At 40.4% G+C, this 57,671-nt stretch carries 54 protein-coding genes and 2 pseudogenes (2 of these 56 cut by a window edge); 18 read left to right on the top strand and 38 right to left on the bottom strand.

Features of this window, described 5'->3' with window-relative positions; translation table 11 throughout:
- Positions 1-711, top strand: partial view of a catalase/peroxidase HPI gene (gene katG, locus HNR63_RS11505; RefSeq protein WP_425485175.1) — the 3' end only. It extends 1,476 nt beyond the left edge of the window; 711 of the gene's 2,187 nt are visible here — the last part of the coding sequence; its start codon lies off the left edge, out of view; the stop codon is at positions 709-711.
- 39 nt (positions 712-750) lie between these two features.
- On the opposite strand, the gene HNR63_RS11500 is transcribed toward katG, so the two are convergent.
- The 7 genes from HNR63_RS11500 to HNR63_RS11470 all read right to left on the bottom strand — a co-directional run bounded on the left by HNR63_RS11500 (position 751) and on the right by HNR63_RS11470 (position 7,841).
- Entirely contained in the window at positions 751-1,740 is a 990-nt protein-coding gene (locus HNR63_RS11500) for a PD-(D/E)XK nuclease family protein (RefSeq protein WP_181520786.1), read from the bottom strand.
- A gap of 38 nt (positions 1,741-1,778) precedes the next feature.
- Entirely contained in the window at positions 1,779-2,201 is a 423-nt protein-coding gene (locus tag HNR63_RS11495) for a nucleotidyltransferase substrate binding protein (RefSeq protein WP_181520785.1), read from the bottom strand.
- A 44-nt stretch (positions 2,202-2,245) separates the two neighbouring features.
- Positions 2,246-2,455: a hypothetical protein gene (locus tag HNR63_RS11490; protein ID WP_181520784.1), complete on the bottom strand. Its 210-nt coding sequence runs from the start codon at positions 2,453-2,455 to the stop codon at positions 2,246-2,248.
- 47 nt (positions 2,456-2,502) lie between these two features.
- A complete protein-coding gene (locus HNR63_RS11485; protein WP_246316789.1) occupies positions 2,503-3,144 on the bottom strand; it encodes a tetratricopeptide repeat protein in 642 nt (213 codons plus the stop codon).
- A gap of 177 nt (positions 3,145-3,321) precedes the next feature.
- Positions 3,322-4,770 (bottom strand): M20/M25/M40 family metallo-hydrolase, encoded by a 1,449-nt coding sequence (locus tag HNR63_RS11480; RefSeq protein ID WP_181520782.1) that lies wholly within the window; start codon positions 4,768-4,770, stop codon positions 3,322-3,324.
- Positions 4,771-4,836: 66 nt separating this feature from the next.
- Entirely contained in the window at positions 4,837-5,892 is a 1,056-nt protein-coding gene (locus HNR63_RS11475) for a tetratricopeptide repeat protein (protein WP_181520781.1), read from the bottom strand.
- Between the two features lie 26 nt (positions 5,893-5,918).
- Positions 5,919-7,841: a 3'-5' exonuclease gene (locus tag HNR63_RS11470; RefSeq protein WP_181520780.1), complete on the bottom strand. Its 1,923-nt coding sequence runs from the start codon at positions 7,839-7,841 to the stop codon at positions 5,919-5,921.
- A 180-nt stretch (positions 7,842-8,021) separates the two neighbouring features.
- Here HNR63_RS11470 and HNR63_RS11465 point away from each other — a divergent pair.
- From HNR63_RS11465 to HNR63_RS11450, 5 genes and pseudogenes are all read left to right on the top strand, one after another.
- Positions 8,022-9,706, top strand: a pseudogene (locus tag HNR63_RS11465) (DUF262 domain-containing protein).
- A gap of 653 nt (positions 9,707-10,359) precedes the next feature.
- Entirely contained in the window at positions 10,360-11,634 is a 1,275-nt protein-coding gene (locus HNR63_RS11460) for a phospholipase D family protein (protein WP_181520779.1), read from the top strand.
- 51 nt (positions 11,635-11,685) lie between these two features.
- Positions 11,686-12,309, top strand: a complete 624-nt coding sequence (istB, locus tag HNR63_RS11455; protein WP_246316788.1) for an IS21-like element helper ATPase IstB — start codon at positions 11,686-11,688, stop codon at positions 12,307-12,309.
- A gap of 151 nt (positions 12,310-12,460) precedes the next feature.
- Entirely contained in the window at positions 12,461-12,682 is a 222-nt protein-coding gene (locus HNR63_RS13975; protein ID WP_425485176.1) for an IS3 family transposase, read from the top strand.
- Positions 12,594-13,274 carry an IS3 family transposase gene (locus HNR63_RS11450; RefSeq protein WP_181520778.1) on the top strand — a complete coding sequence of 227 codons (681 nt, stop codon included), beginning with the start codon at positions 12,594-12,596 and terminating at the stop codon, positions 13,272-13,274. Before HNR63_RS13975 ends, HNR63_RS11450 begins: the two co-directional genes overlap by 89 nt.
- 228 nt (positions 13,275-13,502) lie before the next feature.
- Here HNR63_RS11450 and HNR63_RS11445 read toward each other — a convergent pair whose 3' ends face one another.
- The 8 genes from HNR63_RS11445 to HNR63_RS11410 form a co-directional block, all read right to left on the bottom strand.
- A complete protein-coding gene (locus tag HNR63_RS11445) occupies positions 13,503-17,240 on the bottom strand; it encodes a bifunctional RecB family nuclease/DEAD/DEAH box helicase (RefSeq protein ID WP_181520777.1) in 3,738 nt (1,245 codons plus the stop codon).
- A 185-nt stretch (positions 17,241-17,425) separates the two neighbouring features.
- Entirely contained in the window at positions 17,426-17,692 is a 267-nt protein-coding gene (locus tag HNR63_RS11440; protein ID WP_181520776.1) for a hypothetical protein, read from the bottom strand.
- A gap of 443 nt (positions 17,693-18,135) precedes the next feature.
- On the bottom strand, positions 18,136-20,574 hold the full coding sequence (locus tag HNR63_RS11435) for a DEAD/DEAH box helicase family protein (protein ID WP_181520800.1): 2,439 nt from the start codon (positions 20,572-20,574) through the stop codon (positions 18,136-18,138).
- Positions 20,567-20,893: a nucleoside triphosphate pyrophosphohydrolase gene (locus HNR63_RS11430; protein ID WP_181520775.1), complete on the bottom strand. Its 327-nt coding sequence runs from the start codon at positions 20,891-20,893 to the stop codon at positions 20,567-20,569. Before HNR63_RS11430 ends, HNR63_RS11435 begins: the two co-directional genes overlap by 8 nt.
- A gap of 142 nt (positions 20,894-21,035) precedes the next feature.
- Entirely contained in the window at positions 21,036-22,148 is a 1,113-nt protein-coding gene (locus tag HNR63_RS11425; protein WP_181520774.1) for a Ger(x)C family spore germination protein, read from the bottom strand.
- Entirely contained in the window at positions 22,145-23,581 is a 1,437-nt protein-coding gene (locus HNR63_RS11420; RefSeq protein ID WP_181520773.1) for a spore germination protein, read from the bottom strand. The genes HNR63_RS11425 and HNR63_RS11420 overlap by 4 nt, the downstream gene beginning before the upstream one ends.
- Positions 23,582-23,587: 6 nt before the next feature.
- Positions 23,588-24,793 carry a GerAB/ArcD/ProY family transporter gene (locus HNR63_RS11415; protein WP_181520772.1) on the bottom strand — a complete coding sequence of 402 codons (1,206 nt, stop codon included), beginning with the start codon at positions 24,791-24,793 and terminating at the stop codon, positions 23,588-23,590.
- A complete protein-coding gene (locus tag HNR63_RS11410; protein WP_181520799.1) occupies positions 24,790-25,863 on the bottom strand; it encodes a cation:proton antiporter domain-containing protein in 1,074 nt (357 codons plus the stop codon). Before HNR63_RS11410 ends, HNR63_RS11415 begins: the two co-directional genes overlap by 4 nt.
- A gap of 110 nt (positions 25,864-25,973) precedes the next feature.
- On the opposite strand from HNR63_RS11410, the gene speD reads away from it, so the two are divergent.
- Entirely contained in the window at positions 25,974-26,747 is a 774-nt protein-coding gene (speD, locus tag HNR63_RS11405) for an adenosylmethionine decarboxylase (RefSeq protein WP_042535462.1), read from the top strand.
- On the opposite strand, the gene bioC is transcribed toward speD, so the two are convergent.
- The 8 genes from bioC to HNR63_RS11365 form a co-directional block, all read right to left on the bottom strand.
- Positions 26,740-27,507, bottom strand: a complete 768-nt coding sequence (gene bioC, locus HNR63_RS11400; RefSeq protein ID WP_181520771.1) for a malonyl-ACP O-methyltransferase BioC — start codon at positions 27,505-27,507, stop codon at positions 26,740-26,742. The genes speD and bioC overlap by 8 nt on opposite strands.
- Positions 27,500-28,180 carry an alpha/beta fold hydrolase gene (locus tag HNR63_RS11395; RefSeq protein WP_181520770.1) on the bottom strand — a complete coding sequence of 227 codons (681 nt, stop codon included), beginning with the start codon at positions 28,178-28,180 and terminating at the stop codon, positions 27,500-27,502. Before HNR63_RS11395 ends, bioC begins: the two co-directional genes overlap by 8 nt.
- Positions 28,177-29,346, bottom strand: a complete 1,170-nt coding sequence (bioF, locus tag HNR63_RS11390) for an 8-amino-7-oxononanoate synthase (protein ID WP_181520769.1) — start codon at positions 29,344-29,346, stop codon at positions 28,177-28,179. Before bioF ends, HNR63_RS11395 begins: the two co-directional genes overlap by 4 nt.
- Positions 29,347-29,410: 64 nt before the next feature.
- Positions 29,411-30,418: an iron chelate uptake ABC transporter family permease subunit gene (locus HNR63_RS11385; RefSeq protein ID WP_181520768.1), complete on the bottom strand. Its 1,008-nt coding sequence runs from the start codon at positions 30,416-30,418 to the stop codon at positions 29,411-29,413.
- Positions 30,415-31,389 carry a FecCD family ABC transporter permease gene (locus tag HNR63_RS11380; protein ID WP_181520767.1) on the bottom strand — a complete coding sequence of 325 codons (975 nt, stop codon included), beginning with the start codon at positions 31,387-31,389 and terminating at the stop codon, positions 30,415-30,417. Before HNR63_RS11380 ends, HNR63_RS11385 begins: the two co-directional genes overlap by 4 nt.
- Positions 31,390-31,449: 60 nt before the next feature.
- The gene (locus HNR63_RS11375) at positions 31,450-32,382 is read right to left on the bottom strand and encodes an iron-hydroxamate ABC transporter substrate-binding protein (protein WP_425485174.1); all 933 of its coding nucleotides are present in this window, start codon (positions 32,380-32,382) and stop codon (positions 31,450-31,452) included.
- Entirely contained in the window at positions 32,318-33,178 is an 861-nt protein-coding gene (locus HNR63_RS11370) for an ABC transporter ATP-binding protein (RefSeq protein ID WP_181520766.1), read from the bottom strand. Before HNR63_RS11370 ends, HNR63_RS11375 begins: the two co-directional genes overlap by 65 nt.
- 121 nt (positions 33,179-33,299) lie before the next feature.
- Positions 33,300-35,597: an EAL domain-containing protein gene (locus HNR63_RS11365; protein ID WP_181520765.1), complete on the bottom strand. Its 2,298-nt coding sequence runs from the start codon at positions 35,595-35,597 to the stop codon at positions 33,300-33,302.
- Between the two features lie 205 nt (positions 35,598-35,802).
- Here HNR63_RS11365 and HNR63_RS11360 point away from each other — a divergent pair.
- A pseudogene (locus HNR63_RS11360) lies at positions 35,803-36,987 on the top strand (protoglobin domain-containing protein); the annotation flags it as partial.
- A gap of 213 nt (positions 36,988-37,200) precedes the next feature.
- Here HNR63_RS11360 and HNR63_RS11355 read toward each other — a convergent pair.
- Both HNR63_RS11355 and HNR63_RS11350 read right to left on the bottom strand, forming a co-directional pair.
- Positions 37,201-38,322 carry a glycerate kinase gene (locus tag HNR63_RS11355; RefSeq protein ID WP_181520764.1) on the bottom strand — a complete coding sequence of 374 codons (1,122 nt, stop codon included), beginning with the start codon at positions 38,320-38,322 and terminating at the stop codon, positions 37,201-37,203.
- The gene (locus tag HNR63_RS11350) at positions 38,322-38,750 is read right to left on the bottom strand and encodes a hypothetical protein (RefSeq protein ID WP_181520763.1); all 429 of its coding nucleotides are present in this window, start codon (positions 38,748-38,750) and stop codon (positions 38,322-38,324) included. The genes HNR63_RS11355 and HNR63_RS11350 overlap by 1 nt, the downstream gene beginning before the upstream one ends.
- Positions 38,751-38,867: 117 nt before the next feature.
- Between HNR63_RS11350 and HNR63_RS11345 the strand changes: the two genes are divergently transcribed.
- The 5 genes from HNR63_RS11345 to HNR63_RS11325 all read left to right on the top strand — a co-directional run bounded on the left by HNR63_RS11345 (position 38,868) and on the right by HNR63_RS11325 (position 43,034).
- A complete protein-coding gene (locus tag HNR63_RS11345; RefSeq protein ID WP_181520762.1) occupies positions 38,868-40,088 on the top strand; it encodes an aminopeptidase in 1,221 nt (406 codons plus the stop codon).
- A 71-nt stretch (positions 40,089-40,159) separates the two neighbouring features.
- Positions 40,160-41,251, top strand: coding sequence for a diguanylate cyclase (locus HNR63_RS11340; protein WP_181520761.1), 1,092 nt, complete (start codon positions 40,160-40,162; stop codon positions 41,249-41,251).
- A gap of 45 nt (positions 41,252-41,296) precedes the next feature.
- Positions 41,297-42,262 (top strand): hypothetical protein, encoded by a 966-nt coding sequence (locus HNR63_RS11335; protein ID WP_181520760.1) that lies wholly within the window; start codon positions 41,297-41,299, stop codon positions 42,260-42,262.
- A gap of 13 nt (positions 42,263-42,275) precedes the next feature.
- A complete protein-coding gene (locus tag HNR63_RS11330; protein ID WP_009373621.1) occupies positions 42,276-42,536 on the top strand; it encodes a hypothetical protein in 261 nt (86 codons plus the stop codon).
- Between the two features lie 72 nt (positions 42,537-42,608).
- Positions 42,609-43,034: an Hsp20/alpha crystallin family protein gene (locus tag HNR63_RS11325; protein ID WP_181520759.1), complete on the top strand. Its 426-nt coding sequence runs from the start codon at positions 42,609-42,611 to the stop codon at positions 43,032-43,034.
- A gap of 71 nt (positions 43,035-43,105) precedes the next feature.
- Here HNR63_RS11325 and HNR63_RS11320 read toward each other — a convergent pair whose 3' ends face one another.
- On the bottom strand, positions 43,106-44,758 hold the full coding sequence (locus HNR63_RS11320; RefSeq protein ID WP_181520797.1) for a glycerol-3-phosphate dehydrogenase/oxidase: 1,653 nt from the start codon (positions 44,756-44,758) through the stop codon (positions 43,106-43,108).
- 113 nt (positions 44,759-44,871) lie between these two features.
- The gene (locus HNR63_RS11315) at positions 44,872-45,024 is read right to left on the bottom strand and encodes a hypothetical protein (protein ID WP_160289329.1); all 153 of its coding nucleotides are present in this window, start codon (positions 45,022-45,024) and stop codon (positions 44,872-44,874) included.
- A gap of 124 nt (positions 45,025-45,148) precedes the next feature.
- On the opposite strand from HNR63_RS11315, the gene HNR63_RS11310 reads away from it, so the two are divergent.
- Positions 45,149-45,571 (top strand): Hsp20 family protein, encoded by a 423-nt coding sequence (locus tag HNR63_RS11310; protein WP_181520758.1) that lies wholly within the window; start codon positions 45,149-45,151, stop codon positions 45,569-45,571.
- Positions 45,572-45,672: 101 nt separating this feature from the next.
- On the opposite strand, the gene HNR63_RS11305 is transcribed toward HNR63_RS11310, so the two are convergent.
- Positions 45,673-45,993: a YppG family protein gene (locus HNR63_RS11305; RefSeq protein ID WP_181520757.1), complete on the bottom strand. Its 321-nt coding sequence runs from the start codon at positions 45,991-45,993 to the stop codon at positions 45,673-45,675.
- 152 nt (positions 45,994-46,145) lie between these two features.
- On the opposite strand from HNR63_RS11305, the gene HNR63_RS11300 reads away from it, so the two are divergent.
- Positions 46,146-46,358 (top strand): YppF family protein, encoded by a 213-nt coding sequence (locus HNR63_RS11300; RefSeq protein ID WP_181520756.1) that lies wholly within the window; start codon positions 46,146-46,148, stop codon positions 46,356-46,358.
- A gap of 60 nt (positions 46,359-46,418) precedes the next feature.
- Positions 46,419-46,586 (top strand): hypothetical protein, encoded by a 168-nt coding sequence (locus HNR63_RS11295; protein WP_181520755.1) that lies wholly within the window; start codon positions 46,419-46,421, stop codon positions 46,584-46,586.
- Positions 46,587-46,609: 23 nt separating this feature from the next.
- Here the strand turns inward: HNR63_RS11295 and HNR63_RS11290 are convergent, their stop codons facing one another.
- The 3 genes from HNR63_RS11290 to HNR63_RS11280 form a co-directional block, all read right to left on the bottom strand.
- Positions 46,610-46,813, bottom strand: coding sequence for a hypothetical protein (locus tag HNR63_RS11290; protein WP_035063231.1), 204 nt, complete (start codon positions 46,811-46,813; stop codon positions 46,610-46,612).
- Positions 46,814-47,109: 296 nt separating this feature from the next.
- Positions 47,110-47,454: an ArsR/SmtB family transcription factor gene (locus tag HNR63_RS11285; protein ID WP_009373631.1), complete on the bottom strand. Its 345-nt coding sequence runs from the start codon at positions 47,452-47,454 to the stop codon at positions 47,110-47,112.
- Entirely contained in the window at positions 47,429-49,159 is a 1,731-nt protein-coding gene (locus HNR63_RS11280; RefSeq protein ID WP_181520796.1) for a SulP family inorganic anion transporter, read from the bottom strand. The genes HNR63_RS11285 and HNR63_RS11280 overlap by 26 nt, the downstream gene beginning before the upstream one ends.
- Before the next feature lie 192 nt (positions 49,160-49,351).
- Here HNR63_RS11280 and recU point away from each other — a divergent pair, with 192 nt between their 5' ends.
- Together recU and HNR63_RS11270 are read left to right on the top strand one after the other, a co-directional pair.
- Entirely contained in the window at positions 49,352-49,951 is a 600-nt protein-coding gene (recU, locus tag HNR63_RS11275; RefSeq protein ID WP_181520754.1) for a Holliday junction resolvase RecU, read from the top strand.
- 15 nt (positions 49,952-49,966) lie between these two features.
- A complete protein-coding gene (locus tag HNR63_RS11270) occupies positions 49,967-52,573 on the top strand; it encodes a transglycosylase domain-containing protein (RefSeq protein ID WP_181520753.1) in 2,607 nt (868 codons plus the stop codon).
- An 8-nt stretch (positions 52,574-52,581) separates the two neighbouring features.
- Here HNR63_RS11270 and HNR63_RS11265 read toward each other — a convergent pair whose 3' ends face one another.
- From HNR63_RS11265 to HNR63_RS11235, 7 genes are all read right to left on the bottom strand, one after another.
- On the bottom strand, positions 52,582-53,073 hold the full coding sequence (locus tag HNR63_RS11265; protein WP_181520752.1) for a YpoC family protein: 492 nt from the start codon (positions 53,071-53,073) through the stop codon (positions 52,582-52,584).
- Positions 53,074-53,724, bottom strand: a complete 651-nt coding sequence (gene nth, locus HNR63_RS11260) for an endonuclease III (protein ID WP_181520751.1) — start codon at positions 53,722-53,724, stop codon at positions 53,074-53,076. It abuts the gene before it with no gap.
- 13 nt (positions 53,725-53,737) lie between these two features.
- Positions 53,738-54,409, bottom strand: coding sequence for a DnaD domain-containing protein (locus tag HNR63_RS11255; RefSeq protein ID WP_181520750.1), 672 nt, complete (start codon positions 54,407-54,409; stop codon positions 53,738-53,740).
- Positions 54,410-54,476: 67 nt separating this feature from the next.
- The gene (gene asnS / locus HNR63_RS11250) at positions 54,477-55,769 is read right to left on the bottom strand and encodes an asparagine--tRNA ligase (RefSeq protein ID WP_181520749.1); all 1,293 of its coding nucleotides are present in this window, start codon (positions 55,767-55,769) and stop codon (positions 54,477-54,479) included.
- Positions 55,770-55,880: 111 nt separating this feature from the next.
- On the bottom strand, positions 55,881-57,068 hold the full coding sequence (locus HNR63_RS11245) for a pyridoxal phosphate-dependent aminotransferase (RefSeq protein ID WP_181520748.1): 1,188 nt from the start codon (positions 57,066-57,068) through the stop codon (positions 55,881-55,883).
- Positions 57,065-57,553, bottom strand: a complete 489-nt coding sequence (locus HNR63_RS11240; protein ID WP_181520747.1) for a cell wall elongation regulator TseB-like domain-containing protein — start codon at positions 57,551-57,553, stop codon at positions 57,065-57,067. Before HNR63_RS11240 ends, HNR63_RS11245 begins: the two co-directional genes overlap by 4 nt.
- A gap of 6 nt (positions 57,554-57,559) precedes the next feature.
- A protein-coding gene (locus HNR63_RS11235) for a YpmA family protein (protein ID WP_006319505.1) crosses the window boundary here: on the bottom strand, positions 57,560-57,671 show its 3' portion. The gene runs 59 nt beyond the window's last position; 112 of the gene's 171 nt are visible here — the last part of the coding sequence; the start codon falls outside the window, past its right edge; the stop codon is at positions 57,560-57,562.

The raw sequence follows: 57,671 nt of genomic DNA, 5'->3' as shown, positions 1-57,671 counted from the left end.
GAAGTGAACGAACCAGAGCGACTTGCGAAAGTGCTTGCCGTTTATGAAGACATTCAACGCGCGCTCCCTAAAAAAGTAAGCATTGCTGATTTAATCGTACTTGGTGGCAGTGCAGCAGTCGAAAAAGCAGCCCGCGACGCTGGCTTTGACGTCCACGTACCGTTTATGCCTGGACGAGGCGATGCTACAAAAGAACAGACGGATGTGGAAAGCTTTGCAGTATTAGAACCGTTCGCGGACGGATTCCGCAATTATGAAAAGAAAAAATATCGCGTCGGCCCTGAGGAACTGCTTGTCGATAAAGCCCAATTGCTCGGCTTAACCGCTCCAGAGATGACGGTATTAGTCGGTGGCTTACGTGTGTTAGGAGCGACGTATCGCGATCTTCCTCACGGTGTATTTACAGATCGCATCGGTGTGCTCACAAACGATTTTTTTGTCAACCTCGTCGATATGAACTATGAATGGGTACCGAAAGAAGACGGCATTTACGACATTCGCGACCGGAAAACGAAGGCTGTTCGTTGGACCGCCACTCGTGTGGACTTAATTTTCGGCTCAAACTCGATCCTTCGCTCATACGCTGAATTTTACGCCCAAGACGACAACAAAGAAAAATTTGTCCGCGACTTTATTCAAGCTTGGGTGAAAGTGATGAACGCTGACCGTTTCGACCTTCGGAAAAAAACAAAAACATCGGTTACGATTTAAAGAAGAAAAAGCAGGTGGACGATCGTCTCCCCTGCTTTTTTATTGTGTAGTACGAACAACTGTTAATGCATCAAGCAATTTTTCAGCCCGTTTAAGAACATCGATCGTACTTGTCAAATCAAGTATCCCGTCTTTGTTTGTTACTATATAGTTTTCTAAAACAGCCACTGTCATATATCTTCCGTTTCCGAATCGGTTCGGCCGCTTCACATGTAGTCGAAAGTCACTTGATTTCTCGATCACTTTCTGGCACCAATTCGTGCGAAGATAGGATCTTTTCTCTTTGTCAGCTACTTCGACTTTAAAACATAACTTTTCTTGTTCTAACTGCAAATAGAGCTGACAATCGCCTCCATTTTTCCAACGCCACCAAAATCCATAAAAACCACCTTGTGGGTTAGAAACATAATCCCAATCCCCTAAAATACCCGCGTTTTGAAGTTCACTATAAAACCCTTGCCACCCAAGTCCTTTCCATTCATTTAAAGGGGCTGTTTTGTATTTGTTATAAGCTTCTTCAATCGATAACAGATGTTGATAATAGTCATTGAATATGGAATCTGTGATATTTCGTTTATATCCCTCTTGTAAAATCGCTAACATATCTTTCCGTAAAAACGGCTTGTACCCTGCGGCTTCCACTGTATCGTAATTGCTTTGATTTCCTATTTTGTAGTAGATAGGAAGTTGATAATGATACCCTCGCTTTTCTACCGCCGCACGATATCGCGCCAGTTGATCCGTATGATCGCGTGTATATGTTTTATCTTCTATGAGAATGGCATATTTATTATTTATAACAGCTAATATATCTAAACCATCGACCTGTCTAGTAATGGAAATGCGCTCGATGTTTGGACAAGGCTGTCCGTGCTTTTGAAATATCGCTTCAATAAAACTTTTTCCTATGTCATGCAATAGTGGATTTATCTCAGAAAATTCATGGTTTGCCCAATCGATTAACCAGCATAAAAAAGCATCTTGTGATAGCTCACTTGTGGCGTACGAAAATAAGTTAGGTTTATTCATCGTTTCTTTTCTCCTTTTGACATAACCGATATGTAAACTCATTTCTCATAAATAACGATCCCGTCACGCTCAATTTGCCGTGCGATTTCTTTATTCAATGAATCAAATTCATCAATTAGCGAACATTGACAGGCACTGTTCGCATGAGAACTTAACATATCGTTCCATATGTCAATATGTTCAATCCATCCTTCTTTAAAAGCTTGCCGATAGCACGCCCTCGGACTGTGTAATTCTAACCCAGACGCTTTAAAAATTTTCGACAACAACTTCCAAAGTTGGTCTTCGAGAATTTCATATTTCTTTACGATTGAATCTCTATATACTTCTTTCATTAACCCATCTTCCGCTGGAATTTGCTTAGAAGCAGCAATGACATTTTTCAAATGAAGCAATAAGCGAAACGCATATTGATATGACAGAACAATTGATTCTTTGTAGTTTTCCAATGAATGGCTCACATAAATACACTCCTTTCCACATGTTTTTATTACATTGTATTTTGCTATCTTTTCTGCTTTTTTCTTAGCTTCCGATCTTCCCACCACGTTTTCATGCCTATAAAAGCACCTGGAAAACCGAATACGACAAGAAACAAGCCGAGCACTCGGTCAAATGAGCCCGTCGGATCAGTTAGTCTAAAAATACCGCTAATCCCAAGCAGGAAAGATAAAAGACTAAACACAATTTGTGCAAATGCGTTGTTTATGTACATGTGTCTGTATCACACCCTTACTCTCTAATTTATATCGACTATGTTACTTAGAAAAACGTTCGGCGGTTTGGATGATTTTGTTGGTTTTCTAACGAACGAACAAGCACATACCGTTGAAGTCCACGCGAAGTAGAAATGGCTAGTTTTCCATATCGCTCAGCTTCTTTTTGATCGCCATTTCGAAACGCCCTTTCTGCTTCTAATACATAACAAAACGGGTGTTTTTTTACTTTCTGTTTCAAATTCTCGAACCGATCTTCCTGTCCGCGCAACAGGGCAATCAATGCTTGATTATAATAACGGGCTGTCTCGTTTTGAATGTCGCTCGCCACATGTTCTGCTTCCTCTAATTCTCCCTGCTCTATGTATATATGGACAAGGGCTAGCTTTTTGGCTTCTGCATAACCTTTCTTTAGTTGTTCGGCATATTGCTCAGCTTGTTCAAACTGCTTATGTACTAATGCTTTCGTTAATGCATAATATGGATGTTTGATTCTTTTTTTTACATAACCTTCAACTAAATTTACGTTTTTTGTCCAAAAAAGAATATACATGCGATAACAACCAATCCCTATAACAATCAGACTAATTATGCCAATTCCGATCGACTTAGGAAGTTGGACATTCAATACGTTTAGAAAAACTCCAGTACTTGCACCGACAAGCGCCCAAAAAAGTAAATTTTTCATCCTCATACACATCTTTCCCTTCTCATTGAAGCATACTTTCGCCTTTTGAATACTTTTTTCCATTTTACTATAAATTCTCATAGATCGGACATACAGTCACTAAATTTATTTGTCAAACTTTTTTACAAAACCAAAAAAGGACGCCTAGGCGACGTCCTTTTCGCAACGCAAAATCGATCATTCCATCTGCTTCGATTTCACTTTTGACACTCTCTCCACTTTGACAACTTTTCGATCAACACGACGTAAATCATTTCGACCAACATAACATAAATCGTTTCGATCAACACGACGCAAATCACGCAACATTCTTGAAAAGTCTCTCGATTGAGTAAGCACCGCTTGAATGAGTTGCACTGTTCCATAACAAGCATCCGTATCTAATCTTTCGTCGTCTGTATGTTCCCACTCGTATCCTGCAGATAAGTTTACGCTTTGAATGCCGTGTTCTGCCCAAATTCTCGTATCGCTACTTCCACCATCCGTACATGTCCAATGAGTCAATCCAATGTCACGAGCTACTTGTTCAAAAAACTGTCCGTAGCGAATATCGCAAAACGGTTGAATGGTGCCACATGATGTGACGATATCACCACTTCCCCGCCGATCAACAACAATCGCTGCATCAACGTCCCATAGAAAATATTCCTCTAGCTTCCGCGCTCCAACAAGTCCGCACTCTTCTTCTACGGTAAAAACAAATTTTATCGTTCCGTTAAATGCAGATGTGTCAAGCCATTTCGCCATTTCAAGCAACACCGCCACTCCAGCGCGATCATCCGCTCCTAAAATCCCTTCACTACTCGACCAAATCGCTCCTTGTTTCACAATTGTTCTTCCTGGCGCAAATGCTTCTACCGTATCTAAATGAGCGTTCAACAAAATCGTCGGTCCATGTCCTGTTTTGCATTTCTTTTGTGCCAACAAATTCCCATATCGATCCACTGTGATATGATCGACATACGGCTTCAGTTTTTCATACACAACTGCACGAATGTCTTCTTCATTTCCACTTTCCCCTGAGACGCTAAGCAACTGTTCAAGCTCTTGAAGGAAAAACATTTTTTGAATATACTGTTCTCCTTGTTCTAACCAATCGACTTGTACGTTCCGCATGCTCTCGGCAAGATCAAGAAGTCGTTCTCTGTTCATCCGAAGCGTGACCCGATGAGAATAAGGCGGTGATAAACGAACATTGACGTGTAGTGCACGGAACAACTGCATGACTTTCTCCATGTTTGTTTGGTTATCAAAATATATACGCGGTAATCCCTCCCCGTGACCATCACAGCAAGAAACGGTACGTAACCCCAAACGATTCAACTCACGAATGATACCGCTCATATACGTATCCAACTCAAACACTTTCGGCTCTTCTAGCCCTAGTATCTCGCTAACTCCGCGCCCACGAAAATCCACTGCTTCTAGCCATTGTTTTTCGCTAATCGGCGGATTATTAATCGTTAATACATCGTTCCAAAACGTATAATCGACATTCGCTACGTCCAAACTTTTCAATAAAAACTCGACATTTTCTTTCTTCTCATTTGTGCAAATAAACTCATTTGGACTTTTTTCCTCTAAAATAAAACCTTGACGAATAAATAATTGATTCCATGTTTTCATGGCGTCATCACTCCTTTTCGTTATTTACAACCTTAATATAAAAAAAGAGCGATGACACACATGTCATCACCATTCATCGTCAAACATAAACGTATAATCACTGCGATACATAATGATATAATCGACAAGACCGTTATAATAGTAGGCCGTTTCTCCTCGACATTGGCATGAGTCGATGATCAGAGGCACTCCAATACCACCTAGCTTTTCCCGAAGACGCTTTACTTTTTGAACGAACGTATTTGTAGGAATATCCCCATTCCGTCTCGATTGAAAAAATACCTCCATATCATATTTCGTTGCCGGACGCTCTTCGTTTGTTTCCACTAAAAAATAACAAAGCATTTCCGCAGGATCGCGTGGCAAACATACTTCCCTACCGTGATAAGATACAACATTTTCGCGATCGGAAAAATAAAGAACGACTGTATTTTTAGGAGGATTCATCATCACTTGTTCACATTGTTCTTTTGAACAATACTCTTTTCCGCTCGACGTCCATTTCGTAAATGCTTGCATCGTTAAAATAGCTTCGTTTCGCTGCAACCATTCATGCAAAAATGAAAGTTCCGCAGGTTTCTCTTGATCGCTTATATAATCAGGAAATTGCGCCACTAATTCATACGTTTTTTCCGCGATAAACAAGGCGCTATTCGCCAAATAAAGATGCGCATAATATAGCTGTCGTTCATTTAAACAAAACTCGCGATTTGAATACGTTTTTTGATATTCAAGCGCTTGTTCAAAATAGCGAAGCGCCTCTTTATAGTGCTGTTCGTTATACGTTAAAAACCCGAGACGATAATGGGCAATCGGATTTTTTGAATCATATCTCAACGCTTTTTGAAACGCTGCTTTCGCCATATGCTCGTCTTTTCTAAGCTGTGTTTTCAAATACGTTCCATAATGAATCAAATAACTCACGAGCTGTTTTTTCACATACTCAAACCCATGTTCCTCTTTTTCCTCTGCTGAACAACGGGATAAGTAACGGACCATGTTTTCATACACATCGACAATTTCATAATAAATCCAATCTTTTGCCTCGCCGCTATTTAACTCTTCAAGAAGCTGTTCTTCGCGGTCGTATAATTTATCTAAGGTTATTTGGGATCGTCTCATGAAATTCTCCTTTCAAAAGAACAAAGTTACGAACCATTTGCTTTTTCTTCCTTTTTCTTCTGCAATCTGCTCGTGCGAACTTGCTCGAAATACCGTGTAAATTCGGACTCCCCCGAATAAGACAAACATAAGTATTCTTTCGCCCTTGTCATGCCGATATACAATAACGATACTTCCCGTTCACGGTCTTCTTCGAGTGCAAATGGCATGTTGTCCACATTGACAATAAACACGGCTTGAAAATCAAGTCCTTTACTACTTTCAATTGTGCTAATTTTAACGGTTTCTTCATCGCGAGAAAATTTTCGCTTTGTTGTTTCATCTTCCGCGAGCCAATAATAAGGGATTTGCTCTTTTTTCAACGCCCGCTTAATGACATCGATTATGTTTTGTTTATGCGTTCGTTTCACTCGATACAAAATAAGCATTTCCGAATACGGCACGTTTTTCTCTTCATATAATCGCTTCATTTGCTTCGCAACTATTTGCATTTCTTGTCCAAAGTTCTCTGCTTTTACAATTGCCGGCTCTGGCCCTTTCCGCCTCGTACTTTGTGGGGCGATAATTTCTCCTTCGAACTCGCGTTGGGCCACTTTATTGCTTAGTACCGAATGCTCACGATAAAAATCCCACGCAAACTTCACAATTTGTGCCGTATTTCGATAATTAATCGTCAACACCTTGGAACGCCCTTGAAAACTTAATCCTGTATCTTGCACATATGATCGTTTTCGTCTATAAATTGTCTGCGCTCGATCTTCTACAAGAAGAAGCGATTGTGTTGCTGGATTCAACAATTTACTAATAAGCGCCAACCAGTCCGAAGAAAAATCTTGTCCTTCATCAACTAAAATAGCATCATACATTGGCAAAATTGCTTCTTTTTTATCAATTTTCTCTAATATATACGGAATTTGTTGTTCTGATATTTTTAAATCATATTTCAACCATTCATGAAAGTTACGGACAATAATTTGATCGCCTACCGTTTTCGCCATCCCATCTTTTTTCGTAAAGTCAAAATCAAATAACGAATCTGGTTCATGTAACATATGGTGGAGCATTTGCCGAATTCCTTGCGCGAGCGAAATATTATAACACAAAATTAAAATTTTCCAATCGGGATGTTGTTTCGCCAACAGCTTCGCTCGACTAGCTAAAATAAGCGTCTTTCCACTTCCAGCCACTCCACGAATCAAACGGTTTTTATCTCCGAGCTGCTTTGCTAGGTTTTCTTGATGCAAATCCATCGCTTTAATGTCATGAAGAGATAAAAGCACTTGATCTTGATATGGCGTAGGAGGGCGAAACTCCGCACTGATACGCACCTCTGGAAAAAGATGATAACGAATCGCATCGATTTCCTCTTTCGTTAACGATGTTCGCAATCGATACGGAACGACAAACATATTGCATATTTTTTCAAACAATACTTCTTCGCTAAACGTTTCTTTGTCCGGATCAATTTCATCACGCAACAGACAAAAATTCGGATCAACAACCGGATACAACTGCTTTTTCACTAAATCTTTTTGCGAAATTCGCGTAAACACAACTCCATAACCGTAAGGAAATTTCAACTGAAATTGATATTTCCCTTCTAAGTGAACTAAATTTTTATCTTTTTTTAACGCATTCACAATGTGAAACGCATTATCTCTCGCTTGCTTAAACGGGCTTTTTACCGTCGCCTGCTCGCCAGCGCTACTTACAATCGTCCATTCATCATTATTCAAATGAAGCAATGTCGATAATGTATAATCTTTTACCTCAAGCACAACAAGCCCTAAATCAGGACCAATAATGACAAAATCCGGACGTCTTCCTCGAATCTCCGGTTCATAATAGACAATATAGTCATCTGGCAAATATGTTTTTAGCGTTCGAAACAACAATCGCTCGCCCGCCGTCGCACTCGAACGAATCGTTTCCGGAATCGTGTACGCCATCTAAACCAGCTCCAGTGGAAAATAGGATTTTTGTACCATTATAATATAAAATAAGGGATTGGGGAGGGGGAATTTGGTGAGATATTAGAAGAATTACAATTTTGTTTAGACCTTTTAGAAAAAAAAGGTAGATAATATTATGAATTTAGTGTAGAATATCAGGAAGATGTGCACGAAAGGATGAAAAATAGTATGCGTACAACCCTTAATGCTCAAGAAATGCCTTTACATAAAATATTTAGCGACGATTTTTTATTCACTATTCCTTCAGTACAAAGACCATATTCTTGGACTATTGAACAAGCAGGTGAATTATTGGACGACCTTCTTGAGTTTATTGAACATCACGGTATTACTGAGAAAAATATCGAACAAATACCCGAGCCCTATTTTCTCGGAAGCATTGTCTTAGTCAAGGGAGAAAAACCAGAGGCTGAAATACTAGATGGCCAGCAACGTTTAACAACTCTAACTATTCTGTTATCTGCTCTTCGCAGTTATTTGCCATCTGAGTATGCAGATGAAATTGACGATCTAATTGTACAGAAAGGGAGTAGAATTCGCAAAATTGAAGACACATACCGTTTGCAGCTACGAAAAAAAGACAACCCTTTTTTTCGTAAATACATTCAAGAACGTGAAGGAATTACAAAACTAACGGATAAAACAGAAGTAAAAACAGATAGTCAAGCTCTTATTAGAAATAATGCCCTGTACTACCTTGAAAGATTTAATGATCTAGACGAATCTGTTCTAACAACTTTACCAAGCGTAATCGCTACCTTGTGTTACATGGTTGTAGTCTCTACACCTAATTTTGATTCGGCTTTTCGTATTTTTACAGTTTTGAACGATCGTGGGTTAGACTTAATGGTTACTGATATTTTAAAGGCAAAAATAATAGGAAAAATTTCCGAGGATGAGCAGGAAATCTACACGGAAAAATGGGAAGATATTGAAAGTTCTCTCGGTCGAGAACAGTTTAACGAACTATTTTCCCATATTCGCATGATTTTGCAGAAAAGAAAGGGAGCAGGAAATCTAAAAGATGAATACGAAAGTATTTTAGAAAATTTCTCTGGAGAAAAATTTATCGATGAAGTCTTAGTTCCCTATAGTGACATTTATATGAAGATAAAAAACTACAGAACCGAATTTGCAGGTGATGAAGAAGCAATAAAAATTCTAGAGTTTTTAAACCGTATTGACAATGTAGATTGGATTCCTGTGGCCATGTACTATATGTTCCTTAATGATGAAAAAATCTCTGAGTTTCTAAAATGCCTTGAAAGATTTGCCGCATCTCATATAATTTTGAGAAAAAACTTCAACTGGAGACAATCAAAATATTCTACTATCTTAAGAGAACTCGAACAAGGAAAAAGCCCATTTTCAGAGGACAGCACGCTAAACTTAACAAAAGAAGAAAAAAAAGAAGTGATCGAGGCACTGAATGGAGATGTGTATAAGAAATTAAAAGATGCTGCTAAGCGATATGTACTTTTACGTTTGGATTCCTTACTTTCCAAGGGACAACCATATTATAACTACAGCGTAGTTACAATCGAGCACGTTTTGCCACAAAACCCACCTAAAGGAAGCGAATGGACAAAAAACTTTCCTAATATCGAACAATACGTTCACAAATTAGGTAATTTAGTTTTGCTCACAGTTAAAAAAATTCTCGTGCTAAAAATTTTGATTTTCAACGAAAAAAGTCTACTTATTTCCAACTAAAAGACGGAATAAGCACATTTGCATTAACCACCCAAGTCATCCGAGAAAAAGAGTGGACACCCGAAGTTCTTGAGAGACGCCAAAAACTTCTTGTCAACTTACTAATTAAAGAATGGCGACTCGAATGACGATGATACCATTAATTTCTCCATAATCAAAGCACTTTCTAGGTAAGCATCAAATAGCCCATACCTGTTTGATATTATCCCTCTGGTGTGGACAGTTGGAAAAATGCCCATACTGTTATCAAAACACTGGGGGATTTGTTTATGTATGAAAACAAGCAAACCCCAAAATAGAAGACCACCTATTTCGTGAAATTTAAATGGAAGGCTGTTCAAATGTAAATCGAAGAAAGATTGGGATATAAGTGAATATGCTAAGAATTAGGGATTCCCTGCACAAAAACGAGCAGACTGTGGATAAAACATTACCATGAACAGGGTCTAAAAGGGCTTGAAGAACGGCGGGGAACATCCAAGTGTAACTGCTAAACTAAAGTGGACAGTTTCCGACAAATAAAATTGGACACTTTTCTGGAAGTTTCAGCGTAATCCCTGTCACTTGACATGGAGCCTCTGCATACAAGATATTTCCTAAAAAACGAGCAACAACAAGAATTAGCCGCATGAAACGAGGCTATTATGTACGCTACTCCATGTAAAGTGCACGCTTCTAACTGGTAAAAAACTGTTCACTTTAATCAATCGAATTCTGTCCTGTTTTATTTAGCAGTTACAACAAGTAAACGGAGGATTGGGAGTATAAAAAAGAAATAACGATGCAACAGAAAATGGAAGGATTAAAACAATATCTTGTTGAATTAGGCTTTAGGAAATGCTTGTTGCAAATTAAGGGTAAAAAGAGGTGTCAAACCATGTCAGTTCATTTAATTACCAATGATTTATTAGATCAATTTAATGAGTTGCTGGGTATGACTGAAGCGAAGCTCAATATTGTTTCTCCTTTTATTGGTATGCAGACTGCTTCTAGGTTGGCGGATTGGCTTATTCAAAATCCTAATGTAAAATGTAACATAATTACCCGATTTTATCGAGAAGAGTTCATTGAAAATGTCAGTAGTGTCTTTGGTTTTGAAAAGTTACTGCTCGCTGGGGCGAAAATATATGCTTTGATAGATTTACATTCTAAACTGTATATGTTTGATTCTCACTCTGTCATTATTGGTTCGGCAAACTTTACTCACGGCGGTTTTGTATCAAACCATGAGATTGCTGTTTTACTGAGCAATGAGCCAGAAATTGCATCCAAATGTATAGAATACTTTGATGATTTGTTATCAAGGATTGAAAATGCAGGGGGCGGTTTGGTTACACAAGAGTGGATTGATGAGGAAAAAGAGGCAATTCGTAAAACAGCCCCTAATAGAAAGGATAAATCCGTTACTTACTCAAATGAAGCAAAAAAAGGTGTGAAGCTTTCTAAGATTGTTAAACTAGATTCTTTTGAAGAATTTATCCAAAGTACGCCAAAGATTAGCTTAACACAGGAAGAAGTTTGGCTGAAATTTGAGGGGACTGGGGAAGACCGCATTCCTAATCATTTGAATTACCAAGAAATGAAGGGTGTGCGGAAAAGAGACCTTAATCGAACGTTTTTTCCAACAAGACCAAGCGGTATCAAAAAAGGTGATTTGTTATTTTTGACTATTGTTAGCTACGATGAAAACAATCAACCAACTCCGATGATTGTGGGGTATGCTCGAACAGATGGATATCATCATGAAAATGTTGCTGGCGCTAGTGAAATAAATGAAGAACCTTGGAAAGAAAGGTTTCCATACTATGTAGAGTTTACGGAGGGTAAAGCTATCAAGGCTCCAATGAAGAATGGCATTCGTTTAATTGACTTATATGCTAGTCTTGGAAAAGCAACATATCCTTCATTACAACAAAAATCAAATGTTAGCTTAAAAACATTACACAGTATGCATTTTAGAAGGTCACATATTCGTGTTACAAGTGAAGCGAGAGACTATCTGATGAAAGAGTTAGATAATCTGTTTACTAAATATGGGTATGTTCAGCTAGGATAAGTATCAATAATAGTAAAGAGAGATAAGCTTTCCATTTGATACATTTTCTACTTGCCAAAAACAGCAGAAGTACAGGCAAGAGAGGAAAATCAAAGAGAGCGAAGGCTCAAACAAGCTGCCTTTCCCATCCACAAAACTTTAGACACCTATGATTTTACTTTCATGCCGAGCTTAAATCGAAATCGATTTCTCACACTCGCAAAAGGTGAGTTTGCAGAGCGAAAAGAGAATGTTATTTTTCTAGGGAATAGTGGCACAGGGAAAACCCATTTGGCCATTGGGCTTGGAATCGCCATGATCCAAAATGGCTACAAAACAAAATTCATTACTGCTTCCGAGTTAGTGGAAGAGTTGCTTATTGCTAAAGAAGAGCAAAAACTTGGTGCGTTTGAGAAGAAGTGGCTCATGATCATCGTAGATGAACTGGGATACATCCCCTTTTCCAAAATAGGGGCAGAGCTATTATTTCAGTTCTTTTCCAATCGCTATGAACGTGCAAGTGTCATCATTACAACAAATCTTGAATTTGTAGAATGGACGAGCATTTTTGGGGATGAAAAGATGACAGCAGCGTTGCTTGATCGGCTCACTCACCGTTCGCACATTCTTCTTCTAAACAGAGAATCTTATCGATTCCGTCAAAGTATGAAACAGAGGGAAAATGGGGAGTGGTAGCCAGATGCGAGAAGTGTTTGGATGACTTGCCCCTAGGGGCAAGTCATCCAAACACCCACTATCTCCCATTTATGGGGACTCTGATTCTAAAAGTGGCTCACTTTTGAAGTGATCGCACTGGCTCAATTTATTATTGACAAAAACAGCGAAGATGTGTGAAGTTCTAGGTGTTTCAAGAAGTAGATACTGTGCATGGGCCAAACGGCCAGAAAGTCAACAAAAGAAAAGACAGGAAGCGTTGAAAAAGCAAATCAAAAAGATTCATATCGAGTCAAGAGAAACGTATGGCAGTCCAAAAATCACAAAAATCCTTCAGAAACAAGGGGTCGAGGTATCTCAAAAAAACGGTCGCCAGTATCATGAAAGATGGTGATATTCGTTCAAAAACAAAGAAAAAATATAAGGCAACCACGAACTCGAAGCATCATTTGCCTGTGTATCCCAACTTATTGAATCAGCAGTTTGAAGCAGATGAGCCGAATCAAGTATGGGTGGCGGATATCACGTATATTTGGACGAAAGAAGGCTGGCTGTATTTAGCATCTATCATGGATTTGTTTTCTCGTAAAATGGTAGGATGTTGTCTTTCCGAGCGTATGACAAAGGAGTTAGTGATCAAAGCATTTCACCGGGCCATCCATCAGCGAAATCCTCAACCAGGTCTGATTCACCATTCGGACCAAGGGAGCCAGTATGCATCGAATGAATACCAAGCCATGTTGAGGCAATACGGAATCCAGACGAGCATGAGTCGAAAGGGAAACGGTTATGACAACGCATGTGCGGAGTCGTTTCACAGCATCATTGAACTCATTTTCCACGAAACCTTTACGACAAGGAAAGAAGCGAAACAACGGATTTTTAAATACATTGAGTGTTTTTATAATGCCGAGCGAATTCATTCCGCGAATGAGTACATGTCTCCGATGAAGTATGAGAAGATGTATCAGCAAGGAAAAAAGTAGCAACGCTTCTCTCCGTAAATCACGATATAAGGGACATTTCTCCTCTTGAGAAGGGGGAGGGTTTATCAAACCGTTCTCCTTCTCAAGAGGCCACTAAACGAAGTGCGGTAGTAGGGTTTTAAAATTTTTCTCGATTTTACGTGTCTATTTTCTTGACATAATACCAAACCCGTGCTCCATTAACCATGACAGGCACCTTTCATTAATAGTATAACGAGTGAGAGGATGTTACTCCCCAACCCGATATACATTTAACGTTCCACCATCTATCTCAAATGTTACTTCTTCTCCATTTTCCATGGAATATTTTTCGAGATTAATCATAAAGTTTACCCCTTCGTTATATTCGTCATTGCTTATAACTTGCAAAGTCGGAGACATAAGTTGCCTTGAAAGAAAAATAATTGTTTTCTTTTTTGCACGTGTAAGAGGAACATTCAGACGATTTAAGCTATAAATAAATTCTCCTTCCATGATCGCCAATTCAGGATCGGAAACACCGTAACTAATAATGGCTACATCTGCTTCTTGCCCCTGCATCTTATCTACCGTACCTACAAAAAACTCTGGACGTAAACCTTCATTTTCTAAGCTTCTTCGAATAGCACGAATTTGTGCGTGGTGAGGAGAAATAATAAAGACACCTTTATTCCAAAACTTCTTGTCTCCACAAGTATTGTCTTCATATAATTCTCCATTATCATCAAGTAATCGTTCCCTTAAAACTTTCGTTATTTTCGCTACCCATTGTGCCTCTCTCTCATTTTCCTGTGTTCCTCGAATACCATCATAAACACATACAGTCAGGGGATAATTAGGATCGATAATTGTTTGAATCCACTCGTCTATCGTAGATTCGTTATCCAGTTTCAATGTCTGGGTCGCAATTTTTTTATCAAATGCCGTATACTGAGGACCGTAAATTATTTTTGCTGGATACCGACAAAGTACCTCATTCATACGGAAATTGTCAGTCAATTGACAAGTAAATTGCTTTTCTTTATCCTCTTCAAACAACAGACGGAAAATCGATTCAAAAATAAATGGTTCTCCTTCACTCACTTTGTATTTTCCTTTTATAATCGGTGGTAGCTGAAAATGGTCTCCAACAATTAATAATCTTCCTACATCTTTCACATGACTCAATGCTAGAAGTGAATCAGCAACACGAACCTGCGAGGCTTCATCTAAAACAACTACATCGAAATCTTCCTCAATTTTTCGCTTATCATACACTCTTTGAATACTGTATAAAGTAGCTCCAAGAATAGAGTGTTGGTCACTTGCTAACCATTGCTCTAAGTCATTATCTAGCACCTCATCTATTCCCTTCGCTTTTTCTGTTTGAATTGTTCCAAGTTTTGCGAGATTAATATTTCCTTCTTTATTCATCTCCCTTACCTTTTGCAAGCAGTTTTCAATTGCTGCATGAGTGAATCCAGAGATAAGAATGTTTAATTTTCGTCCCATTTTTTCGTAAATTCTCATTAACAATAATAGGGCTGAAGCAATGAAATGTGTCTTCCCGGTACCAGGCGGTCCCCAGACAAGCGTTAGTGTATGGTTTAAAAAGCGAGCAAATGCTTTGCGTTGACTTCTCGTTAGACCGCTAGAACGAAGCATCGCTTTTACTTCATTAACATCCCATTTTTTCTTAAATTTTTTGGAGTAATTGATTGGTTGATTTAATAAGCCTAAAATGCGATGAGATTCATCGTCGAGCTTTTTTAATGTTTGTAGAACACGTGAACTTATTCTATCAGTATAACGGAGCGATAGTAAATAATCATTTCCTTCAACTAGCTCGAAGCGATGGAGCCTAGAGATATCTAATTTAAGCTCGACATTTTGACCATTGCGATTAATCTCTTCTATTTTTGTAAAATATAAATTTGCATTTTTTGGCTCATACCATACATTACGATATTTGTAGTCATAAAAAGTGTTTTGTGTTAATTCCCCTTCGTAACTTTTTTCTGTCAAAATCCAGCTAGCTTTTTCATCTATTTCTTGTGCAACTTGAACGTTATTTAACCTAAATCGATAAGAACCAAGATATGTTAGATACAAAGTCGTTCCGTTTTCTAGACGTTCTTCAAGTGGTAGAGCTCTTTGTTGTCGAATTTCTAAGTAGTTTAAAAGCGTTTCATATCTCGTCATAAATGCTAGTTTCGAAACAAGCGGATGTTTATATTCATCCATAATTGGAAAGTGAAATTTTTCTGGCCAAGCAACAAGCAGCGAATTTCCGCTTTTATCTTTTGCCAATGCACGAATACCATTAATCACACTATTTGCCAGCCAAAGACGACGATTTAGTTCTGATTTTACCCATTCAATTTTTTCAACTTCTCCGTTTTCCCATATTTGGTGCAAAAGATCTGCCTTCATTACATTTGTTAGTTTAAAAGAAAAATAGTCCTTTGCCTTAAAAAGAAATGGTGAATCACTATGTGATGCAATATATGCAGATAAATCTTCTAATCGGTAAGCAACATGAGCAGGCAGGGCAAACAAACGGCTTACAACTGTTGTAAGTACGACAATAGGAAATGGAATCATATCTTCTGGATGTTCATTCGCACTTGATAACAAATCACTATGAAAATAGAAAAGTAAATGAACCGCTTTTCCCTGATATTGTTCACTCAGCAATAAATCATTCAAAATAAGAAGAATATTTTCCCACTCATAATTGTCAGTTACATAAGCCTGTACTGACTTCTGCAAGCTCCATTCTTTATTCGCATTGTAATCGCGAATTTTTCGTAACATATCATATAACGCATCAACAAACTGTTTACCAATAATCTCACACTCTTCCATCGTTGTAGCTATAAAATGGGAGCTTTCAATCCCTTTTTCAAAGATATCTTTTCCTCCATAGCGATAGATAGAAGCCGCGAAGATTTTTCCAGAAACTTGGTCTCGCTGCGCTGTTAAAATAATCCGTATGTTTTCTCCCTTTGGCATATCAGTTGCAAAACTATTGTATGGAATGACTTCTTCATTCATAATAGCTTGGAGCTGTGTTTCTAACCGCATCACCCGTTTTTTCAACCCTGCACTTTGCAAGAGTAGTTGTTTATTCTCTCCATTTTTAATAAATTCAGAAAACTCTTCTATTGTTTGCGGCAAATTTTGTTCACGAATAAACTTTGAAGCATAACTTGACAAATATGGAATTAATGATACATGAGACTCTGCTTTCGCTTTTTCTACACAGTAATCATAAAAATTACACCACTCACAGCGATAGTCTAGATGCCAAAACAAATCATCGAAGCTTTTTTCGACGATTTCTTGTAGCTGAACAGCTAAAAAATGTTCTAGATGTGGAAGTAGGTTTTCAATGTTTGTGTATTGCGGAATTTCACTGCCATACATCCAAATCCCTGTTTCCTTTAAATCGACTTTCCCGCTAATTCCATGTTCCTCCAAAAAAGAAGCTAAAATTAACGCATATAATGCCGTTTGTATTTTATGAGAAATTTTCAGCACTTCTGAGGATTTAATATCAATAATTCTGAACTGCAACCCTTCTTCAGTGAAATTGCATTCTATCAAATCTGGACGGCAAACAGTAAAACGAATTTTCTTTGATTGAATACCATATTTTTTATAAAAACGTGATGGCACAACAATCGATGGTTGATAAATATATCGTTTACTTGGTTCTTTTAACTCAGCGACAACCTCTTCAATGTCTAAATAACATTGTGATAAAGAGGCACTATTTGATTGATTCCCCAATTTTACTTGACCATCTAAATATTTAGAGATAACTGTTTCCTCCCACTCAATCCCACCTTTTAGTACTACTGAATTGATGGATTGTTGCTCAAAAAGTTCTTGTGGAACATCTAAATTGCGGCGCAAATCTTTTGAAAGAGAGTGAAAATAAAAGTTTCTTTCACACTCATGATAAAAATAACTTGCTATTTTTGAAGGAGAAACATTAATCATGTATAACACCTTTCTTATTAAATATTATTTAAGTAGTGATGTAAAATTTAACAACATTTACATTCATTTTATTACTAAAATAAAACAAACGCTAGATGGATTTTGGCGTTTGTTACTACGAGTTATTTAACCACAATAAGTAGCACTACAAGCTATCTAAGTTATTACATAGAATTCTAGTAATTTTAATACTTATAAGTTGCATCGCTATCTTTAGTTATGAAAGGATAATGATGTCTTTCCACATCAGTTCCTTTTATGATATGATATCCCATTTGGCTGGCTCCTGCCATTTCTGTTGCAGCTAGTTTTTTTGCTTCAACTAATGGGTCGACAATTTTGTTATTACCTTTGACTTCGACAATCAACCATGTCCCATCTTTTTTCTTGATTAAAAAGTCTGGATAATATTTGCGTACAAGATTTGATTCTGGATCAATATCGATGTCCATTACGAAAAACTAAATACCGCTATTAGATTTATCTTACTACAATAATTCAAAGCAACATGTCAAATATTATCGAAAATATTTAAATTGGCTTTTCAACAAATTTCCCTTTTGTAAAAAACATGGCTGTTGTCAAGTAAGTATTATGACAATAAACACTTACATCACACGATTAGTAGAATTCTTAACTGTAAAATCCATTAAACCGTACAGACAACATTATTACCCTGAGAAAAACTCATACGTCGCGATTATCTTCCGAAGTGACCCTTCGTCTTTGATCGGAAACAGTTTTCTTTCTGTACATGTGTAGTAACATTCATGATGTATAACTGTATTAATAATATCAAGAACAACTTTGTCTTGTCGTTTGAACGTTTCTCTACAAATTGGACAGCGTAAGTTCCCAAGAATTGAAACCATGGACATCCATCCCCTTTGCTTTTTTATTTCGAGATTTCTTGCTTCTCTCCACCTCTCCTCTCAAAATACACATGCAACCGATACTCGCAAATTTCTTGCGTCCACTCGTATAATATGTGTTCGTCTTCTGGTGCGATGGAAAAGGTTAGCGAGAAGACGTTGTTTTCAAACGAGATGAGTCCGTTTGAGCTGCCGCTCCATTTTGTCATCGGCATTTTGGCGATAAGTTTCGCCACTTTTTGTTCGTCGTATTGCCATAAGCGTTTCGTTTCGCCGTCGGAGAAGTCGATACGTTTTCGATATTCTTTCTCCATAAAGTATTGATGAAAAAATGGCGCGACTTCGTTCGGCGTCATTGGCAAGTACCAGCGTGATGGCCCGCGATTCAGCATCGCCTGCAAAACGACCATTTTGTAGCTTTTTGTCATCGTTGTTCGCTCGACTTCAACGAGCCACTGTTCATAGCGTAAAAACACTTCTTTTTCGCGTTCGGACAATTCGTTTGCCCAATAAAGAAAGCCGACGTACGATTTAAACTCATCGCGATATTCTTTCGCGATGCTGCGGCCGTACAAGTGAAGTTCAAGATACGTCGGACGACGGCCAAGTTGTTGTTTTACGTCATAGTAGTCAATGAGCAATTTTTCTTTGCGCGGTTGACGTTTTCGACGCATTTCCTCTAGTAAGTGAACGACACGAACATCAAAGTCAATAACACACCCGTCTGGGACAACAGGAATAGTAGATTTTTGTTTTCTTTTTTCTTCTTTTTTTGTATCAAATAGTGCGAGTTTGACATCGGCATTGCGATAATTCCCGATCAAGTCAATAATGACGCAATACTGTTTTGCTGGATGAAGGCGCAAGCCTCGACCGACTTGTTGGGTGAAGATTGTCAATGACTCCGTCGGGCGAACGAATAATAGCGTATCGACCGCTGGGATATCCACTCCTTCGTTAAATAAATCGACGGTGAAAATCCCATCTAATTCGCCTTTTTCGAGCATCGCAATTGCTTTCGAGCGCGTGATATGTACTTGCTTGGAATGCAAGCTAACGGTACGGTAGCCGTGTTCGTTAAAATAATTTGCTAGAAAATCGGCTTGGCGAATGGAGGAGCAAAACACGAGCGTTTTCGTCTGTTTGTACTTCTCCCAAGCTTGCAAAATACGTTCTGCCATTTCTTCACGAAGTTGTACTTGCAATAGTTGTTCTTCATCATAGCGATTGCCGCGCCATGCGATTTTCGTATAATCTGTATCATCATATACGCCATAATAACGAAATGGCGCAAGCCACCCTCGCTGTACGGCTTCGATAAAATCAATGCGATACGCCACATTTCCGTCGCAAATGGCATATACGTCTTTATAATCATTGCGATCAGGTGTGGCTGTAATGCCAAGTAAAAACTTTGGCTGGAAATAGGCAAGCACACGCTCATAAGACTTCGCCGCGGCATGATGAAATTCATCGACAACAATTAAATCGAACGCATCTTGCGCAAATATTTCGAGATGTTTTTTCATGCTTAATGTAAAAATAGATGCAAAAACTACATCTGCTTGTCCTTCTTTCGCTTTTCCATCATAAATACCAAACGTCTTATGTGAAAGAACTTGCGCAAATGACCGTTTTGCCTGATGCAAAATTTCTTCGCGATGGGCGATAAATAGCACTCTTTGAAACTTTTGTGCGAAAAAAGCAGCTAAATACGTTTTTCCTAATCCCGTCGCCATGACAACCATCGCGCGATCGTATCCTTCAGCATATGTTGCTTCCAATTGGGCGAGTGCTTCGACTTGCGCAAAGCGTGGCTGAATCACACCATATGGTACTTTTTCATCATGAATGATTTCTGTTTCTTGTTCCGTTTCAATAGGAAGCATAAATTCTACTTCTTCTAACTTCGTCCATTGTCGCACGAGATTCGCATGACGTTGGTGATAATTGGCATATTGTTCTTCATATTGCTTTAACGTCTCGGCGTTGACTTGTACCGTTTGTTCAGCATAAAAAAGAGTTAAAAACTCATTCATTACTTCCACAAACACACGTTCTTCCACACATTTATGTATACCAATATTCCATTCTACACCGCTCGTTAGCGCAGAACGCGATAAATTGGACGAACCGATAATAAAATAGCCGTCGTTTTTATCTTCAAACAAATATGCTTTCGGATGAAAAGAAACGCCGTTGCTTTTCCATAAGCGAATTTCAATATTCGGATGGATTGCTAGCAATGCTCGCAATGCCTCCGGCTGTGTGACATACAAATAATCGCCAGCGCAAATCTTAATATCCGCTCCCCGTTCCGCTGCTTGCTTTAACGGTTCTTTGATGACTTCCACGCCCGACTTCATCACAAACGACGTTAATATATAAATCGTGGATGAGGTTTCGATATGTTCTTTTAGTTTTCCGATCAAATGACTTTTGACAAACTCGACTTTACTCATCATGTACCTCAATTAAGAAAATTTTTTCCTTAAATCCGCCTCGTTTCTCCGCTTTCGATGCACGAATTACCTCGACTTGCTCGATCGTTGCCCCATGGCATTCGGCAAGCGCATGTACAATTTCTAACAAATCCGCCAACTCTTCTATTGCTGTCACATCGTCTTTGGCACTCACATATTCCTCCAGCTCTTCAAACGCTTTTTTTCTCAGTTCATGGCGGTATTCTTCATCGCTTAATGTCCGCGTTGTAAACGTCTTCCCAGCTGCTTCGATGACTTGTGGAATGTTGTCGCGAACAAGTTTGTTGTAAACAGGCATCGTATCCTCTCCTATCTCTTTCCTTTGTCTATTACATATTTTACTAAATATCTCTTTCATGAGAAAGCACTTATTTGTTGGGAAGGACATGTCATTTTCTTGATGAATGCTATCCATTATTGTTTTACGAAATGTATCGTAGTCATGAATTTTTCAATTTGCCTGTGCTAATGATGTTAATATGAACAGAAACATCTGCCATTTCATAAGGAAAAATGATTGTTTTTCCCCCTACTATTTTGTTCTTATCTAACCATTCATTTACATTAAGTACATCTGCATAAATATTTAAGCCTTCACGATACGTATTCCATATTTCCCCTTCGATAATGCTCTCTGTTTTATGTTTTATTTTTTTTAAAGAAATTTCTTTTATTTTTTCATTCATAATCCCTTTGCCACTTATATGTAGAAATATTTGTTTCCCTTTTGTTCTCATTGAAATACGCAAGTTTTCAACTGTGACGGAAGCAAGTGGTTCATCATTTTCAATAACAATGACTGATGATTTTTCCATCTTTTGATCGAGCCAACGCATACCTAATAACTTCGATTCCGATAACCATCCTTGTAGATGATGATCAATTAAAAAATGAGCACCTGATATTTTTAATAAAGGTTTCCGTTGATTGTCTGACTGCCAAGTTTTTGTAGAAAGACTTAACGAAGGAATGTACACTGTTTTTTTAGTTGTTGATGCATCTGCTAAATATTCAAAAAAACGTACAGGTCGAATGACAGAATACTGCCTGTACAATTCGTTAGGTTCATGTAAAATATTTGATAGGGCAGATAATTTAAAAAAAGATTTAGCTTGGAAAATGCGATCAATTTTTTCCCTCGTGCTAAATAACCAAATATTATAGCGAACTTCTCGATAGCGATTCACAAAGTCAATTGCTTGCTTTAAGTTCGTTTTCAGTACACGTTCAGATAAAACAATGGCAGAAATATGTCCCCAAAAAAGACGTTGCTGCGCCTCTTTTGTTAACGCATCAATAGCCTCTTGGATCGTTTTCCCATTTCTTTTTCCAATCCAAATGGGAGGAGATTTTTCTGGAAACCCACCTTCTAACTTGGCCACATTTGAAAAATCAAGAACTTGTGCAAAAACAACGAATTCTTTTTTCTCTTCATTGAAATCAATACCGATTGCTGTCACGTAATTAATATCTTGAATTTCTTTTATATTCCAACATCCATTTAAAAGAAGAGATAAGCTAAAAATAATAAAGAAAAATAAACTAGTTCTCATTCATGCTCTCCCCTTTGATGCTGCGCTTTCTTCAAAAATAATGGGCGATAATTCGAAAAATGAGTCATCGGATGCAAAAGCGTTTGTATCGCTTCTCTCCAAGTCAGCCCATATGAACTCAATAACAACAAATATGGAACACCAAATGAGCGCAACCGTGCCAAATAAATAACAATAATAAAAAAAGACGAAAAAAATCCAAACAAACCTAAAGAAGCAGATAAAATCAAACATCCCATTCTTAAAAGAGTAACTGACCCTGCTAAAACTTGATTACTAATCGTATAACTAGCCAACGTAGAAAGTGCAACAATAACAACGACAGATGGTGAAATGAAACCAGCACGTATTGCTGCATCACCGATAATTAATCCTCCTACTACCGTTAACGTTTGACCGATCGAGGACGGTAGCCGTGCTCCTGCCTCTCGAAATAGTTCTAACAATGTAAATACAACAATAATCTCCATCGGAGCAGGAAATGGAAGACCTAATCTTGCCATTGTAACGGTCGCCAGAAGTGGAAAAGGAATCTGATCTTGATGGTAAGAAATAAGCGCTGTCCAAAAACCCGGCAAAAACACGGCGATAATTAACCCAATCAAACGAAAGAGACGACTAAACGAAACAATGTAATAAGGAAAATGAAGGTCTTCTGGAGACTTAAGTAAAAAAGTTAAATTTGTCGGACCAACAATAGCTGTAGGATTACCTTCAACTAAAATAACAAATCTCCCTTTCAGTAACGCCTGTGCAACGAAATCTGGTCGTGTAGAATCAGCAATCATCGGAACGATTGAAGCAGGATCATCTTCCACTAAACACTCGAACTGAGTAGTTGAATAAACGCCATCAAAATCAATTTTTTCAATTCTTTTTATTACTTCCTTCAAAATTTGTTTGTTAACAATATCTTCCATATATAACAAGGCAACTGGCGTTTTTGACTTCGTGCCGACAGTGAATTTTTTATAACACAAATGAGTCGACTTTAAACGTTTGCGCAAAAGGGCTATATTTGTCTCTAAATCCTCAACAAATCCTTCGCGTGGACCACGTATAGCAATTTCTGATTTCGATTCATCGACTGCGCGCTTTGGCTTATTTGCTACATTAATTGCTATGACATGCATTTGTCTTGGTAAATAAAAAATTACATATCCATCCAAAACATGTTCTGATAATTCATGCAATGTAATTGTCAAAGGTAGCATCTCCCCTTGAATAAGCTCAATCACCTGCTTCCACTCTTCCCCTTCTATAACCGCTAAAATGAATGGTACAATATTCTTATTCAAATATTCTTTATCAACTACTGATTCACAATAGATCACAATCGCTTCGCGCACAGTATACACTTTCACATCATCATATTTTGAGAAAAAGTTTATCAGTTTTCCTGTATTAGCTTCTTTTAATACTTCGTTTTTCATTTTTTATCATCCTTTTTTAGTTATGGTAAGCAATCCTATAAAAACAGAAAGGGTAATAAAAAAGCATAACGACATGGGAAAATATATATGACGAACAAATTCATAAAATTGAGCATCTCCAATAGGAATAAGTGAAACCATCACTAAAAAAACACAGGTAATACGAAGTAACCATTTTTGATAAGGCATCTGCAAAGGAAAAAGATCTACTATCACAAACAAAATAAAACACACTCTAATAAGTGATCCTGATAACCATTGATAGATAGAGAAGAAATCAACGTGCGAAATATACTTTCCGATTTGTAACATCCGCCATTGTTCATATGCCGGATATCTTTGGTTTACCGCCTCTGACACATTAAAAATGGTAATACTACCCATAAGCGGACCTAATGTCAATCCGACTAAAATCATCCCTAATATCCATATATTTTTAAACTGAATAGTTGGCTTTATTCTTTGTTGCAAAAATATTAGTAAAGCAAGTTCAACGAGTCCCCCTGCACTATATGCCACGCCTCTTAACATTGGAAGCATACCCTTTTCGAAAATAGGAAATAACCGTGTGTAGTCTTTGTATAAAAAATTAGTTGTCATTACAAAAAAACCGAGGATCACAACGAAAAATAAAATAACACCTGCAGCAATAGCCAATGATTGAATATTCGAAGATACACAGATATAAGCGATAAATATAAATAGTAGACTTAAAATAAAAATAGGTGTCTGTGGAAAATACGATGTAATTGTCCATGTTAACGTATCTTTTATCGTGACAGACATCATTAAAAAAAGAAATAAAGCGATCATGATGCAAAAAGCCCAAGCAATAAATCTTCCCATTCGCTGACTAACCCATTCAAAAAAAGTTTGTCCATTCATTTTCTTAATGATTCGATAAAGGAAAAATAGCCATATCGTATACAAAATTGCGGTTACTAAAATAGACACCCATGCATCCCGACCAGCGACCTCTAGCAAAACAGGTATGACCATTACATGATTTACAAGCCCAACACTTAACATAAAAACAATGATTACTTGCTTTGGAGAAATCGTCTGATCACTCATTTCATTCAACCCTGCCTTATATTTTTTCAGCAATATATCATTTCCATATATCAAAAAAAATATGCGGTTAAAAAGAAAACGGCTTCCTGAATGGAAACCGTGTCCGTTTATTTCATTATTGACATTTAGAGAGATCAATGATACTCCCCCTCTAACAACTCCCGCAATTCTTTTACATATTCCTCGGATCCGGTGACGATCATGCGGTCGCCGATGCGCATTTCGGTGTCTTCATGTGGAACGATCGATTCGTGCCCGCGGAAAATGCGGACGATGATGCAGTCGCCGAGAAATGGGAATTGGCGAAGGAATTGTGTAAACAACAGGCGCAAATCTAAATTGACACCAACCATCACGAAAAAAATCGGGATAAAAAAGCCGTAGCCGAACGAGTCAAGCTTATGAACGAAATCTTGATTTGGGGCCAATAAAGAAACGAGCACCCCGGCAAGAAACGCCCCTAAAATGTTTTCAGCCCCGAGCGTTTCTGATAACGCGACGAGAACGATAATCAACGCAAATACAGCGCGCGTGCCAATTTGAATTGTCCCTTTTGCCATCGTTTCGATAAACGAACGTTTTTTAAAATATTTCCCTGCAAAATAAAACAACACACCAACGAGAAATAAACCGAGCAATAACCATGTGTTCCCATGGCTCGGATCATACGTCGATACGAAAACAGCTAACAACACCATCGTGACTAAATCTGCAATGACCGCAATTAATAAAATCGTTTGTCCGATGGTTGTCTTCATTAAGTGCGCATCTTTCAGCGTTGGAACGACAACGCCGAGCGAGATGGTCGAAATGATCAGCGTCATTAAAAAGGCGTTATCGATGTAACCGAACCAAACAAATGTGTAAGAAAGACCGAGCGAAACGAGAAAAATGCCGACAAATATAATAGAAGCGACGAAAAACGCATTCGGCTCTTTTTCTCCCTTCCTCTCCTTTTTGTTCGCAAAGGCAGAAAAATCAATTTCTAACCCGCTTAAAAACATTAAAAACAAAAACCCTAACGTCGATAACGTCTCGAGCCACATATCTTGTTCAACAATATTGAACCCCGTCTTCCCGATGATGATCCCTACAATAATTTCCGCCACCACGACAGGAATCATGCGCAGACGAAAACGATGCAATAAAAGTGGCGTGAGGAACGCGGCAACGATGACGATAACTAATGATGAAAGCGATGCATGCATCATTCATCCCTCCTTCCAATATTTCCCATTCATTATATAAGTTTGTGAGCAAAGTTACAATTTTTTTGCATAAACGGGGAAACATAAGAAAAAAGAAAGGAAGATGCATCATGAAACTACACGGATTTAACAATTTAACAAAGTCGCTTAGCTTTAATATGTACGATATTTGTTATACGAAGAGCGCAAGTGAGCGGGAAGCTTACATTGCATACATTGACGAAGTGTATAATGCGGATCGGTTGACGGGCATTTTGCAAAATGTAGCGGATATGATTGGAGCGCATATTTTAAATGTCGCCAAACAAGATTACGTTCCTCAAGGGGCAAGTGTGACGATGCTTATATCGGAAAGCCCGATTGAAGTGCCAAAAGAAGAACCGCCTGTACCACAAGCGGTCGTTTGTGCCCTTGATAAAAGCCATATTACGGTGCATACATATCCCGAATATCATCCGAACGATGGAATTAGCACGTTTCGAGCTGATATTGATGTCGCCACGTGCGGGGAAATTTCACCATTGAAAGCACTCGATTATTTAATTCGCTCATTTGAGACCGATATTATGATTATCGACTATCGCGTGCGCGGATTTACGCGCGATATTTCCGGGAAAAAGCTATTTATTGATCATGATATTACATCGATTCAAAACTACATTCCTGACGACATTCGCAAACAGTACGATATGATTGATGTGAACGTGTATCAAGAACATATTTTCCATACGAAATGTAAATTGCGCGAGTTTGATTTAGATAGCTATTTGTTTGAACTGTCTAAAGATCAGCTCTCGAAAGAAGAAGTAGATGACATTACACAAAAATTACGCATAGAAATGGATGAAATTTTTTACGGAAAAAACATGACGCTCCCTAACTAATGGCGATCGAAATACAATGGTATGTCGCGCGAACACGCCCTTGTTCCGAAAAACGTTGTTCATATTCATGCATCATTGTTTTAAATACAGACGGTCGTTGACAATAGCGTCCAGATGTACTATTCGTTGCGCCGATGTGGCGAAGCGATAAAAAAAAGTCGCGCACAGATGGAAAATATTCGACTTCAAACTGCTCGTGGCCACGCGCATGGGAATGCATATGCAGCCACTCATGAAATGTCGGAAACGATGGTCCGATGCGAAGCGGCTCATGAATATGTTGTTTCGCTAGCGCATAAGCAAACGAAGTATGCAGCTCGTAAAACGTTCGGTCGCCAAATGTTGAAAAAAGAAGTTGTCCCCCTTCGTTTCTTCGTTCGGTAAGTTTGGCGATCGTTTGTTTTGGATTTGTGAACCATTGAAACGTTGCATTCGAAATAATTAAATCGTACGTTTCATGCCATGTTACTTCTTCTACATCTGCGCAAAGCCAAGTCACCGGTGCACCCCCTAGTCGTTCTTTTGCGACTTCAATCATGCCCGGGGCGATATCGACGGCGGTGAGCTGTGCATGCGGATAAGCGTCATACAGCAATTTTGTTAAATACCCTGTGCCACAGCCGATTTCTAAAATCGTTTTTGGCGGGCGAGAAATGCGTGCCATTAACTCATGCGCCATCTTTTTTTGGACGTTTGCGAACTGATCGTACGTATTTGCTCGTTCGCTAAATCGCTTTTGCATTAATTGTTTATCAATCATTTTTTCCACCGCCTAACCATGTTTGAATGTAATGGGCGCATGCGTTTGGTTGCGTGACGTGCGGCGCGTGCCCGACGTTTGGCATAAGCATAAACGTACAATTGTTTGTTCGTTCGTATATATATTGAGCGGCTTGCGGCGGGCAAATGCGATCGCGTTCTCCATGAATAAGTAATAGCGGCACACGAATGCATGATAGCTTGTCGCGCACATCTGTTGTGAGTAAGTAGTCTAGTCCAAGCAACAAGTCCGGAATGTGATGATGCATATATGGGAATGGCTCCGCCTCTTCCTCGCCCCATAACATATCAATAAATGATTGTATCGTTTTTTCCGGTTGGCGTAGCAATTGTCCTTTCATTCGTTCCACAACGCGCGCATGCCAACCGGCATTGTAATGTTCCGTTGTGGTAAATCGGCTCGTTCCCCCGATACATACGAGCGCTTGAACATGTTCATGCGTAGCGAGTTGTAAAGCGACGAGCGATCCGAGCGACCAACCGATCACAAGAGATGGAACGGTTAAGGCTTCTTCTGCTTTCGTTAAAAAATGATGTACATCACGCATATGCTCCCATGCGACGATGGTGACGTGACTTGGCTGGAGCGCATGAATAAGTGGGGCAAACACTTCTCCTTTCATTCCCCAACCCGGCAATAATAGCACGTTCATGCGATCAACCCCATTTCTTTTCCGACTGCACAAATGTGCTCAATCGCCCAATCAATTTGTTCTTTTGTCATCGTTGCCATGAGCGAAAAACGAATGCGCGCCGTTCCTTCTGGGACCGTTGGTGGACGAATCGCAACGGCGACAATGCCACGCTCGCGCAATCGGGCGCTACACGCAAGAGCCCGTTCATTGTCGCCAACGATCAGTGGCACAATGTGCGTCGTGCTTTCTCCTATATGAAACCCCGCCTGTTGAAGACGCGTGCGGAAATGGTCGCTTAACGCACGTAAATGGTAACGCCGCGTTGGCTCTTTTTGTACAACGTCAATCGCGGCATAAATGGTGCCGAGTACACTTGGAGGTAGCGCTGTTGTAAAAATAAACGGTCTCATCGTGTTAATCAAATAATCGATGAACACGCGCTTTCCAGCGACATAGGCCCCATATGCACCGAGCGCTTTGCTGAATGTTCCCATATGTACGTCTACATGTTGTGCCACTTGACATTCATGAGCCATTCCTTCCCCGTTTTTCCCATATACACCGCTTGCGTGCGCTTCATCGACGACGAGTATCGCTCCGTATGCTTCCTTTAACGAAACGAGTTCGCGCAATGGAGCGACGTCACCGTCCATGCTGAAAATCGTATCGGTAACGATCAGTTTTCGCTTATGTTTGTCTGTCTTTTTTAATAGCATCTCTAAATGATCGAGGTCAGCGTGGCGATATCGTTTCACTTCTGCCCGGCTTAATATCGCGCCATCCACAATGCTTGCATGATTCCATTTGTCGCTAAAAATGACCGCATCCCGTCCTGCTAAGGAAGAAAGAATGCCGACGTTTGCTGTGTATCCACTATTGACGATGAGTGCAGCTTCATAGCCTTTCCAACGAATAAGCGCATCTTCTGCTTGTTCGTATAGCGGATGGTTGCCGACAACAAGGCGTGACGCGGTTGCCCCAACGCCGTATTTCCTCGTTGCTTCCATGCTTGCTTGAATTAATCGTTCGTCATGCGCTAGTCCTAAATAGTTGTTTGATGAAAAATTAAATAAATGTTGTCCGTCTACACGTATAAAGCATCCGTCGCTTTCTACGTTGACTAACGTTCGTTTTTGCGCTTTTTTCTCAAGTTGTTCAATATGTACTTGCAACTCCTCCCACAATGCACCTCTCCCCTTTTTTGTAAACCTTATAAATAAAAAAGTTTACACTTATCGTATCATACGTTTATTTCTTTTTCCATAATAAATAAACGAAATAAGGCGCACCGATAAGCGATACGAGCACACCCGCCGGGAGACCATCTGGTTCGATCAAGTTGCGTCCAACGGTATCAGCAAACAGCAACAACGCCCCTCCCATCAGCATCGCAACAGGTAAACTTAATTCGTTGCGCGGCCCAACAAGCGCACGAGCAATGTGTGGCGCCATTAAACCGACGAACGCAATGCCTCCTGTCACAGAAACGGCCGATGCCGCAAGCGCCACTGCTGTAAGCAATAAAACAAGCCGTTCACGACCGAGAGACACACCGATGCCAATCGCTACCGAGTCGCTTAACTGCAATGCATTGAGGCGATGAGCTTTATATAAAACAAACGGAACGAGAATGATAAGCCACGGCAACAATGCGAGAACAAACGCCCAATCGAGCCCCCAAATGCCGCCAGCTAACCATTTGGCAATAAAATCGACCTTCATCCGATCAGCTCCTGAAATGAGAACGATCATCAAACCTGAAAACGCGGTGGCAAAACCGATTCCAATTAACACGAGGCGAATCGGTTGAAGCCCTGTTTGTTTATTGTATGACAACATATAAATGAGGACGGCTGTCAGTAGCGCACTAAAAAAAGCGACGAGCGGAATAATGTAGGCAAATGATGCCGCTTGAATCGGAATAAATAAAAAGAACAAGGCGACTCCCACACCTGCTCCGGCGTTTATACCGATGACACCTGGATCGGCTAAGTCATTGCGCATGACGACTTGTAAAATGGCACCAGACAAAGCTAAAGCCATTCCTGCAAGCAACGTAATCGCGATGCGCGGCAAACGAATGGAGAAAAGAACGAATTGTTCTTTAAACGTCCCTTCACCTAAAAGCACCGGGATCAATCGGTCAAAAGATAAAGAAGAATAGCCTGTCCCCATGCTGATGATTGCTGTCATGCAAATGAGCGTAAATAATACGAGCAAAATGATGCGTTGTTTTTTTCGTAGAGGTACGATCACAACCCTTTTCCTCCTTTACGAACGATGAAAAGAAAAAACGGAAGCCCCATGACCGCCACAACTGCTACAACAGGCGTTTCATACGGTGCGTGAATCGTTCGGGCAATCGTATCGGCAAACAACATAAATGTCGCCCCACCGATCGCGCTCATCGGCAAAATAAAACGATAATCCGTTCCGACGAACAGACGAACAAGGTGTGGAATCATTAAGCCAACAAACGCTAAATTTCCGACAAGAGCTACAGATGCACCGGCTAAAATGATGACGATGAAAAAAAGAATTGTTTTTACGCGCGTCAGTTGTTGACCGAGCCCGACCGCTACTTCTTCACTCATACTTAAAATTGTTAATTGGCGACTTTGCCAAAAAGCAATAAGCATCGCCAAACAAATAAATGGCGTAACGATTTGTAACTCATACCACGTTGTACCCATCATCCCGCCAGCCGTCCACATCGATACGTCTTTTGACACTTTATATATAAGTCCAATCCCTTCGGCGACGGCGTATAAAAAAGTAGAAATAGCCGCGCCTGCTAAGACGATGCGAAACGGTGAAAATTGTTTCGCGCCAATGCTAAAAACGAGCAACCCTCCAAGCGCAGCCCCGCCAAAACAAGCGAACACCGTTTCGATATAGTTTGCGGAAGGGAAAAAGGCAAACATCATCGCTAAAGCAGCGTTTGCTCCTGCGGTTAGCCCAATGAGTCCAGGATCAGCGAGAGGGTTGCGGGTCATCCCTTGCATCACGGCCCCCGCTACAGCGAGAGCGGCTCCAACAACAGCGGCCGCCGTTTCACGCGGCAGGCGAACTTCGTGAATCATCGTCGCTATTTCGTTTGTCTCTGGCGCTGTGATCGCTAGCCAAACGTCTTTGATTGTCGTATCCGCCGCTCCGATAACAATTGAGCAAACGAATGTCACAAACAATACAACACATGCGAACAAAAATTTTTTCAACATACGCATCCTCACTTTTCTATTCACATAAAGAAAGAGGAATTCGCGACGAACTCCTCTTTAATTATATTACTCACCTAAAAAATGTTTTTTGAAAAACTCAAGCTGATATTCTAATGTAATTGGATCGTTAAAATAAAATTCTTTTGCATTCGCTTCAAAAACGCGGTTGTTTTTCACAGCTGGAATGTTTTTGTACGTTTCTGTTTCTGTAAATGAAAGATCACCGTCTGCGTTTTTGCTGAAAATGACATAGTCCCCAGCAAATTGTGGAAGCACTTCAAGTGAAATGGCGTAATATCCGTCTTTCAATGCATGTTCTTCCACTGCTTTTGGCATTTTTAATTTCATTTCCTGATATAAAATTTCTGTCCCACGGCCCCAGTTGTTGCCGAATACGTACAATTGCTTGTCGAAGTTTTCAATGACAGAAACAGTTGCCTGTTCACCGATTTTTGCACGAATGTCTTCACCAGCTTGTTGCGCACGCTCTTTAAAGTCTTCGATCCACTTTTTCGCTTCTTCTTCTTTATTTAACAATTTACCAATTTCTAAATGTTGCGTTAAGTAATCTACTTTTCCATACGTATACGTCACTGTTGGTGCAATTTCTTTTAGCTTATCTAAGTTTTTATTTGTTGATGCGGCAATAATTAAATCTGGTTCAAGCTCAATAATTTGTTCTAAGCTTTCATCTGTCACTTCTTTTGCGTCTTTTAAATATGGCTCATAACGCGGGTTCATTTTCGCCCAAGAATCTACCCCAACAATCGGGACGTCTAACGCCATCACACTACCCGCTAAAAACGAAGATAAAACAACGACGCGCTTCGGATTTGTAGGCACTTCGATTGGACCTGTTTCAGATTGATACGTCATCGTTTTTGGTTCGTTTGCTTCTTTTGTCGCTTTCTCTTGTTCTTTTTCTGCTACTTGATTACCGCACGCACTCAACATGAGCACGAACAAAAGTAGAATGAACATCATTCTCTTTTTCAACATATTCTGCATCTCCTTTAATTAAATGATATGTGATACACATCGGCTTGTTTGTTCGAGGGTCGCGACCGATTTCCGCTTCAATATGAAACACTTTTCGTAATACGTCAGGCGTCATCACTTGCTCGCACGTTCCCGCCTGAACAATTTTTCCATCTTTCATCGCAATCATATAATCAGCAAAACGCGCCGCTTGGTTTAAATCATGCAACACCATGACGATCGTGCGCTGTTGTTCGTGGTTTAAACGTTGTAACAGTTCGAGCACTTCTAATTGATGCGCCATATCTAAATATGTTGTCGGTTCATCTAAAAAAATAATGTCTGTTTCTTGCGCAAGCGCCATCGCAATCCACACCCGCTGTCTTTGACCGCCTGATAGCGAGTCAACTGGACGGTGTTTAAATTCGATCGTTCCGGTCACTTCAAGCGCCCAATCAACGACTTCATAATCTCGTTTCGTTAGCCGACCGAATCCTTTTTGATACGGAAACCGTCCGTACGAAACAAGTTCACCAACCGTTAAACCGCCCGGACTTTCTGGCGTTTGCGGTAAAATGGCCATTTTTTGCGCGAGCAGTTTCGTATGCTCTTGCAAAATTTGTTTTCCATCTAAAATGACTGCGCCTTCTTGATGACGAATAATGCGTGTCATCGCTTTTAACAACGTCGATTTTCCGCAACCGTTTGGTCCGATAATCGTCGTAATTTTTTCATCTGGAATATGTACAGTTAACCGATCAACAATGACGCATTCTCCATATCCGACAGAAAGCTGCTCTGTATACAACCGCGGCATATATGTTTTCCCCCTCGAACGTCAAGTTAACTAATCGATATTGAGAATTAATATCAATACACATTGTAATCTACACGAATTGATTATCATTGTCAATGATTTTCTTTGTAAAAAACCAACTTCATTCGTTTGGAAGTTGGTTTTTAATGTATGTTTTTTCAAATACGTCTGCTGGAAGTGGTTTACCGAGCACATATCCTTGAATTTCATCGCATTGAAGAGACCGAAGAAGATCTAACTGTTGCAACGTTTCTACCCCTTCAGCAATGACGCGCAATTTTAAGTTTTTCGCCAGCACAATAATCGCTTTGACGACGGCGACGTCTTCTTTCTCCTCTGTAATGCCATCAATAAACGGTTTTGCAATTTTTAATCGATCGATCGGAAATTTACGTAAGTAACTGAGCGATGAGTAGCCGGTTCCGAAATCGTCAATCGATATGTGCACGCCAAGTTGCTTTAGTTGTTTCAGTTTATCAATCGTATATTGCTCGTTAAATACAGCGACCCCTTCTGTAATTTCTAAATCGAGTTGATGAGGTGGCAATTGTGTTTGTTGTAAAACCGAACGGATATGTTCGACAAAGTTTTCTTTTAAAAATTGTTTCGGGGAAATGTTAACACTCATGCGGAGCGATCGACCGGTTTGTTCGCTCCATTTTTTCATTTTTCGACAAGCTTCTTCTATTACCCACTCACCAATCGAGATAATTTGTCCTGTTTCTTCTGCAATGGGAATAAAAATGGCTGGTGAAATGATGCCGTGTTCTGGATGAATCCAGCGAATGAGCGCTTCCATGCCGATTAATTCCTTCGTTTGCACATCAAATTGCGGCTGATAAAATAAGGTGAACTGTTTTTTCTCAATCGCTTCGTGAAGCGCCGTTTCAATAATCGTTTTTTGTAAAACGATACGATCCATTTCACCATTGAAAAACTGATATTGATTTTTTCCTTGTTCTTTGGCGCGATACATGGCGATATCGGCATGTTTCATTAACGTGTCGCCTGTTTCTCCATCGTACGGATACACTGCTACCCCTACACTAAGCGATACGCGCATATCTAAATGTTGAACAGCAATCGGCTGCTTATTAATCGAGACGATGTTATTGACAAAGCAGTGAAGTTCACTAATATGTTTTAACGGTGTAAAAATAATTGTAAATTCATCGCCTCCTTGTCGTGCGACAATATCCGTCGAGCGAACTTTTTCTTTTAGCCATTGCCCAACTTGTACGATGAGAGCATCACCGATTTGATGCCCGAAATAGTCATTAATTTGCTTAAAGCGATCAATGTCGATAAAAATAACGGCAAGACCATGTTGCTCTTGTTTTGCACGAATCAACGCTCGCTCAAGCTCCGTAACAAATGCACGACGGTTAAAAAGTCCTGTTAAAAAGTCATGATTAGCCGCGTACGCTAACTGTTCATTCATCCGTGTCAACTCTTGCGTGCGTTTCATGACTTTTTGTTCTAAGTCGTTGTTTAATGTTTGTAATTGTTGCACGAGCTGACGGTTTTCTTTTAACGTCATAAATTGACGAATGAAAATGAATATAACCGCAAAAGCAAAACATGACATCACCATTCGGTCACCGAGATAAATAAAAGGCATCCACATCAAAGTAAGAAAACTGATATACGGAAAAAGAACTTTTATAGCAAACGACTGTTCTCCTTTTTGAAACGATAAATCCCCATCTTTTGCATCATAACTTGAAAGACTAATGGTGAGTAAACTCATGATCCATAGCGGATCTAACCATGAACTGTATACATCATTCCATTGTATCATTTGAATGAAATATATCGTATCTGTAAATACAAACAATCCAACACCTACGATATTCCATAGCCAAATCCGACGAACATTTGTTACAAAAAAAAGAAACAACAGTAAAAATAACATCACGAGATCAAGGAAAGGATAAGCAACTAAAACAGCGACATATAAGATATTTTCTTTTAAATGAATAATCGGCTGAACGATATATATCCAGCTATATGCCATCGTCACACATGTCACGATGAGCGCATCGAATAACGCTTGCCACATCGCTATTTGTTTTCGTTGTTGCATGATGATATATAGTAATGAAGCAATATACATCAATGAATGAGCAATATAAAATACGTCCGACCAATTCGGAAACGGAGGCTCGGTTTGAAACGACCACTCGTATATGCGATAAATCGTTTCAGCGATCAAGTAACAAATTGCACCGATGGTCATCCATTTCCAAAATATTCGCTCATTCGTTTTTATACGAATCGACGCGCGCCATAACAAAATGGCTGAAAGAAATATGCCACCTAATGAAAAGAACGAACGAACAACCATTTCTGTTTGTCCAGATGTACTGAACAATGCGATGTAATAAACGATGACATACATAAAAACGATGACTTGCACCCGCCACCCCTCCTTTTTTTCACATCATATGCGCAAGAAAAAGAAACGAATAGGACAACTAGCCGTGTCGTTAAAAATGTGTTATTTCTTTCTTTTTGTTGTTTATTTAGAACAATGTTTAATATATCTACAGAGCATTATTGTTCGTCAATTGATAATGAAAGGAATATAATTGTATTACAAAAATAACAAGGAGTGATGTTCCATGCTTTTTACTAAACATAAGAAACAGCTTCCGCCATTTCACTTAGACAGTAGAGAGGCGATTGTACATACAACAAATGAAGTGAAAGCACGACTGTCTTACATGGGAGTGACGGAAGGACATTTACAACTATTGCGTGAAATGAAACCGCTCGTCATGGAACATGTTAATGAAGCAGTGGAAGACGTGCTCAATCATTTATATTCGTTTTCATTATTGCAGTCAGTGGCACATGCAAAAACGACGCGCGAACGTTTAAAACAAGTGTTTGTTCAATATGTTGATTCCCTTTTTTCAGCAACAATTAATGAAGAGTATGTCTCTTTTCGCAAACAGCTCGGTAGTAATCATCATCAACGTGGCTTGCCGATCGAATGGATGATCGCAACATATGAAGCGATCGTAACTGCTCTTCTTCCACGCCTATTACCATATGCGGAACAAGAAGGACGAATCGATAAATGGACTCATGCAGTCACTGCTCTCTTTCATCTCATTAATTTTGACTCGCAACTCATTATGAGCGCCTATATGGACGATCGAATGAAAGAGTTGGAGCAACTGAATAATAAACAAACTTCTATTCAATTACAACTGCGTGACATCGGACAGCAACTTGCCGCTTCCATTGAACAAACAGAAGCTGCGCTAAGTGAAACAGAAGAAAAAGCGAAAAACGTACGCGCACAAACAGAGATGACAGAAAGAAGCAGTAAAAACTTGTCTAGTCTTATGAATACAACAGAAAAACAAGTCGAGCAAACACGAGTAACATTTGATGAAGTGGTCAACAAAGTTAGCGACGTGCTTACTATTTTGCAACAGTTATCTAACTCATCAGATGTCATTCGTAGCACGTCTTCCCAAATCCAAACGATTGCTGACCAAACAAACTTGCTTGCTCTAAATGCTGCAATCGAGGCAGCGCGAGCAGGAGAAGCAGGAAAAGGGTTTGCTGTCGTGGCGGATGAAGTACGTAAACTGGCTGAGTACACAAAACAAATGAGTGCACACATTATTGAAGGAGTGGAGAAGAACTATCGCCAAGTTGAAATACTTGTGCAAAAAATGAACGATATGAGCATGATTGCGAAGGAAGCCGCCAACCAAATGGAGGGAACGAAAGGGACAATGGTGGCGTCAAAAATGGAGCTCGATCATCATATTCATTTATTCCATGAGAGCCAACAACAAATTGACTATATTTTACGCTCAATCGAAGAAATTCATCGAGTGATGCGACACTTATCTTCCTTATCGACTGAATTAGTGGAACAGACAGAATAAGAGAAAGCTGAATTAGTGGAACAGACAGAATAAGAAAAAGAGGGTGACATGTTGTTTATTTAGAACAATGTTTAATGAAAATAAATTAAACAAAACTCAAGCGGTTTTCGGCTAAGAAAACCGCTTGAGCGTTCGTGCAACGTTGCGTGCTTTCGTATATAAAAGTGTAGCGGCGGATTGCATACTTTGTTCTACCGTCATCGGTTTTGTTGCAATCGCATCGCAGCTAACAAAATATTCATACAGTTTTTCAAATCCGTCACCGAGGCTACCAGACAATAAAAAAGCGGGAACGTCATATTGTTTTGCTAATTGCCCAACATAAAACGGCACTTTTCCATATAACGTTTGTTCGTCGCTTTGTCCTTCGCCAGTAATGACGATGTGGGCATGCTTCACTTTTTCTGGCAATTGCACCGTTTCACCGACAAGTTTTGCTCCAGAAATCAACGTTCCACCAAGCAATAAAAAAGCAAACCCTAAACCGCCTGCCGCTCCTGCTCCGCGTTCAAGAGCATATGAACGCCCAATTTGCTGCTCGATTTTTTGCGCATACGTATATAGCCATTTATCTAATGTGCGGACCGTTTCACGATCTGCCCCCTTTTGTGGTCCAAATACGTACGATGCTCCTCGCTCACCATAAAGTGGATTATCGACATCGCAAGCGATAAGAAATTCGCTTTCATATATGCGTCGATCAAGCGATGCCATATGGACATGGGCAATATGTGGCAAAGAAGAAGGCATGGGCGGTAAAGGCTCCCCTTTTTCATTCGTAAACGTCGCCCCAAGCGCACATAACATACCGAACCCACCATCATTTGTGCTACTTCCGCCAAGTCCGATTACAAACCGGCGATACCCGGCATGAAGCGCTGCGGCAATGATTTCACCTACACCATATGTTGTCGTATGAAGCGGATGACGCTTTTCATTCGGAACGAGTGGTAAACCGATCACTTGCGCGACTTCAATAATGACCGTATCTCCAACGACACCGTATGCCGCTTGCCGTGTTTCAAATAGCGGACCGCGAGCCGTTACATATCGAACGGAGCCGTTCATTGCTGAAACGATCGCTTCCATCGTTCCTTCTCCTCCGTCTGCCATCGGAACAGCAATGACAGTCGCTTCTGGATATTCATATTGAAACGCTTCTTTCATAATCGAGCATACGTTTTTTGCTGATAAGCTTCCTTTAAATGAATCTGGTGCAATGACGACACGCATTATCCAACAACCTTTTTCAATATATTTTTTCCATTTTTACGAACGAAAACAACCGTCATGATCGTTTCGCGTTCACATGAAAACGGCTCGTTCGTGATCATCTGTTCATAATCGCGATAAGGTGAACGATATAAATCAAATAAAAACGTTGTCGCATCTATTGATTCGACAAATATAATTTCAGCAAACCACTCCCCATTTACATACGAAAGTGGTGGACCGTCTTGTCGTTCAATAGAAATAAGCTTTTTCTCCTCACCGTTTTCACAAAAAGCGACGCCGACATCGTCCCCTGCACAAAAGCCGATGATCGGCTCGTTCGTCGTAAACGTAAGCGTCTCGCCTTTCACTTGCACATCAACTGTTCGTTCATAAGCACAAACAAATAGCCCTTCAATATAAAATAATTGTTGGTCACCACATCCCATAAGTCATTCCCTTTCTCGTTATGTTCCTTTCTTAATCATAATACAGGCGAAAATGTTTTCACAACATCATTCCTTTTGTTAAAATGATAGTATGCTTTACAACAAGGAGGTTTTATTATGTTACAAAAATATGCGGAATTAGCTGTACGTGTTGGTGTCAACATTCAACCGGGACAAACGTTGTTTATTAACGCTCCGCTTCCGTCCGCCCCGCTTGTACGTGAAATTGCGAAAAAAGCGTACGAAGCTGGTGCGAAACATGTGCATGTCGAGTGGAGCGATGAAGAAATCACGTACATAAAATTTAAACATGCACCCGAGGAAGCGCTTCATGAATATCCGTCTTGGCTTGCCAAAGGACGTGAAGAAGTGGCTGAAAAAGGTGGGGCGTTTTTAAGTATTTATGCACCAAATCCAGATTTATTGAAAGATATTGATCCGGCACGTGTAGCTGCGGCAACAAAAGCGGCAAGCCTTGCGCTACAACATTACCGCAGTCGCTTAATGGCCGATCATAACTGTTGGTCATTAATTGCTGTGCCGACACCTGCGTGGGCGAAAAAAGTATTTCCTCATCTGAGCGAAGAAGAAGCGATCGCAAAATTGTGGGACGTCATCTTCCATGTGACTCGCGTCGACCAAGAGGATCCAATTGCGGCATGGAAAGCGCATAATGAAAAATTAGCTCGCATCGTTGATTATTTAAACAATAAGCAATATAAACAGCTCATTTATGATGGACCAGGAACAAACTTAACAGTTGAACTGCCAGATGGACATATTTGGGCTGGAGGAGCAGCGAAAAGTACAGACGGCACCGTATTTAATCCGAATATGCCAACAGAAGAAGTGTTTACGATGCCACATAAAGATGGAACGAACGGGGTCGTGCGAAACACAAAACCGTTGAACTATGGCGGCAATATTATTGACGGCTTTACGCTTACATTTAAAGATGGAAAAGTCGTTGACTTTACTGCAGAAGTCGGCTATGACACGCTCAAACATTTGCTTGATACTGACGAAGGTGCACGCCGACTAGGAGAAATTGCGCTCGTGCCGCATCAATCTCCAATTTCACAATCGAACCTTGTGTTTTATAATACGTTATTTGACGAAAACGCAGCCTCACATTTAGCGCTCGGAAAAGCGTATCCGACAAACATCGAAGGCGGAACGAATATGCGTACAGAAGAACTGCTTGAGCGTGGGGCGAACGATAGCTTAGTGCATGAAGATTTTATGATCGGTTCTCATGAATTAAATGTTGATGGAGTAACAAAAGACGGGGTTCGTGAGCCGATTATGCGAAACGGCGAGTGGGCCATTTCCATTTAACAATGTTGCGGCGTTTGTCCGCAACATTTTTTTTCGTCCGCATATATTGGCAAAGAGAGGAGGAGCGGACGATGTTTAAGCAATTTATTGCGAATAGCGGCATACTTATTGCTGGATTTTATTTAATTAGCAAGTTTTTTCCTTCTAACATTCATAAAAAATCCCCTGTTCATATGCGCCTACTTGCTGGTGCTTTTTGCGGTTTATTAAGCATTGTGCTTATGTTTTTTTCTATTCCACTCGGACATGGAGTCATTTCTGACCTACGCCACGTGCCACTCGTTGTTGTAAGCTATTACGGAGGTATGCCGAGCGCACTGGCGGCAGGCATCATCATGGGGACAGGACGTTTTTTGTTCGGCAATCCGTTTGCATCGATCGTTTCTTTTTTTACTTCTCTTGCCATTGCGATCGGTTGCGGATGGATTAGCCAGCGAGTGAAACGACATATAACGATCACAACGTTTTGGATGAACGTCTACAGCATGTGCCTCATTTCACTTGCTTTGTTTATTAACATCCCAGATAAACACATATATACGCAAACACTCGTTATTTTTTGGCCTATTTCGATTGTCGCTACATATGTAGCTGCGAATATTTGTAAAGATATTCGCCAATCAAAAGACATGTTGCAACATTATAAACAATGGGCAACGACTGATTTTTTGACCGGGCTTTATAATGTTCGTCAGTTTCATACGTTATTTGGGCAACATCTCGAGCGAGCGAAACAGAAAAACAGCTGTTTATCTCTTATTTTATTTGATATTGATCGCTTTAAATTGATTAACGACACATATGGGCATGATGGCGGGGATGTCATTTTACGTGATCTTGGAGAACTGATCCGCTCGCTCGTTTCGAAAAACGGTATGGCTTTTCGCAATGGCGGGGAAGAATTTTCGATATTGCTTTCAAGCTGTGAACATGAAGCGGTGACATTTGCCGAACATATTCGAACAACGATTGAACGTCATCCGTTTTTCGTGCAACAACAGACGGTGCATATTACGGTTTCCATCGGCATTTCTGTTTTCCCGACGCTTGCAACAAATGAATCAGAGCTATTTAAGCAAGCGGATATCGCTTTGTATGAAGCGAAGCAACAAGGACGAAATCGTACCATTGTATATAAAAAGGAATACTTGCATGAAACGTAAAACTATACGACAATAAAAGTAAAAACAATTAAAGGAGCGAAACAAATGAAACAACGATCGAAGCTACTCATTTGTGCGACGGCTGTCGCTACATTGCTTTCCGCATGTAACGAACAAACGACAGCGCCAGCGAAACAGCCTGTCGAACATAAACAAGAAGCAAAAGAGAAAACGACGCCAAATTTAACACCAGTCGAAAGCACAAATCAATCGTTTACGATTTCGTTATTACCAAAATTCAGTTTAGAAGCTGAGGAACCGGGAAAAGATGTCGTGATGCATGAAAGCGAACAAGACCAATGGATGCGTATTGAATTGTTGCCGAAAGAAGCGAAAGATCAAATGGAAACGTACGCAAAAGAAAGGGCCATGGCCGTCTCTGAACAAGCTACACCGTTTGAAGGCACACTCCCGTTTGAAGATGCGATCGTATATGAAGCGCCTGTCGATAACGATGTCGTTTATATCGTTGGGGTAACGGGAGATGAACCGATGTTTTTAACGGTATTTACGAAAAAAGAAGATAACTGGCTGAATACGTTTATGACGATGGCTAAAACAATTGAACGGACGGAAACGGAAACGAGCGAACAACCGCAACCAGCCTTTTTCACATATAAAAGTAGCAACCAGCCGTTTCAAGCAAATATTTTAAACGGCTATATGGCGGAAGCAGTCGAGCCAGGGAAAGATATGATTTTTCTCGATGAAGAAAAAGCGTCGATGACTGTTGAACTCATTGATGAAGGGGCAGACTGGTCGCTCATTGCCGAACAAGCAGAACAGTACGTAAAGGCAAGCAGCAAAGACGGAACAGTCGAAAAAATGACGTGGACAAAAGGAACGCGTTTAAACGGTGCCGATGTATATAAAAGCGCCATTGAAGATGGCGAAGTATACGTGTTTGTCGTAAAAAATGGAACGCCGATGCGGCTGACGATTTTTGTACAACAAGAAAATGAACTAAATCCGTTTTTACAAATGGCAGAAACGATTGAACGGATTGATTAAGGGAGGGCTTGTTTTGGAGCTATTAGAAGCATATCGATCATTATGGTCAAACCGTTCGTTGCCTGTCGGCGAAAACGAGGCGGAACATGTGCTGCTCGATGCTATTCAGCGCGATTTATTAGATGAAATGACACATCCGCGCTTAAGAAAATCACCTTATGAAAAATTTTCGTTAGCCGTGAAGCGAATTGCCACATCATCGCTTGATGCCAAACAGCAATACGAGCTCGTTCGTTTATACGTGCAACAGTTAGAAAACTTGCCTTCGCGCTAAGGCAAGTTTTTTGTATAACATTGTTTGATTTGCACAAAATACGTATTGAATATGATACGAGGAGGCTGTACGATGGATCCGTTTCGTTCGTTAGATGTGATGCGCCGAGATGTAGAACGTATGTTTTCTAACTTCCCTTCTTTTTTATCGCATATGGATGATATGTTTCGTATGCCGCGCGTCGATGTGCATGAAAATGACAAAGAAATGATTGTCACGTGCGACATTCCGGGACTAGAACGAAAAGAAGATGTTGACATTCATATCGACGATCAAACATTATCGATTAGCGGTCAAGTGCGGCGACAACATGATGTGAAAGATGAACATATGCATCGACAAGAGCGGTTTTACGGACGATTTTATCGCACGATCCCACTTCCGTCCCATGCTGCACATGAAAACGTACAAGCATCATATAAAAATGGTGTACTTGAAATTCGCATTCCAAAAGCACAATCGGATGGGAAAAAACGAATTGACGTACAATTTCATTAACACCGGCACAATTGCCGGTGTTTTTTTAGAAATGAAAGAAATAGAAAAGGCGGAAGATCCCGCCTAGCGCGCTAACGTTGTGCTTCATCGCACGGAATAACGGCATCATGAAGCGCAGCGTTTACTTGTTGTTCGTATTTATTTCGCTCTTCTTCTGTCCAATGAAAATACGATTGCATCAACGTAACAACAGCTTCTTTTAACTGACGAACCGCATGAATGTCAAAAAAGAGCGCGCCGGTACGCCGAATGAAAAAGTCGAGCGGTGTCACCGTCATTTCGCATTCGAGTGCATATAGACACATCGCATACCAATCAATGGGAAGAGCTGTTTCTTTTCGATTATATGTGCTAGCAAAAGCGAATAAACGATCGACATTCGTGCCGTATCGTTGCACGAGCTGTTTTGCTTGTTGTTCTGTTAAGCCGCAAGCCATTCCTTCGGCTATTTTTTCGGCCATAAACGTATGCCATCGGCTCGCACCGCCAACGTCCCCACCGGAAATCGGCAAATGTTTTGTTTGACACGATGGATACGTCCCACCTAGCTGTTTAGCAATCAAATCAACAACGGTTTCAGCCATTTTGCGATAGCCTGTTAACTTTCCGCCTGCAATCGTAATGAGACCAGATGGCGATTGCCAAACTTCATCTTTCCGTGAAATTTCAGATGGATCTTTCCCTTCCTCATAAATGAGTGGACGCAATCCAGCCCAACTTGATTCAATATGTTGTTCCGTTAAATGAACGGACGGGAACATGTACCGAATGGCGCGCAGTAAATAGTCGCGATCGTCTCTTGTCATTTTCGGATGGACGCGATCTCCGTCATAAAACGTATCTGTCGTGCCAACGTACGTCTTTCCTTCGCGCGGAATCGCAAACACCATGCGACCGTCAGGCGTATCAAAATATACCGCTTGCTTGAGCGGGAAATGCGCTTGATCAACGACAATGTGCACCCCTTTTGTTAAGCGCAATTTTTTTCCGACGTGTGAGCCGTCTTTTTCACGTAATATATCGACCCATGGCCCTGCTGCATTGACAATTTTTTTCGCATATATCGTAAACGTTTTCCCTGTCGTTTCCTCACGACATGTCACCCCATTAATCCGCCCATTTTCATCGTACAAAAACGATTCCGCTTTCACATAGTTTACTGCGTGGGCTCCGCATTCCACCGCTTTTTTTATCACTTCTATCGTTAATCGTGCATCATCTGTCCGGTATTCAACGTAATAACCGCCGCCAAGCAATCCGTCTTGTTTAATTAACGGCTCTTTTTGCAACGTTTCATGTGCGGATAACATCGTCCGCCGTTCCGCTTTTTTGACCCGTGCCAAATGATCATACACCCATAGCCCAATGGACGTACTCCATTTTCCGAACGTGCCACCGCGATGAATCGGCAATAACATCCATTCTGGTGTCGTGACATGCGGGCCGTTTTCATACACAATAGCTCGCTCTTTCCCGACTTCTGCGACCATTTTTACTTCGAACTGTTTTAAATAACGTAATCCCCCATGAACGAGTTTCGTCGAACGACTTGACGTGCCAGCCGCAAAATCTTGCATTTCAATGAGCGCTGTTTTCATTCCACGTGTCGTTGCGTCAAGCGCGATGCCACAACCGGTAATGCCACCGCCGATCACAAGCACATCATACGTCGTTTTGCTCATTTCCTCTGTTATTTCCATTCGTTGTTTTGCTGAAAACATCATCATTCCCCCTGTAAAAATAAAAAGAGACCAAAACAAGCATAATAAGCTTCACTTATTATGCATGTATGGTCTCTCTTCGTCTCTTGACATATATGAACTTTAGTTTCATTGTATCATATATGTGGAAAAAGGCAACTGTTTTGCACAAAAAGCCATTTGATCGCTGAACGTGGCTTACATAAGCTAATGTTAATTCCTTTTTCTTTATATTTGTTGACGATATGTTTGACGTTTGGTCGCTTGTTTTCCTCTCGCTTTCTTTGCACGCGCTTTCTTCCTTTCTTATTCTCTTTTACATATTTACGAATCACCATATAAAAAGTTTCGCGAACAATTTATTTTTTCCTGCATATATTACGAACAAACATATGTCGTAAGGAGTGAACATGTATGAAAAAAGATTTGTCTCATATGCTCGATTCGTTTTTTGATGATCGGTCATTAAAAAAATTGTTGTATACGCTCGATGAATATGTTCACCGTGCAATTTCATCGATTTATATTCCAATTGATGTACGCGAAACAAAAGAAAAATATGTCATCATTGCCCATCTTCCAAATGCGAAACGTGAGAACGTTCATCTACAATTTATTGACAACACACGTCTGTTGTTATCCGTCGTTTACGATGAACAGACGGAAACGATTGATGATGAAAAGAAAATGATTCATCGTCAGCACACGTATGAACGAGCGACAAAATCCATTTTTCTCCCTTATCCTGTTCATGAATCAGACATTCAAGCATCGTTTCAAGACGGCAAACTCATCATTCAACTCCCACAAAAGAAAACATTTATTCCAATTGAATAAATAAGAAAAGCGCAAAGCGCCCGCCTATCGGCTTGAAGCTAGACAGTTCCCTAAATTAGAAATTGTATACTTTCTTAATCTTTATAAGAAAAACGCAAACGTTATATTTTAAACGTTTGCGTTAATCCTTTTACAAGCCCGGTCATTTGATTCATCACTTGCACCGCCTGCCCCATCGTATTCATCATTTTTGTAATATCGTACGTCCCATCTTTCGTTTTAAACTGCTCAAGCAAGCTTGGCGGCTTTGCAGGAGCGAATGGAGGCATAGGTGAAACGAACGGAGAGGCAGGTGGTGTGGTGAATGGAGACATGGGCGGAACGACTGGTGGAACAGGAAACGAAGTCGGTTGGGAATAATATGGATAATAATGCACAGGTGCCACATGTGGCATTTGCATCGTAGACCATGGTTGGTACATATTTTCTCTCCCCTTTCACTACATCGTATTCGTTTTTCACAAAATGGTTCATGACTAATCTTGTCAATCGATGTCGGAATTCTCAATTTTTTGAATTTAACATGTTGTCTTTTTTTATGTTATGATAAGTGGAAAAGGGGGAGGGAATAATTATGACAATTATTGAATTAAAAAACAAATTTATCGCAATGAAACAATATGAGCCGATCGATGCAAACGAGCTGCTTGACTTTGCGCGTCAACTTTATTTGCGCAACGAATTGCCGCTTGGCGTATATCGCCATCTTGTGCGTGATTTAGAAGCGCTTGGGGCTTACAAACCTGACGATGAGCGTATTAAACAATATTCAGGAAGCGCTGAATGATTTCTCCCCTCTTGTGCCATGCTAAGTGGGACGCTAGCATGGAAAAGGAGGCGGATGAAAATGGGTCGTGGTGTTCATTTTCACCATAAGAAAAAAGGACATGAAAGCGAGAAGCCAAAACATGGCGAACGTGTCGAGTCGAAGCAACGTGAAGTTGTCGACTATGCTATTGACACAGTAGGAAGCGAAACGCATCGTCCAGTGACAATTGAACGTGTAAAAGAATAAAGGTGGCCAACGCGCCACCTTTTTTATATTGCCGGAACGAACATATACGTTTCTTTTTTTTCGATTTGTTGTTCGATGTTGTTGAGTTGGCGTTCGATGTCTTGTAAACTGTCTTGTTGCATATCGTAATGTGTATCCATTTGCTCGGTCGTACGCTCTTTTAATTTTTTTTCTAATTGTTCAATTTCCTCAAACAATTGTTGTAATTGCATTTGAATATGTTCCATCCTCCAACTCCCCTTTCGCCTTTGCCATACACATTCGCTATCCATCTCCTCGTCCCTTCTTGATTGACAAAACTAGAAGAAATTCGGCAAACAAAGTGGTATACGTACAAAATTCGACAAATATGTTCGCATGTTTTTTATATGAACGGTCAAAATAAAATGGTGAAAGGAGGCGACAACATGGCGAAAAAAGAGCAAAAGAAAAAGCAAAAGCCGAAGCAAGAAGAAACAACAGGATTTGGCGACAAAAAACTAGAAGGTCCAGACCGTCCTTCTACATAAAGAAACAGGAGAGGTTACGCCTCCCCTGTTTCTTTCTCTTCATTCATTTTATCTAAAATGGAAATCGCATCAATTAAATGGTTGTTAAAAATTTGCTTAGCAATACTTAATAAATCGACAATCATCGGATCACGCAATGAATAAATGACTCTGTTCCCGTGTTTTGTACCATATACAATATTTTTTGCGCGCAACACGCTTAGTTGCTGGGACACAGCTGACCCTTCTGCACCAATTAGCGTTTGTAACTCATTGACGTTTTTATCTCCTTCCGCTAACAGTTCTAAAATACGGATGCGCAGTGGGTGAGCTAAAGCTTTAAAAAACTCTGCTTTAAATTGTTGTAATTCTAGGTTCATTTGTTTCCTCCGACATATTCTGTTTTAATTGTTCCCCTTGAATATGACATAAATGACGGCACTCTGAAAACGCATAATGCTTGCAACCGACACATTGTGTTCGATTAATGTGTGACAAAGCAGTTTTTAGCGCCTCTCCTGTATGTTCAAAAAAGTTTTCTGCGCCAATTTTATCATATAATCCAGATCTTTTTAACATCTCTTTCGGTTGTTGTTGTATACCAGAGACGAGAACAATTCCGCCTTTTGATTGAAAATGCCCAACAAGACTTGCTAAATTCGCTTCACCTGTTTGATCCATATACGGTACTTTGCTCATACGTAAAATAAGAACACGTGGAGCATGGTGTATTGTCGCCATAATCGATTGCTCAAACATTTGAGCGACACCGAAAAACAGCGGTCCATCAATTGTATATATACTAATTTGTGGACAATCTCTCCCTTGTTCAACCATTCTCGGAGTTACTTTTTTCTTTTGTTCATCTGGAAGTACTTTGAATACTTGAAATACATCTGTCATTCTTTTTACAAACAATAACACAGCTAAAATGAGCCCTACTTCCACAGCAACAGTCAAATTCACGAAAATCGTTAAAACAAATGTAATGACAAGCACAATTGAATCGGCTGACTTCATTTTTAACACATGTATAAACTCTTTCCGCTCACTCATATTCCAAGCGACAATCATTAAAATCGGTGCCATACTCGCTAGCGGAATATGTGATGCATAAGGAGAAAAAATAAGTAAAATAACAAGAACAACGACACCGTGAATCACACCAGACAATGGAGATGTCGCCCCGCTTTTAATATTCGTTGCCGTTCGCGCAATTGCACCAGTCGCCGGAATTCCGCCAAAAAAAGGCGTCACTATATTCGCAATTCCTTGGCCGATTAACTCGCGGTTACTATGATGTTTTTCCCCTGTCATTCCATCGGCAACGACCGCTGATAACAAAGACTCAATCGCTCCAAGCATAGCAATCACAAAAGCCGGTCTGATCATCTCATATATATGTTCTAACGTTAAGTTAGGAATAGAAACATGTGGAAGTGTATTTGGAATCTCCCCATAAACAGATCCGATTGTCGCTACTTTGTTTTCAAATAAAAAAAAGCCAAATAAGCTCGACACAACTAAGCTTAATAATGGGCTCGGTATTTTAGGTGCAAATTTTGGTGCAAATAAAAGAACGACAAGCCCGATGGATGCGATAATTACGCTATATATATTTACATCATTAAGATGCATCCATATTTCCTTCATATTGTCTACAAACGCTTCATGCTTTTTTACATTCAATCCTAAAAAATTAGGAATTTGTCCGGTAAAAATAATAACGGCAATTCCCGCTGTAAACCCGATTGTCACAGGGCGCGGAATAAACTTAATAAGTGAGCCTAAGCGCAAAACGCCAAATAACACAAGCATAATTCCTGATAAAAAACCTGCAACAAGTAAATTTTCATATCCATAGGTTAATACGATGCCTAATAAAATAGGAATGAATGCCCCCGTAGGCCCTCCAATTTGATACTTTGAACCACCAAAAAGAGAAATGAGAATCCCAGCAACAATAGTCGTATAAATTCCGTATTCTGGTTTTACACCAGAAGCAATTGCAAACGCCATCCCAAGCGGCAAAGCAATAACACCTACAATAAACCCTGACAATGCATCTTTTTGAAAATGAGCCATGGTGTATCCTTGAAACCGCTCCAAAAAAAATCCCCCTTTTTATATATTCAAATTTTTGAATATACATATATACAAAATATTTATATCATTTTCTTATTTTCTTGTCAAAGCATCGTTCTTTTTCTAATTTTCGGGCAAATGACGAACAGACGAAACATATGGTATAATGTTGAACATTCAAGGGGGGATGATATGTTTAAATATCCGAATGGGCGAGCATATGAAAAAAAAGAAAATGAACGCACATGGCATACTCGTGCTTCTGATACGTATGGAAATCGCGGAATGACGCTAGAGGCGGATTTAAACGAAACAAACGCCTATTATTTAGCTCAAGGCATTGCCGTCATTCATAAAAAGCCGACACCGGTGCAAATCGTCCGAGTCGATTACCCGAAACGAAGCGCGGCCGTCATTAAAGAAGCGTATTTTAAACAACCGTCAACGACGGACTATAACGGCGTATACCGTGGAAAATATATTGATTTTGAAGCAAAAGAAACGAGAAATCGTACGTCGTTCCCGCTTCAAAATTTTCATGAACATCAAATTGAACATATGAAACAAGTGCTAGCCCACGGAGCGATTTGCTTCGTGATTTTGCGTTTTACAACACTCGATGAAACGTATTTATTCGATGCACAGCACCTCCTTGAATATTGGGAGCGAAAGCAACAAGGTGGACGCAAATCAATGACAAAAGCAGAAATCGAACGGCATGGCCATCTCATTCCGCTTGGCTATCACCCACGAATCGATTATATTCAAATTGTGGACAAACTATATTTTTAGAATAGGAGGAACGATATGGCGAATTATCGTTCACGAACAGAACGAAAACAAGTAGAACAAAAAAAACAACGTCCGCGAGAGCGAGGGCGTTCGATAATGAAAAAAATTGTGCTTATCATGTTGCTCATCATGACCATTGGCATGTTTTCTGGTGTAGCCGCATTTGCTTGGATGATTAAAGATGCACCGCCGCTCGATGAAACGTTGTTGCGCGATCCTTTAGCTTCGATCGTGTACGACGTGAATGGCCAAAAAGTAACAGAGCTCGGTCAACAAAAGCGCATTTACGTATCGTATAACGATATTCCAAAAGTGCTTGAAAACGCGGTGCTTGCGACAGAAGATGCGCGCTTTTACAAACATCACGGTTTTGATATTGTACGCTTTTTCGGTGCCGTTTTAGCAAACATTCGCGAAGGATTTGGCGCTGAAGGTGGAAGTACGATTACACAACAAGTCGTCAAACTTTCTTTTTTAACGCCTGAAAAAACGTTAAAACGAAAAGTGCAAGAACTATGGCTTGCCATTCGGCTTGAACAAAAATATTCCAAACACGAAATTTTAGAAATGTATTTAAACAAAATTTATTATTCCAATCGGGCATACGGTGTTGCGAAAGCGGCGGAAACGTACTTTGGCAAAAGTGATTTATCGCAATTAACGCTTCCGGAAGCGGCATTGCTCGCCGGCATTCCACAAAGCCCGAACAACTACAATCCGTTTACGCATCCAGAAGCGGCGGAAAAGCGTCGAAATACAGTATTGTCGCTAATGGTAAAACACGGGTTTATTTCAAAAGAAGAAGCTGAAGCGGCGAAAAAAATATCTGTTCAATCGCTATTAACGGAAAATAAACAACAAAGCGATATTCCATACGACTCCTTTATTGATCAAGTGATCGATGAAGTGACAGAAAAAACAGGGCTTGATGTATTTACTGCCGGATTACAAATTTATACAACATTAGATCCGAACGCCCAATCATATGTGGAAGATTTGTTGAACTCGGACGAAGTCATTCGTACGAACAAAGCCGATTTCCAAGCTGGCATTGCGGTCGTAGATACGAAAACAGGTGAAATTCGGGCGCTTGGCGGCGGTCGGAAAAAAGAAGAAGGCGTCACGTTCGGATTCAACTATGCAACCGATACACGAAAACAACCAGGTTCGACAATTAAACCGATCGTCGATTACGGCCCAGCGATTGAATATTTAAAATGGTCAACGTACCACCAATTAAAAGATGAACCGTATCAATACTCTGATGGAACGCCAATTAAAAACTGGGACGGCAAATATGAAGGACAAATGTCGATGCGAACAGCACTTGCTCGTTCACGAAACATCCCTGCCTTAAAAGCGCTCCAAGAAGTCGGTTTAGAGCGAGCGAAACAGTTTGCGAACAAGCTTGGCATGGGCTTTGAAGAAATGCATGAGGCCTATGCGGTTGGCGGCGTCGGCAAAGGGGTGTCACCGCTACAAATGGCTGGCGCATATAGCGCATTCGGAAACGGCGGCATTTACATTGAACCGCATGCGGTGAAAAAAGTGGTGTTTCCAGATGGAACAGAAATTGATCTTCGTCCAGAACCAAAAGCCGCGATGAAAGATTATACGGCGTTTATGATTACTGATATGTTAAAAACGGTCGTGCAATCAGGTACAGGAACAGCAGCAAACGTACCAGGGCTTCATATTGCCGGAAAAACAGGAACGACGAACTACGATGAAAAAGACCGTCGCAAGTATGGTCTGCAAAGAGGAGCTGTTCCTGACAGTTGGTTTGTCGGTTATACACCAAACTATACAGCAGCCATTTGGACTGGTTTTAGTAAAAAAAGTAGCGAAGCCTATTTATCAAAATCCGAACAACAATATGCGAAACAGTTGTTTAAACGCGTCATTTCCCATATTGATGACGGCAGCGGCGGCGATTTTAAACAACCGAAAAGCGTTGTGAAACTAGCGGTGAAAAAAGGAACGAATCCGCCGAAACTCGCCAGTGAACATACGCCAAAAAGCGAAATTACGTACGAATATTTCGTTCGCGGTTATGAAGAGCCGACAGAAGTGGCCGAAGATGAACCGGAAGTGATTGAACCAGTCAAAGACTTACGAGCGCAATACGATCCAGCAACACAAACGATTTCGCTCGCATGGTCATATACGATCGATCCAGAAAAAGATGTATCATTCGAAGTACGGCAAACAGTAGACGGTCGCAAACCGACAGTTATCGCAAAAACAAAAGATTCACAGTTAACTGTCGATGCGAAAGAAGGCTCCGTATATTTGTTTGAAGTATACGTCGTGACAGCTGACGGCACACAAAGCGCGCCAGCGACAGCGCTTGTGCAAATTCCAAAAGAAGAACCGCAACAACCAAACGAAAATGAGTCACCAGGACAGTCGGGAAACGAAGGAACCCCGGAGACGCCAACAAACCCGGAAAATCCAACAAATCCGAACGAGCCAAATCCGAGCAATCCGGGGACACCAACAAATCCGACAAACCCGACAAATCCGAACGAGCCAAACCAAAACAATCCGAACAACAATCCATCGGGGACGAATAGCCAACAACGAAGCGGAAATAATGATGGCACACCAAAAAGAGACTGAGCGCATACTCAGTCTCTTTTTTGTTGAACCATTTGTTTATAAAACAGTTTCGCAAGCTCGATAAATAATTCATCTAACTGAACAAACGAATGATGAAGAGCAGGGCGAGCGAAAATAAAAGAAAGACGATCGATGACATTTAACGGGCGAAGCGAAAGCGATTGGACTTCCTCTTCCCAGCAGCATATGTTTCCTATCGGGCGTTCGTTCAGCCAATATAGTGCGCATAAAAAATAGCTTATCCCCCGAATGATCCCGTCTTTTGCTTGTTTCGCTTGACGTTTTGCAAACAACGGGGCAAGCTCGCGTTTTTCTTCGTCCCAAAGCTGAAATACAGCAGGAAGCGCGCGTTCTTTTTGTTGCCATGGCTTTTCTTCATTTGTTATATCATAATAAAACGGCACCTGCTTCATCATCATCGGAAACGGTTGAAGCGTCTCGATATCGACCGTATCGGTCGCAAAAAAGAGCGGATGTTGGAACGTTTTTGGAACGATCATTTACATCTTTCCTTTCATCCGTTTTTTTCCTTCACGACAAAGATGAAGAAGCGGACATATGTCGCATTTAGGCGATTGTGCTTTACAATGATAGCGCCCAAAAAAAATAAGGCGATGATGGGTCACCGACCATTCTTCTTTCGGAATTTTACGCATTAACGTTTCTTCTACTTCTAACACTGAATCTTTCCAGCGGCAAATGCCGAGCCGTTTGCTTACTCGTTCAACATGCGTATCCACAGCAATGGCAGGGACACCGAAAGCAACAGATACGACAACGTTCGCTGTTTTGCGCCCAACGCCAGGAAGCTTCATTAATTCCTCGCGGCTTTGCGGCACGTTTCCATCATATTGTTCAATTAATATCCGACATAATTGTTGAATGTTTTTCGCCTTATTCCGATATAAACCGATCGAACGAATATCTTGTTGTAGCTCTCCTAACGGAACAGACACGTAATCTTCTGGTGTTTTATATTTTTCAAATAGTTGCTTCGTCACTTTATTGACGAGCGCATCTGTACATTGGGCTGATAAAACGACGGCGATTAACAGCTCAAACGGGTTGCGATGAATAAGCTCACAATGCGCGTTTGGAAACATGGTTGCGATCTCGTCTAAACAGTAGCGAATTTGTTGTTTTGTTAGCATGTAACCATCCTTTCTACGACTGTTCAAGCCAATTATAAATCGGAACGGTTGGTTTATATGGTTGATCTTGTTTTCCTTGGTTTTTGCGAAACTTTTTTGCATGTTGTTGCGCTTGTTCAATTGTTTTAATGCCGTTCTTTTTCCATTCAAATAAAATTCGATCAATATAACGGAAATTTAGTTTTCCAGATAATACAGCTTCTCGTAGGGCCGCTTTAATGATCGTCGGATCATGTTCATCTTGATCCATCCACATCGCTAACGTTTCACACTCCATCGGTGAAAGCGGACGGCCAAACTCATGCTCGAAAACGGTGTACAATTGTTCTTCTTGTTCTTCCTCTTGTTTTTGTCCTTGAAAAACGGTGCGAACGAGCTTTTCCCAAAGCGGATCAAGCGAATAACATTCACTTCGAATATGGTTATCCATCTGTTCTTCAATGGCTAAAAACCCTTTTTGAACGAGCTTTCTTAATTGTTGCATGCACATTTCTGGAGAAATCGTCATTCGAGCGGCAATTTCATCTGGCGTTGGAAACGAAATGCCTTGCTCAAGAAACGAATGAATGTGTAAAAGGAGCATAAACTCTGTTTCATTTAATCCAAGCGTCTTATAGTTCGTTAACAATAATCGTGGAATGGCAATGCTTCCTTCACGGAAAAAACGAATCATTTCATTATTCATATCAAACACCTCACGCCCTATTATACCATAAAACAAATCCCCCATGTGAGCACGGGGGATTTGTTCATTATGGATATAAACGATTTAATAAACGCGGGAATGGAATCGTTTCACGAACGTGTTCGACGCCGCAAATCCACGCGATTGTCCGCTCAAGACCTAATCCGAAACCAGAATGCGGCACAGAACCGTATTGACGAAGCTCTAAATACCATTTGTATGCATCAAGCGACAGTTGATGTTCTTCTAACCGTTGCTTTAATAAGTCGTAGTCGTGAATGCGCTCCGAACCGCCGATAATTTCGCCGTATCCTTCTGGAGCAATTAAATCGGCGCAAAGAACAACTTCAGGACGCTTCGGATCCGGCTGCATGTAAAACGGCTTTAATGTCGTTGGATAATGTGTAATAAATACAGGTTTATCAAAACTTTCGGCAATCGCCGTTTCATGTGGAGCACCGAAGTCATCGCCCCATTGAATGTCGTCAAACCCTTTTTCATGAAGAAGCTGAATCGCTTCATCATACGTAATGCGCGCAAATGGCGGCTTTACATTTTCTAATTTCGACGTATCACGACCGAGCGTTTTTAGCTCTAGGTGACAATGTTTTAACACCGACTGTACAATATGGGATACGTATTGTTCTTGTACTTGTAAGTTGTCTTCAAACTGATAAAACGCCATTTCCGGCTCGATCATCCAAAACTCGATTAAATGGCGACGCGTTTTTGATTTTTCGGCACGAAACGTCGGACCGAACGAAAATACTTTGCCGAGCGCCATCGCTGCTGCTTCCATATAAAGCTGGCCACTTTGAGAAAGGTACGCATCTTCATCAAAATATTTTGTATGGAACAATTCTGTCGTTCCTTCTGGCGCGCTTCCTGTTAAAATGGGTGGATCGACTTTGACAAAGCCATTTTCATTGAAAAATTCATACGTTGCCCGAATAACTTCGTTGCGAATTTTCATAATTGCATGTTGACGTTTCGAACGAAGCCATAAATGACGGTGATCCATTAAAAACTCGATCCCATGTTCTTTTGGTGTAATCGGATAATCAACAGCCATATGAATGAGTTCAATGTTTGTGACAGAAAGCTCGTATCCAAACGGCGAACGGGCATCTTCACGCACAACACCTGTGACATAGAGCGAACTTTCTTGCGTCATGCTTCTTGCCGCTTGAAAGACGTCTTCGCTCACTTGCGCTTTTTCCACGACTCCTTGAATAAAGCCTGTACCATCGCGCAATTGTAAAAAGGCAATTTTTCCGCTTGACCGTTTGTTCGCAAGCCAAGCCCCAATCGTTACTTCTTGACCTACATATTTATGTACTTCTGCAATCGTCGTTTTCACAAAAAGTCCCTCCAAAGACGTTCAACTAGTATGTACATCATCAATATTATACATTTCGACAAAAAAACGCAAGATCATCTCGCGTTCAGAAGAAAAGGCTAGTCACATCGACTAGCCGCGCGTCTTTTCACTAATAAACGTTTCAATGCGATCGAGTGCTTTATGCAGAAGATCAAGCGATGTCGCATATGATAAACGCACGTTATTTGGCGCACCGAAACCTGAACCTGGCACGAGCGCCACTTTCGCTTCTTCAAGCAACGCTTCGACAAACGCATCGACGTTTTCATATCCGGTCATCGTCGCTGCTTCTTTTGCATTCGGGAACAAGTAAAATGCTCCTTGTGGTTTCACGCAAGAAAACCCTGGAATTTGAACGAGACGATCATAAATAATGTTTAAACGTTGTTCAAACGCTTGACGCATATGTTCTACTGGCTCTTGTGGCCCGCTATATGCGGCGATTGCTGCATATTGAGCAATCGATGTTGGATTCGATGTGCTATGGCTTGCTAAGTCTGTCATGGCACGAATGATGTCGGCATCGCCTGCTGCATAACCAATTCGCCATCCTGTCATTGAATGTGATTTGGACACGCCGTTAATAATGATCGTTTGTTTTTTCAATTCCGGTGAAAGTTGCGCAATCGAAACGTGTTCATCTCCACCGTAAACGAGCTTTTCATAAATTTCATCAGAAACGATGAGAATGTCGTGGGCTAAGCATACTTCACCGAGCGCCTGTAGCTCTTCTTTCGTATAAATGACGCCCGTTGGGTTGCTTGGCGAGTTAATAATAACCGCCTTCGTCCGATTTGTTATTGCCTGTTCTAGTTGCTCCGGTGTAATTTTGAACTCGTTTTGTTCAAGCCCTTCCACATAAACAGGGACGCCACCTGCCAGTTTGACTTGCTCTGGATAGCTAACCCAATACGGCGTCGGAATAATGACTTCATCGCCTTCGTCTAAAATAACTTGAAATAGCGTATAAAGCGCATGTTTTGCTCCAACACATACGATAATTTCTGACGGTTTATAATCGAGCTGTTGATCTTGTTGAAATTTTTTTATAATCTCTTGTTTTAACGTTGCTAATCCACCAGATGGCGTATATTTTGTATGTCCGTCGTACATCGCTTTTACAGCAGCTTCCATAATATGTTGAGGCGTATTAAAATCTGGTTCACCAGCACCAAGCCCAATTACATCATGCCCTGCTGCTTTTAATTCTTTTGCTTTTGCCGTAATGGCAAGCGTTGATGACGGCGTTAATGCCGCGACGCGTTTCGCTAATTTCATACATCCTTCCCCCTCGTCAAATGATATCTTTTCAAAAAGGCCCCGTCTTCAAAACGAACGTAATAAAACGAGTAACGGTTTTGTTCGTCAATATATGTAATTTCCCAAAGCGGGATCCCTTTTTCCATTCCTAATTTTACGGAAATGACTATTTTTGGACGATACGGCTTAACGGAAGATAACGCTTGTTGTTTCGTCAGTCCTTCTGAAGCCCGATGCATCGCAGCCACTTTCCCTTTTTCTGTCACCCATACGATCCATTGTTCACCTTCATCATCTTTTCCTGTCACAATGACGTATACGTCGTTTCCTCGATACGTATATACGTCAGTCACTTGAACAATTCCTTTTTTCTCGGCTTGTTTCACCGCACGTTGCTCGCTTTCGTTTTTAGACGATACCGCATCACTATATGCATGAATATATAGCGATAACGCAGCGAACAAAACGCACGCGAAAGCAATGATTATTTTTTTCACCCTCATCCCTTCTTACGTTCGATAAATCGTAAACACGGCCTTTTCTTTATTTTCTTCATCAAGCGCGAGCCCGAACATTAAGTCTTTTTCTTTTAACGTCCGATTTAAACAATCGACAATTTTG

It is taken from the genome of Anoxybacillus ayderensis (genome assembly GCF_013761015.1).
Lineage (GTDB): Bacteria > Bacillota > Bacilli > Bacillales > Anoxybacillaceae > Anoxybacillus > Anoxybacillus ayderensis.
Note: the sequence above shows the minus strand (reverse complement) of the source record. Positions and strands in the feature narration are given on the sequence as shown.

What these genes read in the sequence shown, in the direction of transcription:
- HNR63_RS11500 (WP_181520786.1), bottom strand. Translation starts at nt 1,740, where the DNA reads ATGAATAAACCTAACTTATTTTCGTACGCCACAAGTGAGCTATCACAA.
- HNR63_RS11490 (WP_181520784.1), bottom strand. Translation starts at nt 2,455, where the DNA reads ATGTACATAAACAACGCATTTGCACAAATTGTGTTTAGTCTTTTATCT.
- HNR63_RS11485 (WP_246316789.1), bottom strand. Translation starts at nt 3,144, where the DNA reads ATGAAAAATTTACTTTTTTGGGCGCTTGTCGGTGCAAGTACTGGAGTT.
- HNR63_RS11480 (WP_181520782.1), bottom strand. Translation starts at nt 4,770, where the DNA reads ATGAAAACATGGAATCAATTATTTATTCGTCAAGGTTTTATTTTAGAG.
- HNR63_RS11475 (WP_181520781.1), bottom strand. Translation starts at nt 5,892, where the DNA reads ATGAGACGATCCCAAATAACCTTAGATAAATTATACGACCGCGAAGAA.
- HNR63_RS11470 (WP_181520780.1), bottom strand. Translation starts at nt 7,841, where the DNA reads ATGGCGTACACGATTCCGGAAACGATTCGTTCGAGTGCGACGGCGGGC.
- HNR63_RS11460 (WP_181520779.1), top strand. Translation starts at nt 10,360, where the DNA reads ATGCAACAGAAAATGGAAGGATTAAAACAATATCTTGTTGAATTAGGC.
- HNR63_RS13975 (WP_425485176.1), top strand. Translation starts at nt 12,461, where the DNA reads ATGTGTGAAGTTCTAGGTGTTTCAAGAAGTAGATACTGTGCATGGGCC.
- HNR63_RS11450 (WP_181520778.1), top strand. Translation starts at nt 12,594, where the DNA reads ATGGCAGTCCAAAAATCACAAAAATCCTTCAGAAACAAGGGGTCGAGG.
- HNR63_RS11445 (WP_181520777.1), bottom strand. Translation starts at nt 17,240, where the DNA reads ATGATTAATGTTTCTCCTTCAAAAATAGCAAGTTATTTTTATCATGAG.
- HNR63_RS11440 (WP_181520776.1), bottom strand. Translation starts at nt 17,692, where the DNA reads ATGGACATCGATATTGATCCAGAATCAAATCTTGTACGCAAATATTAT.
- HNR63_RS11435 (WP_181520800.1), bottom strand. Translation starts at nt 20,574, where the DNA reads ATGAGTAAAGTCGAGTTTGTCAAAAGTCATTTGATCGGAAAACTAAAA.
- HNR63_RS11430 (WP_181520775.1), bottom strand. Translation starts at nt 20,893, where the DNA reads ATGCCTGTTTACAACAAACTTGTTCGCGACAACATTCCACAAGTCATC.
- HNR63_RS11425 (WP_181520774.1), bottom strand. Translation starts at nt 22,148, where the DNA reads ATGAGAACTAGTTTATTTTTCTTTATTATTTTTAGCTTATCTCTTCTT.
- HNR63_RS11420 (WP_181520773.1), bottom strand. Translation starts at nt 23,581, where the DNA reads ATGAAAAACGAAGTATTAAAAGAAGCTAATACAGGAAAACTGATAAAC.
- HNR63_RS11410 (WP_181520799.1), bottom strand. Translation starts at nt 25,863, where the DNA reads ATGCATGCATCGCTTTCATCATTAGTTATCGTCATCGTTGCCGCGTTC.
- speD (WP_042535462.1), top strand. Translation starts at nt 25,974, where the DNA reads ATGAAACTACACGGATTTAACAATTTAACAAAGTCGCTTAGCTTTAAT.
- bioC (WP_181520771.1), bottom strand. Translation starts at nt 27,507, where the DNA reads ATGATTGATAAACAATTAATGCAAAAGCGATTTAGCGAACGAGCAAAT.
- HNR63_RS11395 (WP_181520770.1), bottom strand. Translation starts at nt 28,180, where the DNA reads ATGAACGTGCTATTATTGCCGGGTTGGGGAATGAAAGGAGAAGTGTTT.
- HNR63_RS11380 (WP_181520767.1), bottom strand. Translation starts at nt 31,389, where the DNA reads ATGCGTATGTTGAAAAAATTTTTGTTCGCATGTGTTGTATTGTTTGTG.
- HNR63_RS11375 (WP_425485174.1), bottom strand. Translation starts at nt 32,382, where the DNA reads ATGTTGAAAAAGAGAATGATGTTCATTCTACTTTTGTTCGTGCTCATG.
- HNR63_RS11370 (WP_181520766.1), bottom strand. Translation starts at nt 33,178, where the DNA reads ATGCCGCGGTTGTATACAGAGCAGCTTTCTGTCGGATATGGAGAATGC.
- HNR63_RS11355 (WP_181520764.1), bottom strand. Translation starts at nt 38,322, where the DNA reads ATGCGTGTCGTCATTGCACCAGATTCATTTAAAGGAAGCTTATCAGCA.
- HNR63_RS11350 (WP_181520763.1), bottom strand. Translation starts at nt 38,750, where the DNA reads ATGGGATGTGGTGACCAACAATTATTTTATATTGAAGGGCTATTTGTT.
- HNR63_RS11345 (WP_181520762.1), top strand. Translation starts at nt 38,868, where the DNA reads ATGTTACAAAAATATGCGGAATTAGCTGTACGTGTTGGTGTCAACATT.
- HNR63_RS11340 (WP_181520761.1), top strand. Translation starts at nt 40,160, where the DNA reads ATGTTTAAGCAATTTATTGCGAATAGCGGCATACTTATTGCTGGATTT.
- HNR63_RS11335 (WP_181520760.1), top strand. Translation starts at nt 41,297, where the DNA reads ATGAAACAACGATCGAAGCTACTCATTTGTGCGACGGCTGTCGCTACA.
- HNR63_RS11325 (WP_181520759.1), top strand. Translation starts at nt 42,609, where the DNA reads ATGGATCCGTTTCGTTCGTTAGATGTGATGCGCCGAGATGTAGAACGT.
- HNR63_RS11320 (WP_181520797.1), bottom strand. Translation starts at nt 44,758, where the DNA reads ATGATGTTTTCAGCAAAACAACGAATGGAAATAACAGAGGAAATGAGC.
- HNR63_RS11310 (WP_181520758.1), top strand. Translation starts at nt 45,149, where the DNA reads ATGAAAAAAGATTTGTCTCATATGCTCGATTCGTTTTTTGATGATCGG.
- HNR63_RS11305 (WP_181520757.1), bottom strand. Translation starts at nt 45,993, where the DNA reads ATGTACCAACCATGGTCTACGATGCAAATGCCACATGTGGCACCTGTG.
- HNR63_RS11300 (WP_181520756.1), top strand. Translation starts at nt 46,146, where the DNA reads ATGACAATTATTGAATTAAAAAACAAATTTATCGCAATGAAACAATAT.
- HNR63_RS11295 (WP_181520755.1), top strand. Translation starts at nt 46,419, where the DNA reads ATGGGTCGTGGTGTTCATTTTCACCATAAGAAAAAAGGACATGAAAGC.
- HNR63_RS11290 (WP_035063231.1), bottom strand. Translation starts at nt 46,813, where the DNA reads ATGGAACATATTCAAATGCAATTACAACAATTGTTTGAGGAAATTGAA.
- HNR63_RS11285 (WP_009373631.1), bottom strand. Translation starts at nt 47,454, where the DNA reads ATGAACCTAGAATTACAACAATTTAAAGCAGAGTTTTTTAAAGCTTTA.
- HNR63_RS11280 (WP_181520796.1), bottom strand. Translation starts at nt 49,159, where the DNA reads ATGGCTCATTTTCAAAAAGATGCATTGTCAGGGTTTATTGTAGGTGTT.
- recU (WP_181520754.1), top strand. Translation starts at nt 49,352, where the DNA reads ATGTTTAAATATCCGAATGGGCGAGCATATGAAAAAAAAGAAAATGAA.
- HNR63_RS11270 (WP_181520753.1), top strand. Translation starts at nt 49,967, where the DNA reads ATGGCGAATTATCGTTCACGAACAGAACGAAAACAAGTAGAACAAAAA.
- HNR63_RS11265 (WP_181520752.1), bottom strand. Translation starts at nt 53,073, where the DNA reads ATGATCGTTCCAAAAACGTTCCAACATCCGCTCTTTTTTGCGACCGAT.
- nth (WP_181520751.1), bottom strand. Translation starts at nt 53,724, where the DNA reads ATGCTAACAAAACAACAAATTCGCTACTGTTTAGACGAGATCGCAACC.
- HNR63_RS11255 (WP_181520750.1), bottom strand. Translation starts at nt 54,409, where the DNA reads ATGAATAATGAAATGATTCGTTTTTTCCGTGAAGGAAGCATTGCCATT.
- HNR63_RS11245 (WP_181520748.1), bottom strand. Translation starts at nt 57,068, where the DNA reads ATGAAATTAGCGAAACGCGTCGCGGCATTAACGCCGTCATCAACGCTT.
- HNR63_RS11240 (WP_181520747.1), bottom strand. Translation starts at nt 57,553, where the DNA reads ATGAGGGTGAAAAAAATAATCATTGCTTTCGCGTGCGTTTTGTTCGCT.